Origin of the sequence: Phaeobacter sp. A36a-5a (genome assembly GCF_037911135.1) — a bacterium.
Classification (GTDB): domain Bacteria; phylum Pseudomonadota; class Alphaproteobacteria; order Rhodobacterales; family Rhodobacteraceae; genus Phaeobacter; species Phaeobacter bryozoorum.
Genome location: NZ_JBBLYU010000001.1, coordinates 57,672 through 111,500, shown reverse-complemented (window position 1 = coordinate 111,500; position 53,829 = coordinate 57,672). Strand labels below are relative to the sequence as shown.

Annotated in this window: 61 protein-coding genes (1 of these 61 cut by a window edge); 22 read left to right on the top strand and 39 right to left on the bottom strand. The window is 61.6% G+C overall.

Annotated elements, in window-relative coordinates:
* On the top strand, positions 1-63 hold the 3' portion of the coding sequence (gene yddG, locus WLQ66_RS00535) for an aromatic amino acid exporter YddG (protein WP_340544265.1). The gene continues 801 nt to the left of window position 1, outside the view; only the last 63 of its 864 coding nucleotides appear in the window; the start codon falls outside the window, past its left edge; its stop codon occupies positions 61-63.
* Positions 64-234: 171 nt separating this feature from the next.
* Here yddG and WLQ66_RS00530 read toward each other — a convergent pair whose 3' ends face one another.
* The 3 genes from WLQ66_RS00530 to WLQ66_RS00520 form a co-directional block, all read right to left on the bottom strand.
* Entirely contained in the window at positions 235-414 is a 180-nt protein-coding gene (locus WLQ66_RS00530; RefSeq protein ID WP_340544264.1) for a YdcH family protein, read from the bottom strand.
* A 157-nt stretch (positions 415-571) separates the two neighbouring features.
* Positions 572-1,339, bottom strand: a complete 768-nt coding sequence (locus tag WLQ66_RS00525; RefSeq protein WP_340544263.1) for a tRNA1(Val) (adenine(37)-N6)-methyltransferase — start codon at positions 1,337-1,339, stop codon at positions 572-574.
* On the bottom strand, positions 1,339-1,551 hold the full coding sequence (locus WLQ66_RS00520) for a putative signal transducing protein (RefSeq protein WP_340544262.1): 213 nt from the start codon (positions 1,549-1,551) through the stop codon (positions 1,339-1,341). The genes WLQ66_RS00525 and WLQ66_RS00520 overlap by 1 nt, the downstream gene beginning before the upstream one ends.
* A 57-nt stretch (positions 1,552-1,608) precedes the next feature.
* On the opposite strand from WLQ66_RS00520, the gene WLQ66_RS00515 reads away from it, so the two are divergent.
* The gene (locus WLQ66_RS00515) at positions 1,609-2,607 is read left to right on the top strand and encodes a polyprenyl synthetase family protein (RefSeq protein ID WP_340544260.1); all 999 of its coding nucleotides are present in this window, start codon (positions 1,609-1,611) and stop codon (positions 2,605-2,607) included.
* A 71-nt stretch (positions 2,608-2,678) separates the two neighbouring features.
* Here WLQ66_RS00515 and WLQ66_RS00510 read toward each other — a convergent pair whose 3' ends face one another.
* The 4 genes from WLQ66_RS00510 to soxR form a co-directional block, all read right to left on the bottom strand.
* Positions 2,679-3,515, bottom strand: a complete 837-nt coding sequence (locus tag WLQ66_RS00510; RefSeq protein ID WP_340544259.1) for a 4-(cytidine 5'-diphospho)-2-C-methyl-D-erythritol kinase — start codon at positions 3,513-3,515, stop codon at positions 2,679-2,681.
* Entirely contained in the window at positions 3,505-5,253 is a 1,749-nt protein-coding gene (locus tag WLQ66_RS00505; RefSeq protein ID WP_340544258.1) for a tetratricopeptide repeat protein, read from the bottom strand. Before WLQ66_RS00505 ends, WLQ66_RS00510 begins: the two co-directional genes overlap by 11 nt.
* A 129-nt stretch (positions 5,254-5,382) precedes the next feature.
* Positions 5,383-7,029 carry an electron transfer flavoprotein-ubiquinone oxidoreductase gene (locus WLQ66_RS00500; protein ID WP_340544257.1) on the bottom strand — a complete coding sequence of 549 codons (1,647 nt, stop codon included), beginning with the start codon at positions 7,027-7,029 and terminating at the stop codon, positions 5,383-5,385.
* Between the two features lie 158 nt (positions 7,030-7,187).
* Entirely contained in the window at positions 7,188-7,682 is a 495-nt protein-coding gene (gene soxR, locus WLQ66_RS00495) for a redox-sensitive transcriptional activator SoxR (protein ID WP_340544256.1), read from the bottom strand.
* A 145-nt stretch (positions 7,683-7,827) separates the two neighbouring features.
* Here soxR and WLQ66_RS00490 point away from each other — a divergent pair, with 145 nt between their 5' ends.
* The 4 genes from WLQ66_RS00490 (at position 7,828) to WLQ66_RS00475 (ending at position 10,361) form a co-directional block, all read left to right on the top strand.
* Positions 7,828-8,211, top strand: a complete 384-nt coding sequence (locus WLQ66_RS00490) for a VOC family protein (protein WP_340544255.1) — start codon at positions 7,828-7,830, stop codon at positions 8,209-8,211.
* Positions 8,201-8,440 carry a hypothetical protein gene (locus WLQ66_RS00485; protein ID WP_340544254.1) on the top strand — a complete coding sequence of 80 codons (240 nt, stop codon included), beginning with the start codon at positions 8,201-8,203 and terminating at the stop codon, positions 8,438-8,440. Before WLQ66_RS00490 ends, WLQ66_RS00485 begins: the two co-directional genes overlap by 11 nt.
* A 316-nt stretch (positions 8,441-8,756) precedes the next feature.
* Positions 8,757-9,227, top strand: a complete 471-nt coding sequence (gene greA / locus WLQ66_RS00480) for a transcription elongation factor GreA (protein ID WP_340544253.1) — start codon at positions 8,757-8,759, stop codon at positions 9,225-9,227.
* Positions 9,228-9,338: 111 nt separating this feature from the next.
* Positions 9,339-10,361 (top strand): hypothetical protein, encoded by a 1,023-nt coding sequence (locus tag WLQ66_RS00475; RefSeq protein ID WP_340544252.1) that lies wholly within the window; start codon positions 9,339-9,341, stop codon positions 10,359-10,361.
* A 21-nt stretch (positions 10,362-10,382) separates the two neighbouring features.
* On the opposite strand, the gene WLQ66_RS00470 is transcribed toward WLQ66_RS00475, so the two are convergent.
* Genes WLQ66_RS00470 through WLQ66_RS00450 form a run of 5 tightly spaced genes read right to left on the bottom strand, consistent with a single transcriptional unit; the run spans position 10,383 to position 14,542 of the window.
* A complete protein-coding gene (locus WLQ66_RS00470) occupies positions 10,383-11,639 on the bottom strand; it encodes a molybdopterin-binding protein (RefSeq protein WP_340544251.1) in 1,257 nt (418 codons plus the stop codon).
* A 2-nt stretch (positions 11,640-11,641) separates the two neighbouring features.
* A complete protein-coding gene (locus WLQ66_RS00465) occupies positions 11,642-12,448 on the bottom strand; it encodes a molybdopterin guanine dinucleotide synthesis (protein WP_340544249.1) in 807 nt (268 codons plus the stop codon).
* The gene (mobB, locus tag WLQ66_RS00460; protein ID WP_340544247.1) at positions 12,445-12,936 is read right to left on the bottom strand and encodes a molybdopterin-guanine dinucleotide biosynthesis protein B; all 492 of its coding nucleotides are present in this window, start codon (positions 12,934-12,936) and stop codon (positions 12,445-12,447) included. Before mobB ends, WLQ66_RS00465 begins: the two co-directional genes overlap by 4 nt.
* Positions 12,933-13,607, bottom strand: a complete 675-nt coding sequence (gene mobA, locus WLQ66_RS00455) for a molybdenum cofactor guanylyltransferase MobA (RefSeq protein ID WP_340544246.1) — start codon at positions 13,605-13,607, stop codon at positions 12,933-12,935. The genes mobB and mobA overlap by 4 nt, the downstream gene beginning before the upstream one ends.
* A gap of 32 nt (positions 13,608-13,639) precedes the next feature.
* Positions 13,640-14,542 (bottom strand): formate dehydrogenase accessory sulfurtransferase FdhD, encoded by a 903-nt coding sequence (locus WLQ66_RS00450; RefSeq protein ID WP_340544245.1) that lies wholly within the window; start codon positions 14,540-14,542, stop codon positions 13,640-13,642.
* Positions 14,543-14,601: 59 nt separating this feature from the next.
* Between WLQ66_RS00450 and WLQ66_RS00445 the strand changes: the two genes are divergently transcribed.
* Both WLQ66_RS00445 and WLQ66_RS00440 read left to right on the top strand, forming a co-directional pair.
* A complete protein-coding gene (locus WLQ66_RS00445; RefSeq protein ID WP_340544243.1) occupies positions 14,602-15,327 on the top strand; it encodes an AzlC family ABC transporter permease in 726 nt (241 codons plus the stop codon).
* Positions 15,324-15,659: an AzlD domain-containing protein gene (locus tag WLQ66_RS00440; RefSeq protein ID WP_340544242.1), complete on the top strand. Its 336-nt coding sequence runs from the start codon at positions 15,324-15,326 to the stop codon at positions 15,657-15,659. The genes WLQ66_RS00445 and WLQ66_RS00440 overlap by 4 nt, the downstream gene beginning before the upstream one ends.
* A gap of 79 nt (positions 15,660-15,738) precedes the next feature.
* Here the strand turns inward: WLQ66_RS00440 and WLQ66_RS00435 are convergent, their stop codons facing one another.
* From WLQ66_RS00435 to WLQ66_RS00410, 6 genes are all read right to left on the bottom strand, one after another.
* Complete coding sequence (locus WLQ66_RS00435) at positions 15,739-16,407, bottom strand: hypothetical protein (protein ID WP_374015398.1); 669 nt, start codon at positions 16,405-16,407, stop codon at positions 15,739-15,741.
* An 8-nt stretch (positions 16,408-16,415) separates the two neighbouring features.
* Positions 16,416-16,550: an aa3-type cytochrome c oxidase subunit IV gene (locus WLQ66_RS00430; protein WP_340544239.1), complete on the bottom strand. Its 135-nt coding sequence runs from the start codon at positions 16,548-16,550 to the stop codon at positions 16,416-16,418.
* 100 nt (positions 16,551-16,650) lie between these two features.
* On the bottom strand, positions 16,651-17,241 hold the full coding sequence (locus tag WLQ66_RS00425) for a hypothetical protein (protein ID WP_340544238.1): 591 nt from the start codon (positions 17,239-17,241) through the stop codon (positions 16,651-16,653).
* Positions 17,222-17,686 carry a DUF6173 family protein gene (locus WLQ66_RS00420; protein WP_340544237.1) on the bottom strand — a complete coding sequence of 155 codons (465 nt, stop codon included), beginning with the start codon at positions 17,684-17,686 and terminating at the stop codon, positions 17,222-17,224. Before WLQ66_RS00420 ends, WLQ66_RS00425 begins: the two co-directional genes overlap by 20 nt.
* 24 nt (positions 17,687-17,710) lie before the next feature.
* The gene (locus WLQ66_RS00415) at positions 17,711-18,748 is read right to left on the bottom strand and encodes an MBL fold metallo-hydrolase (protein ID WP_340544236.1); all 1,038 of its coding nucleotides are present in this window, start codon (positions 18,746-18,748) and stop codon (positions 17,711-17,713) included.
* A complete protein-coding gene (locus WLQ66_RS00410; protein ID WP_340544235.1) occupies positions 18,745-20,451 on the bottom strand; it encodes an acyl-CoA dehydrogenase family protein in 1,707 nt (568 codons plus the stop codon). The genes WLQ66_RS00415 and WLQ66_RS00410 overlap by 4 nt, the downstream gene beginning before the upstream one ends.
* 130 nt (positions 20,452-20,581) lie before the next feature.
* On the opposite strand from WLQ66_RS00410, the gene WLQ66_RS00405 reads away from it, so the two are divergent.
* The gene (locus tag WLQ66_RS00405; protein ID WP_340544234.1) at positions 20,582-21,529 is read left to right on the top strand and encodes an L-threonylcarbamoyladenylate synthase; all 948 of its coding nucleotides are present in this window, start codon (positions 20,582-20,584) and stop codon (positions 21,527-21,529) included.
* Between the two features lie 30 nt (positions 21,530-21,559).
* On the opposite strand, the gene WLQ66_RS00400 is transcribed toward WLQ66_RS00405, so the two are convergent.
* Complete coding sequence (locus WLQ66_RS00400) at positions 21,560-22,117, bottom strand: YqgE/AlgH family protein (RefSeq protein ID WP_340544233.1); 558 nt, start codon at positions 22,115-22,117, stop codon at positions 21,560-21,562.
* Positions 22,118-22,302: 185 nt separating this feature from the next.
* Here WLQ66_RS00400 and WLQ66_RS00395 point away from each other — a divergent pair, with 185 nt between their 5' ends.
* Both WLQ66_RS00395 and WLQ66_RS00390 read left to right on the top strand, forming a co-directional pair.
* Positions 22,303-23,172 carry a protein-disulfide reductase DsbD domain-containing protein gene (locus tag WLQ66_RS00395; RefSeq protein WP_340544231.1) on the top strand — a complete coding sequence of 290 codons (870 nt, stop codon included), beginning with the start codon at positions 22,303-22,305 and terminating at the stop codon, positions 23,170-23,172.
* Between the two features lie 31 nt (positions 23,173-23,203).
* On the top strand, positions 23,204-23,692 hold the full coding sequence (locus tag WLQ66_RS00390; protein WP_340544230.1) for an NUDIX hydrolase: 489 nt from the start codon (positions 23,204-23,206) through the stop codon (positions 23,690-23,692).
* A gap of 64 nt (positions 23,693-23,756) precedes the next feature.
* Here the strand turns inward: WLQ66_RS00390 and WLQ66_RS00385 are convergent, their stop codons facing one another.
* From WLQ66_RS00385 to WLQ66_RS00370, 4 genes are all read right to left on the bottom strand, one after another.
* Complete coding sequence (locus tag WLQ66_RS00385) at positions 23,757-27,149, bottom strand: efflux RND transporter permease subunit (protein WP_340544229.1); 3,393 nt, start codon at positions 27,147-27,149, stop codon at positions 23,757-23,759.
* A 5-nt stretch (positions 27,150-27,154) separates the two neighbouring features.
* Positions 27,155-28,630, bottom strand: a complete 1,476-nt coding sequence (locus WLQ66_RS00380) for an efflux RND transporter periplasmic adaptor subunit (RefSeq protein ID WP_340544228.1) — start codon at positions 28,628-28,630, stop codon at positions 27,155-27,157.
* 133 nt (positions 28,631-28,763) lie between these two features.
* Positions 28,764-29,306, bottom strand: coding sequence for a molybdenum cofactor biosynthesis protein B (gene moaB, locus WLQ66_RS00375; RefSeq protein ID WP_340544226.1), 543 nt, complete (start codon positions 29,304-29,306; stop codon positions 28,764-28,766).
* Between the two features lie 76 nt (positions 29,307-29,382).
* Positions 29,383-30,144, bottom strand: a complete 762-nt coding sequence (locus WLQ66_RS00370) for a uracil-DNA glycosylase (protein ID WP_340544225.1) — start codon at positions 30,142-30,144, stop codon at positions 29,383-29,385.
* Between the two features lie 141 nt (positions 30,145-30,285).
* On the opposite strand from WLQ66_RS00370, the gene WLQ66_RS00365 reads away from it, so the two are divergent.
* The 6 genes from WLQ66_RS00365 (at position 30,286) to WLQ66_RS00340 (ending at position 34,920) form a co-directional block, all read left to right on the top strand.
* The gene (locus WLQ66_RS00365) at positions 30,286-31,281 is read left to right on the top strand and encodes an aspartate carbamoyltransferase catalytic subunit (RefSeq protein WP_340544224.1); all 996 of its coding nucleotides are present in this window, start codon (positions 30,286-30,288) and stop codon (positions 31,279-31,281) included.
* Positions 31,282-31,284: 3 nt separating this feature from the next.
* A complete protein-coding gene (locus WLQ66_RS00360; protein ID WP_340544223.1) occupies positions 31,285-31,842 on the top strand; it encodes a hypothetical protein in 558 nt (185 codons plus the stop codon).
* Between the two features lie 4 nt (positions 31,843-31,846).
* A complete protein-coding gene (locus WLQ66_RS00355) occupies positions 31,847-32,254 on the top strand; it encodes a hypothetical protein (protein ID WP_340544222.1) in 408 nt (135 codons plus the stop codon).
* The gene (gene pyrC, locus WLQ66_RS00350; RefSeq protein WP_340544221.1) at positions 32,251-33,561 is read left to right on the top strand and encodes a dihydroorotase; all 1,311 of its coding nucleotides are present in this window, start codon (positions 32,251-32,253) and stop codon (positions 33,559-33,561) included. Before WLQ66_RS00355 ends, pyrC begins: the two co-directional genes overlap by 4 nt.
* Entirely contained in the window at positions 33,561-34,166 is a 606-nt protein-coding gene (gene plsY / locus WLQ66_RS00345; RefSeq protein ID WP_340544220.1) for a glycerol-3-phosphate 1-O-acyltransferase PlsY, read from the top strand. Before pyrC ends, plsY begins: the two co-directional genes overlap by 1 nt.
* 280 nt (positions 34,167-34,446) lie before the next feature.
* On the top strand, positions 34,447-34,920 hold the full coding sequence (locus tag WLQ66_RS00340) for a YHS domain-containing (seleno)protein (RefSeq protein WP_340544219.1): 474 nt from the start codon (positions 34,447-34,449) through the stop codon (positions 34,918-34,920).
* A gap of 103 nt (positions 34,921-35,023) precedes the next feature.
* On the opposite strand, the gene WLQ66_RS00335 is transcribed toward WLQ66_RS00340, so the two are convergent.
* The 5 genes from WLQ66_RS00335 to WLQ66_RS00315 form a co-directional block, all read right to left on the bottom strand.
* Complete coding sequence (locus WLQ66_RS00335) at positions 35,024-35,278, bottom strand: hypothetical protein (RefSeq protein WP_340544218.1); 255 nt, start codon at positions 35,276-35,278, stop codon at positions 35,024-35,026.
* A 228-nt stretch (positions 35,279-35,506) separates the two neighbouring features.
* Positions 35,507-36,877: a glutamate--cysteine ligase gene (locus WLQ66_RS00330; protein WP_340544217.1), complete on the bottom strand. Its 1,371-nt coding sequence runs from the start codon at positions 36,875-36,877 to the stop codon at positions 35,507-35,509.
* Positions 36,878-36,941: 64 nt separating this feature from the next.
* Positions 36,942-37,469: a hypothetical protein gene (locus WLQ66_RS00325; protein WP_260099594.1), complete on the bottom strand. Its 528-nt coding sequence runs from the start codon at positions 37,467-37,469 to the stop codon at positions 36,942-36,944.
* Positions 37,466-38,374 carry a GNAT family N-acetyltransferase gene (locus tag WLQ66_RS00320; protein ID WP_340544214.1) on the bottom strand — a complete coding sequence of 303 codons (909 nt, stop codon included), beginning with the start codon at positions 38,372-38,374 and terminating at the stop codon, positions 37,466-37,468. Before WLQ66_RS00320 ends, WLQ66_RS00325 begins: the two co-directional genes overlap by 4 nt.
* Complete coding sequence (locus tag WLQ66_RS00315) at positions 38,374-39,099, bottom strand: 16S rRNA (uracil(1498)-N(3))-methyltransferase (protein WP_340544213.1); 726 nt, start codon at positions 39,097-39,099, stop codon at positions 38,374-38,376. Before WLQ66_RS00315 ends, WLQ66_RS00320 begins: the two co-directional genes overlap by 1 nt.
* 11 nt (positions 39,100-39,110) lie before the next feature.
* On the opposite strand from WLQ66_RS00315, the gene ubiA reads away from it, so the two are divergent.
* The 3 genes from ubiA to WLQ66_RS00300 all read left to right on the top strand — a co-directional run bounded on the left by ubiA (position 39,111) and on the right by WLQ66_RS00300 (position 42,357).
* A complete protein-coding gene (ubiA, locus tag WLQ66_RS00310) occupies positions 39,111-40,073 on the top strand; it encodes a 4-hydroxybenzoate octaprenyltransferase (RefSeq protein ID WP_260112936.1) in 963 nt (320 codons plus the stop codon).
* A gap of 77 nt (positions 40,074-40,150) precedes the next feature.
* Entirely contained in the window at positions 40,151-42,046 is a 1,896-nt protein-coding gene (locus WLQ66_RS00305) for an OmpA family protein (RefSeq protein WP_340544211.1), read from the top strand.
* A complete protein-coding gene (locus WLQ66_RS00300) occupies positions 42,043-42,357 on the top strand; it encodes a hypothetical protein (RefSeq protein WP_340544210.1) in 315 nt (104 codons plus the stop codon). Before WLQ66_RS00305 ends, WLQ66_RS00300 begins: the two co-directional genes overlap by 4 nt.
* 58 nt (positions 42,358-42,415) lie before the next feature.
* Here the strand turns inward: WLQ66_RS00300 and WLQ66_RS00295 are convergent, their stop codons facing one another.
* The 10 genes from WLQ66_RS00295 to WLQ66_RS00250 form a co-directional block, all read right to left on the bottom strand.
* Positions 42,416-42,877: a molybdenum cofactor biosynthesis protein MoaE gene (locus tag WLQ66_RS00295; protein ID WP_340544209.1), complete on the bottom strand. Its 462-nt coding sequence runs from the start codon at positions 42,875-42,877 to the stop codon at positions 42,416-42,418.
* Positions 42,878-42,880: 3 nt separating this feature from the next.
* Positions 42,881-43,126 carry a molybdopterin converting factor subunit 1 gene (moaD, locus tag WLQ66_RS00290; RefSeq protein WP_340544208.1) on the bottom strand — a complete coding sequence of 82 codons (246 nt, stop codon included), beginning with the start codon at positions 43,124-43,126 and terminating at the stop codon, positions 42,881-42,883.
* Positions 43,126-43,797: a CDP-diacylglycerol--glycerol-3-phosphate 3-phosphatidyltransferase gene (gene pgsA, locus WLQ66_RS00285; protein ID WP_340544206.1), complete on the bottom strand. Its 672-nt coding sequence runs from the start codon at positions 43,795-43,797 to the stop codon at positions 43,126-43,128. The genes moaD and pgsA overlap by 1 nt, the downstream gene beginning before the upstream one ends.
* A gap of 164 nt (positions 43,798-43,961) precedes the next feature.
* Positions 43,962-45,851 (bottom strand): excinuclease ABC subunit UvrC, encoded by a 1,890-nt coding sequence (gene uvrC / locus WLQ66_RS00280; RefSeq protein WP_340544204.1) that lies wholly within the window; start codon positions 45,849-45,851, stop codon positions 43,962-43,964.
* Positions 45,852-46,165: 314 nt separating this feature from the next.
* Positions 46,166-46,942, bottom strand: a complete 777-nt coding sequence (locus tag WLQ66_RS00275; protein WP_340544202.1) for an SDR family oxidoreductase — start codon at positions 46,940-46,942, stop codon at positions 46,166-46,168.
* Between the two features lie 35 nt (positions 46,943-46,977).
* Positions 46,978-47,922 (bottom strand): calcium/sodium antiporter, encoded by a 945-nt coding sequence (locus WLQ66_RS00270; RefSeq protein ID WP_340544200.1) that lies wholly within the window; start codon positions 47,920-47,922, stop codon positions 46,978-46,980.
* Entirely contained in the window at positions 47,919-48,116 is a 198-nt protein-coding gene (locus WLQ66_RS00265) for a hypothetical protein (protein WP_340544199.1), read from the bottom strand. Before WLQ66_RS00265 ends, WLQ66_RS00270 begins: the two co-directional genes overlap by 4 nt.
* Entirely contained in the window at positions 48,097-48,894 is a 798-nt protein-coding gene (locus WLQ66_RS00260; protein ID WP_340544198.1) for a S49 family peptidase, read from the bottom strand. Before WLQ66_RS00260 ends, WLQ66_RS00265 begins: the two co-directional genes overlap by 20 nt.
* A 223-nt stretch (positions 48,895-49,117) precedes the next feature.
* A complete protein-coding gene (locus WLQ66_RS00255; RefSeq protein ID WP_340544197.1) occupies positions 49,118-49,879 on the bottom strand; it encodes an ABC transporter permease in 762 nt (253 codons plus the stop codon).
* Positions 49,876-50,805, bottom strand: coding sequence for an ABC transporter ATP-binding protein (locus tag WLQ66_RS00250; protein WP_340544196.1), 930 nt, complete (start codon positions 50,803-50,805; stop codon positions 49,876-49,878). Before WLQ66_RS00250 ends, WLQ66_RS00255 begins: the two co-directional genes overlap by 4 nt.
* Before the next feature lie 195 nt (positions 50,806-51,000).
* On the opposite strand from WLQ66_RS00250, the gene WLQ66_RS00245 reads away from it, so the two are divergent.
* The gene (locus WLQ66_RS00245; protein ID WP_340544194.1) at positions 51,001-51,657 is read left to right on the top strand and encodes an NAD(P)-dependent oxidoreductase; all 657 of its coding nucleotides are present in this window, start codon (positions 51,001-51,003) and stop codon (positions 51,655-51,657) included.
* Here WLQ66_RS00245 and pobA read toward each other — a convergent pair.
* On the bottom strand, positions 51,654-52,835 hold the full coding sequence (gene pobA, locus WLQ66_RS00240; protein ID WP_340544193.1) for a 4-hydroxybenzoate 3-monooxygenase: 1,182 nt from the start codon (positions 52,833-52,835) through the stop codon (positions 51,654-51,656). The genes WLQ66_RS00245 and pobA overlap by 4 nt on opposite strands.
* Positions 52,836-52,925: 90 nt before the next feature.
* Here pobA and WLQ66_RS00235 point away from each other — a divergent pair, with 90 nt between their 5' ends.
* Positions 52,926-53,798 carry a helix-turn-helix domain-containing protein gene (locus WLQ66_RS00235; RefSeq protein WP_340544192.1) on the top strand — a complete coding sequence of 291 codons (873 nt, stop codon included), beginning with the start codon at positions 52,926-52,928 and terminating at the stop codon, positions 53,796-53,798.
* Positions 53,799-53,829 lie beyond the last annotated feature (31 nt).

The window sequence follows — 53,829 nt, the reverse complement described above, 5'->3', positions numbered from 1 at the left end:
ATTGCAGCCTGCCTGATAACAGGCGGGGCGCTGCTGGCCGCGCGGGCCAATGCGACGCCCTGAAGCATCCATCTACCGGCGCATCCCTTCCCAAGGGCCGCAACAGAAAATCCCGCGCCAGACCCAGAAACAAGAAGGGGTCACCAGCCGTGCTGATGACCCCTAACAACCAATCGGTTCTGCCTCAGGCACCGCAGCGACGGGACTGCGGTCACCTCAGATCAGACCACTCTCTCAGACGGCAAGTTCCTCCGTCGAGAGACGTTTAATTTCTTCTTTGAGTTTCAGTTTCTGTTTCTTCATCGACGCGATACGCAGCCCGTCGGTCGCGGGTGAGCGTTGGGCGTGTTCGACTTCCATGCTCAGATGCTCGTGCTTCTTCTTTAGTTCGGTCAGATGCGAGCTGAGGCTCATGTCATTCCTCCTTCTTTGAGCGTGTTGCGTACAAAGTGAGTGGAACACAAGATTATTGCTCTGTCACGCTGCAGAAGCATATATTTTGTCATGAAACCGTCATTTCGGCATGTCCTCGCCGAATGAGAGCCGATTCTCCGCGAGTCTCCCGCAAATATCAGCTTGGCCAGGGCAACCCATGGCCATCACGAAGAACAGCCCGGATCTCCGCCTGGTAGTTTTCGGCGTCACGCAAATGTGCTTCACCGTTGTGCAGGATCAGCGGCGCATGCAGCCTGAAGCCTGCGCGGCCACCCTTGCGCGCCCGCAGCAGAACCAATTCGGCGCCACGACCGACACGGGCGGCCAATGGCAACACCTCAAGTGAGCCCAGACGTCCAAGACAGGCCCCAAGCATTTCCGGCAGGCGATCGGCCCGCTGGATCATGTGCAGATATCCCTTATGGGTGAGGCGTCGCGCGGCGGTATCGAACCAGACGGTCAACTCCGTCGCCCCGCCGAGCGCAATCTGCCGCCCCACGTCCTGCGCCGGACTGTGCGCACCGGCGCGATAATAGGGTGGGTTGGCGATGACATGGTCAAACTGGATCTGGCGCAGATCCAGCGGCAGTGCTGCCAGATCAGCCTCGACGACCGTGATATCGACTGCGTTCAGCGCGGCATTGCGTCGCGCCAGATCGGCATAATCGACCTGAAGCTCGACCCCGGTCAGGTCCAGATCCGGGACCCGCGCAGCCAGACATAACAGAGCCGGACCGCCTCCGCAGCCCAGCTCCAGCACCCGATCACCAGGCTGTGCAGGAACGGCTGCGGCCAGCAGGACAGGGTCGACCCCGGCGCGATACCCCTGCTTTGGTTGCAACAACTGTACCCGCGCACCCAGAAACGCGTCCTGGCTAAGAGCGCTGTCCTCAAATCCCGACATCAGCGCAGCGGAATATCATTGTCACGCATCACGCGCTCGGCAGCGGCATGATCATCGCTGCGCACCATCAATCTGCGCGGGAATATCCCGATACCACCTTCAAGGATGCTCATATTTACGTCCATTTGAAAGCAGTCTATATCCTCACCCTCAAGAAGGGCGGTGGCAAAGGCCATGACAGTTGGGTCGGTGCTGCGCAAAAGTTCCTTCATAGGGATGGATCTAAGGGCAAGGGCTGCGCCTTGTCGAGCCTTGCAAGCGGGAAAACGATGAATCAAATCCTGACGCAAAAGCCGCATGACATGCTGGCCGCGACACTCAGCGACGAAATGGCAGCGGTCAATACGCTGATCCAGACACGCATGGCCTCGAAACATGCGCCGCGCATTCCCGAGGTAACGGCCCATCTTGTCGAGGCCGGCGGCAAGCGTTTGCGCCCGATGCTGACCCTCGCGGCAGCGCGCCTGTGTGGCTACAGCGGTGAAAACCACGTGAAACTGGCAGCAACCGTTGAATTCATTCACACCGCCACCCTGCTGCATGATGACGTGGTTGACGAAAGCGGACAGCGCCGCGGTCGTCCGACAGCCAATCTCTTGTGGGACAACAAAAGCTCGGTTCTAGTCGGCGACTATCTCTTTGCGCGCAGTTTCCAGTTGATGGTGGAAACCGGCTCTCTGCGGGTGCTCGATATCCTGGCCAACGCCTCGGCGACCATTGCCGAGGGTGAAGTTCTGCAAATGACTGCGGCCAGCGATCTTGCCACCGATGGGGCCGTGTACCTGCAGGTTGTGCGCGGCAAGACAGCAGCGCTGTTCTCCGCCGCGACTCAGGCCGGTGGCGTCGTCGCCGGCGCACCCGAAGCGCAGGTAGACGCGTTGTTTGCCTATGGCGATGCGCTTGGTATCGCCTTCCAGATTGCCGACGATCTATTGGATTATCAGGGTGATAGCTCCGCGACGGGAAAAAACGTCGGCGATGATTTCCGCGAACGCAAGCTGACCCTGCCGGTGATCAAGGCCGTTGCACAGGCCACCGCAGAAGAGCGCGCCTTCTGGGTTCGCACCATTGAAAAGGGACGTCAGGATGAGGGCGACCTCGACCATGCGCTGTCCCTGATGGACAAATACGACACGTTGGCCGCGACCCGCCGCGATGCGATGCAATGGGTTGCCAAGGCACAGGACGCCTTGACCTCCCTGCCAGAGGATCCGATCCGCCAGATGCTGCATGATCTGGCCGACTATGTTGTCGCCCGCCTTGCCTAGGCCTAAAGAATAACCGGATTAACGCCTGAGAGGCCCGCACCGCTGCGCAGGCTTTTTTGGCTGTGCGCCGGTCATGCCAGCAACCGGCCCGCGCGCACCCACCAGTCAGGATGTGCCGCCTGCAAGGTGGCAGCCGCCGCCTCTGCCGTCGCCTCGTCGGCAAATAACGCGTAGCAGGTCGCACCTGACCCCGACATCGCGTGAAACAGCGGGGCCAAACCCGACAGCGCGTCGAGAACCGCTCCGATCAGAGGCTCGAGCATAATTGCCGCCCCCTGCAGATCGTTGCGCTGACCCGAAAGCCAGGCCGCCAGCTCCTCTGCGCTCTGCCAAACGGGTAGCCTGTCGGGCATCGGTGGGTTGTCACGTTTCTCCATCGCACGAAAAATCGCCGACGTGGCGACTGACACCCCCGGATTGGCCAGAACAATCGTGCAGTCGGGCAAGGCTGGCAACCGCTCCAGCTGCTCACCGATACCACGCATCCGCTGGGCGCCCGGCTCCATGCAAACCGGCAGATCCGCTCCCAGGGGGAGAACCTCTGCAACTCCGGGAAGAGGTACCTGCCACAGCTCGCACAGGACCCGCAACGTCGCCGCCGCATCGGAGGACCCGCCCCCGATGCCAGAGGCCGGTGGCAGCTGCTTATCCAACCTCAGCTCCGCCCCCCGCTCGACCTGTAACAGCTCAGCCGCTTTCATCATCAGGTTGGAGCTGTCGGTCGGTACACCCTTTGCCATGGCGCCCCCCACCCGCAGGCTCAGGGCGTCGGCAGATACAGCCGTGATCCGGTCCCCGATGTCAGCAAAGACCACAAGCGAATCCAGCAGATGATAGCCATCTGTGCGCTGGCCGGTCACATGCAGGGTCAGATTGATCTTGGCCGGGGCAAATCCCTCAACCGTCATGTGCCACGTTCAACGGCGCCGCACCCTCTTCGGCAAGAACGGCATCAAGCCCGCTTTCCAGCTTGCGGCGAATGCGCTCAGGGTCGGCTTCACTGTCGGTATCTTCGGGGTCGATGAACGACAGCGCGCGCTTCCACTGGAACTCAGCTTCCCGCGCCCGCCCGACAGCCCAGTAAACATCCCCGAGGTGGTCGTTGACCACAGGGTCGACCGGCATCAATTCAACCGCGGTTTCCATATGGCCAACCGCCTCTTCATAGCGACCCAGCCGATAGAGTACCCAGCCGAGGCTGTCGACGATATAGCCCGCGTCAGGGCGCGCGGCGACAGCGCGTTCGATCATCGACAGCGCCTCGTCCAGTTTGATCTGCTTCTCCACCAGAGAATAGCCGAGATAATTCAGAACCTGCGGCTGATCCGGGCGAATTTCGAGTGCGGCGCGGAAATCCGCCTCTGCCTGCTCCCAATTTTTCAGCCGCTCGTGGCAGATGCCACGGGCATACAGCAGGAACCAACGTCCCTCCACGCTTTCATCCATCAGCCCCAGCGCGGTGTCATAGGCAGCGACGGCGCCGCTGTAATCCTCCTGCTGCCGCAACAGATCACCCAGATTGGTGTGGACCGGTGCCTCATTCGGGAAATCACGCGCCAGCTGCTGCAGGACCTCGGCGGCCGCATCAGGTTTGGCGGCGCGACGCAATGCTTCGGCGCGTCCCAGTTCTGCGGCGTGGTAATCCGGATGCTCGCGCGGCACCTGCTTGTAAAGCTCGATCGACAGGGCGTAGCGGCCCAGCTGGTCAAAGAGCTCCGCAGCCAGCAACAATGCGTCCACGTGATCTTCGCGCAAGGCAGCTGCGACACGGGCATACATCAGCACATAGTCATCGGCCATTTCACCATTAAGGGCAGCCCCCATGGTGAAGAACACTTCGGCAATGCCCTGTGTCGGCGTGGCCGCCAACGTATAGGGAAGGGTTTCGCCGTCCTTCAGCCGTGCGGATAGCGCTGCAAGCCCCGGATCCAGCTGCCCATTGAAGGCGTCGGACAGCACATCGAGCGCCTGTTCATTGCGCCCCAGCTGCGACAGAATCTCAAGCCGCGCGATCACCGCCCGACGCGAGGTATTGGTCAGCTGGCCCTCCTCGGCAGCAAACAGGGCCTCCGCCCCCTCGTAATCCCCGACAGAGGCCAGCGCCAGCGCCCGGTGATAGCGCGCGAAAAGGCCAAGCCCCTCTTTTTCACCCAAGACGTCAAACTGTGTCAGCGCATCGGACACTGAACCGGCGCCCAGATGTGCCCAGCCCAACAGCAAGCCATCCACCAGGGCATTGATCTCATACTGCCCCTCTTGCTGAGAGGTCACGCGTTCGATGATGGTCTGATAGTCCTCGGTCAGGACCAGGTTGGCAGTGGTAACGATATTGGCGACCTGACTGCGCGCGCCCATCTCCGACAGGCGGGTCGCGACCGGCGCGGCCCCTTTGATATCACCCAGCGCAAGCCGGGAAAACACGACATGCTCCATGAGCAGCGGGTTCTTCGGGTCGCGCACCAGCGCGCGGTTGTAATAATCCGCGGAGGCGCGGAAATCACTATCCAGGGTAGCAGCCCGTGCCGCCAGATACGCACCCGCCAGCCCATCTGCACGCACCGCATCGGCCTGCACCAGTATCGGCAGGGTGGTCGCCACGGCAAGAGCCGCTGCGCTTGTCAGGCTGCGAAAGAATGGGACGGGCACGGGGGGCCTCCTCGTTGGTGACTGGTCAAATACTGCCTCGCCACAAAGCGTAGAACGCCGCCCCTTAACACGCAATGGGGCAGCCCGCAGGCTGCCCCAATTATTCCGGCAAATACCTGCCGAAACCGATCACATATTCGGGTAGTTCGGCCCGTCACCGCCCTGCGGTGTGGTCCAAGTGATATTCTGGCTCGGATCCTTGATGTCGCAGGTCTTGCAGTGGACGCAGTTCTGGAAGTTGATCACGAACTCCGGCTTACCGTCCTTCTCCACAACCTCATAGACACCCGCTGGGCAATAGCGCTGCGCAGGCTCCGCGAACTTTGGCAGGTTGACGCTGATCGGCGTGTCCAGATTGCTCAGACGCAGGTGGCAGGGCTGGCTCTCTTCGTGGTTGGTCGCCGCAAAGGCAACGTTGGTCAGGCGGTCAAACGACAGCACACCATCGGGTTTGGGATAGTCGATGGGTTTGTGCTTGGAGGCTTCCTCGGTTGCCTCTGCGTCATTTTTACCGTGACCCAAAGTGCCAAACAGCGAAAAGCCCAACGTATTGGTCCACATATCCAGACCACCCAGCATCAGCGAGGCGGTGAGGCCCCACTTCGACCACATCGGTTTGACGTTGCGCACTTTCTTCAGGTCGGCACCGATCGCGCCGTCGCGGACACTGACCTCATAGTCGGCAAGTTCGTCGCCCGAACGCTCAGCCTTGATCGCGTCATAGGCGGCTTCGGCGGCTGCCTTGCCCGACAGCATGGCGTTGTGGTTGCCCTTGATGCGCGGCACGTTGACCATGCCAGCCGAGCAACCCAAGAGCGCCACGCCGGGGGCGACCAGCTTCGGCATCGACTGATAGCCACCTTCGGTGATCGCACGGGCGCCATAAGCCACGCGCTTACCGCCTTTCAGCAGCTCAGCCACCATCGGATGGTGCTTGAAGCGCTGGAATTCCATGTAGGGGTACAAATGCGGGTTCTTGTAGTTCAGGTGAACCACGAAACCGACGTAAACCTGATTGTTGTCGAGGTGATAGATAAAGGAACCGCCACCCGCGTTGGACCCCAGCGGCCAGCCCATGGTGTGGGTGACAGAGCCCTCTTTGTGCTTGGCAGGATCAATTTCCCAGATCTCTTTCATGCCAACACCGTATTTCTGCGGCTCCTTGCCGTCAGACAGGCTGTATTTGGCAATCACTTCTTTGGAAAGCGAGCCGCGCACACCTTCGGAGAGGAAGACATATTTGCCGTGCAGTTCCATCCCCGGCTCGGTGTTCGGACCATAGGTACCGTCGGATTCCAGACCAAAGACACCGGCAACCACGCCTTTGACTTCGCCATTGTCACCATAGACCAATTCGGAACAGGCCATACCCGGGAAGATCTCGACGCCCAGCTCTTCTGCCTGCTCAGCCATCCAGCGGCAGACATTGCCCATCGAGACGATGTAGTTGCCATGGTTGTTCATCAGCGGCGGCATCGGGAAGTTCGGGATGCGGATCTGCCCCGCCTCACCCAGCATGTAGAAATTGTCGTCCTTGACCGGAACGTTCAGTGGCGCGCCTTTTTCTTTCCAGTCGGGAATCAGTGCATCCAGCCCGCAGGGGTCCAGCACCGCGCCGGACAGGATATGCGCACCCACTTCAGAGCCTTTTTCCAGCACCACGACCTGCAGGTCGCTGTCCAGCTGTTTCAAACGGATCGCCGCAGACAGACCAGCCGGGCCTGCCCCAACGATCACAACGTCGTATTCCATTGCTTCGCGTTCAATCTCGGCCATCGAAGGCTCCTTAGGCTATGGCTCAGGACCAGCCGGTGCAGGCTGTGCGTCCTTGGCGCAATTTTCTTTCGCGGTTGCTTAGCGGGTGCCAGAGGCTCTGGTCAATCCAAACTCTACGTTACGATGATCTAGAACCCTCAATTGCGACAAATGGTGCGTCAAATATCGTCATTTGGCGCGCCGTTCCCGTCTTTGGCCAGATCCGCTGGCCGGTCCCCCATCAGATAGCGCGGCCCCTGCCCCTTGGAAGCGGCAGCATCATCCGGATTGTACAACTTGCAATTGGGCAGCGACAGGCAGCCACAGCCGATGCAGCCATCCAGATTGTCACGAAGCCGCTCCAACGTTTCGATTCGGGCGTTCAGGTGCTCGCGGAACTGCGCTGAAAGCCGCGTCCAGTCAGCCTTGGTCGGGGTGCGCCCACCCGGCAGGCTCTTCAGAAACCCCTGGATCTCAGGCAGGGAAAACCCAAACTTCTGCGCGATCATCACAAAACTCAGCCGCCGCAGGTCCGCCCGGTGGAACCGCCGTTGTCCTCCCGCATTCCGCCAGGGCTCAACCAGACCCTGCGACTCATAATAGCGGATAGCAGACACGGCGAGCCCGGTTCGCTCCGCAAGATATCCGATCGACACGCCAGCTGACTTTGCCATAACCCCTCCATCACCCTGATAATCAACTGAAAAATAATAGGCTTACAGCTTCACCTTCAAGGTAAAGAAAAACCTTGATCTAAAGTTAGGTTGAGAAATTAGCCTACAGGTAATCGATCCAAACTGACAAGCATCGGAGCCTGATATGACTGTACGTCTTGAACATGCAAACATCACCGTTTCTTCCCCTGAAGCCACCGCCGCCTGGATGCAGGATGTGTTCGGCTGGCGCATTCGCTGGCAGGGCGAGGCTATCAACGGCGGCTACAGCCTGCATATCGGTGGTTCTGACAGTTATCTTGCGCTCTACTGCCCCCCGGAACCGCTGGCCAAAGCCCCGATCAGCTACGGCATCACCGGAGGGCTCAATCACATTGCCGTCGTCGTTGATGATCTGAGCACGGTCGAGACCCGTGTACGGGATGCAGGCTTCACCCCAGGTGAGCATCACGACTACGAGCCGGGTCGCAGGTTCTACTTCCGCGACCGCGACAATATCGAATTCGAGGTGGTGGAATATGATGCTTGATCTGCTCTGGCACGCCAGCCGCCCGCGCGCGGTCCTGCCTCCGCGCCTCATCACGCCTGACGCCGAACGCTCGAAGCGGCAACCTGTGATACAGCCATGCTTCGGGCGGGAAGAAACCCTGCTCGGGTACAGCCGTCTGCTAAAGCTGCTGCGGCAACTGGATCCGCGCCCGCGGGTGCCCCGTCACAGCATCACCGGCAAGACGTCCACCACGGCGCAGGTTCGCTGACCTTACTCCGTAACGGCAGGACTGCGAGGCGCCCGCCCGTCGTCCCGCCTGTCCATGACGCGTTTGCCGCCACACCGCGCCCCGGACAGGCGCAAAGCGGACAGGCGTAAAAAAGCGGAGTTTTCCGCCTGTTGGCATGAAATCGCTGTGGACAGCCCCTGCCGCCCTCTTGCATTCGGCGGCAGGATTGGGTCAGGTAAATAAGACATAACCGGTTTGTCCCGCTGTCAGTCTGGCAGTGGGACAAACCGGTTTTCCTATAGACGCGAACCGCCACGGCCGGTGGCCAAACCTGACACGATATCTGGACACAGACATGGAAAAGATCCCGATGACCCCCGCGGGTCACGCCGCCCTAGAAGCTGAATTGAAGACCCTGAAGTCGGTCGAACGCCCGGCCATCATCAAGGCCATTGCCGAAGCCCGCGAACTCGGCGATCTTTCGGAAAACGCCGAATATCATTCCGCGCGCGAAAAACAGTCCTTCATCGAAGGCCGCATCAAAGAGCTGGAAGGCATCCTGTCGCTCGCCGATGTGATCAACCCGGCAAAACTGTCCGGCGCGATCAAATTCGGCGCCAAGGTCACCGTCGTCGACGAAGACACCGATGAGGAAAAGACCTGGCAGATCGTCGGCGAGCATGAGGCCAATATCGAAGCTGGCCTTCTGAACATCAAATCCCCGATCGCCCGCGCTCTGATTGGCAAGGAAGAAGGCGACAGCGTCGAGGTCCGCACCCCAGGCGGCGACCGCGCCTATGAAATCCTCAAGATCGTCTTTTCCTGATACGCATTACCGGCTCGGCGCCAGTCACCGGCGCCCCGCCATGTCCATCTCGCCGCCGCGCCATGCGGCATATGCCAACCTCTCTCGCCACCCTCTGTTTCGAGCAACAGTATGACCCGCACCAGTTCCACCGCTGCAAAGCCGCCCACCAGCGCCCTCGACGCGCCGCCGGAACGACCGGTCTTTGGCCTGATCGAGGCTGCGGCGCTTGCGTTGAGCGCGTTGTGGCTGCTCGTGGTTGTCGCAGTTTTCGTGCTGGGTGGTACGCCTGACGCGACGCCTGCGGCGGGATGGTCGGATATCCTGCTGCGGATCGTCGCTGTGGTCCTGCCTGTCCTCCTGATCTGGGTCGGTGCTATCGCCCTGCGATCCGCCCAGGTGATGCGGGATGAATCGCAGCGCCTGCACGCTGCCATCGACGGAATGCGCAACGCCTATATCGCCCATGCGCAGCAGGCGGCTTCGGTCTCAGAACCCTCCGTCACACGCAAGTTGGACGAGATTGCCGCCGCGACCCGCAAGACGGAAACCGCCCTCGCGACATTTCACACCAGCCGCCGTGATCGACCCATGCCGGGCATATCCACCACCGCGGCGACGGGCGGCGACGCGACCGATCAGGGATTGCTGGCGCTTGGCACACCCGCCGAGGATTTTGCAGCCCCGCTGCCTGCTCCGCAATTGATCCGGGCCCTGAATTTTCCTGAAACCGCCGAAGACGAGGAAGGCTTTGCCGCCCTGCGCCTTGCCTTGCGGGACCGCAAAGCCGCCCAGATCATTCAGGCCGCGCAGGATGTGCTCACCCTGCTCAGCCAGGATGGCATCTACATGGACGACCTGCGCCCCGATATGGCCCGACCAGAGATCTGGCGACAGTTCGCCCAGGGCACACGCGGTCGCGCCGTTGCCGCATTGGGCGGCGTGAGGGATCGCAGCTCACTTGCCCTGACAAATGCGCGGATGAAACAGGATCCGATCTTTCGCGATGCCGCACATCATTTCCTGCGCCGCTTTGACCAGATGCTGGCGGAATTTGAACAAGAGGCCAGCGACGCCGAGATATCATCGCTTGGCGAAACCCGCACCGCCCGCGCCTTCATGCTGCTGGGGCGGGTCGCTGGCACCTTTGACTGACGGTTTCCGCCCGCGCTCCGGTTACATGCCAAAACTGGCGTAGGGAATAAAACGGACGGGATCCCCCGGCTGAATCACCGCAGCGGCATCCGCCAGTTCCACCAGACCTTCGGCCCAACTCAGCGAACTGACACGGCCCGACCCTTCTGATTTGAAGACCTCAACCTGACCGTTGCGTACACGGGCGCGCAAATATTCTCGCCGTCCCGGCTTTTTGCGTTTCTCAAAGGCGGCTGGCAAATCAAACCCCTGCGGCTCAGCCCAGCTTGCCCCCGCCATCAGCCCCATCGCAGGGCGGGCAAAGATCAACGTGCAGACCATCGCGGCCACCGGATTGCCCGGCAGACCGAACACCGGCGTTCCCTGCCAAATCCCCAGCGCCAGCGGTCGGCCCGGTTTCAGGGCAATCCGCCATTGCTGCATGGCCCCGCTTTCGCGCAGCAGCGCCGACATATGATCCTCATCCCCGGCAGAGGCACCACCACTTGTCAGGATCACATCCACCGCCTCAGCCGCAGCGTCCAGGCGACGTCGCAGAGCGGCGCGATCGTCGGCAGCTTTGCCCAGATCCACAGCGTCGAACCCCATCTTTGCCAGCAGCGCGAGCAGCATCGGGCGATTGGCATCGTAAATCTGCCCTGCCGCAGCCGTCTCACCCGGCTCGACCAGTTCATCTCCCGTCGATAGCACACCCACCCGCAGCATTTGCCGCACCGGTAGCTCAGACAATCCCGTGGCAGAGGCCAGCGCCAGATCCGCAGGGGTCACCACCCGACCCTTAGTCAGGATCCGATCGCCGACGGCGGCATCTTCGCCAGCCCGGCGAGTATTGGCGCCCAGTTTAAGTGGTCCGTGAAAAGCAATCTGCGCACCATCGCAGGTTACGTCCTCTTCAAGAATGACGGTATCAACCCCCCTAGGCAACGCCGCCCCTGTCAGAATGCGGATGGCCTGCCCGGGAGCAACCTCGCCTTCATGGGCCAGCCCCGCCGCCGCACGCCCCTCGCTCAGCGGCATCACCTGCGGCCCCTCTCCGGCGGGACCCGCAAACCCGTAGCCATCCACGGCCGTGTTCGCCTGCGGCGGGTTGCTGCGCGCGGCAAAAACATCCTCAGCCAGAACCCGCCCCAAAGCCTGCCCCAATGGCAGAACCTCTGCCGCCGTCACTGCCGTGAGATTTCGCCGCAAGTGATCCAGCGCGTCATCCACCGGTGTCCAATCGACGCCTGCCGGCAGAGCAAAGCAATCATTACGCAGGGGTGGCGGGGCAAGGCTCATATCTAGTCCACTCCCAGGATCCAGCCCTCTTCGGGCGCTGTGACGGTCAATAACTGGTCCAACTCTGCCATGTGCAGGCCCGACAATTCTAGGGACACCTTATGCACCTGCCAGGCATCCTTGATCCAGTGATCCGGCGCGGGGCCTGCCAGAAGGGTCGGCCAGATCTCCACCAGAGCCACCGGCGTGTCCAGGGATTCAAACGGCCAGACAGCGACCTGCCCGGCAAAACGCTTTCGCAGGCGTGACAGAACCGGCAGGCCCATCATCACCTGGCTGCCCACGGCACCTGCCCCGGCCATCTGCCAGCAGGTAAAGCTGCCCTTGGCCCGATGCTCAACCGCGCGGCGGTCCGGGAACGGGTTGCGATAGCGGTCCTTGCGACGCGGCAAACCGTCGATGTCGCGGGCCAGCCCATTGGCCCAGAATGGCCCTTGCCCACCAAAGCGGCGATTGATCGCCCCCGCCAGATCAAAGCGGTTGTTAGACTTTGGCGCATCCTCAATATGTGTCTCAAACCAGTCCCACAGGCCAAGAGGATCATCCGAACCCGTGATTGCATCGCAAAACCCCGCCGGATAGCCAAAGGGGAAATCAAACCCAAGCATCAGGCGACGCCCGGCGGTCAGTTCTGCCTCGACCAGCTCGGTGAGCCACAGCTCCGCCAGCTGCCGATTGCGCAGATATACCGGTTCATCCGCTGATCCATCGTGGCTGACGCTGGCCCAGATGGAATCCTTGCAAGGGCTTGGCCCGCGGTCGTTGCCACCAGACCAATCCACCATGGCAAAGCTCTGCCATCCGCTCAAAGGGAAATCTCCCCGGCGATGAAATCGGCAATCGCCACCGTGTCGTCCAGATCGAAAACCGGCCTGTCCAGATGCAGCGGAATGTCACTGGCAACGGCACGAATGGACCGGTCCTCAGGCGCGATGAGCGGCTGGCCCGCCGCTGTGCGATAGGCCTCAATCTTCGGATGCACCTCGCGTTTGAACCCCTCGACCAGCACCAGATCCACAGGCCGCAGACGGGCCAGCAGCTCGGTAAAGCTGGGTTCGGCCATGCCACGCAGCTCCTGCATGATCGCCACCCGATTGGGCGAGGCAAGGATCACCTCGGCGGCACCCGCCATCCGGTGGCGATGGCTGTCAGTACCGGGTTGATCCACATCAGTGCTGTGGTGGGCATGTTTCAAGGTCGACACGGTAAGACCACGTCTGCAGAACTCAGCCACCAACCGCTCCATCAGCCCGGTCTTGCCACAGTTCTTCCAGCCGGTGACGCCATATATTTTCATCGCAGCAAGGCCTCCGCCCGGGCCAGGTCCTCAGGCGTATTGACGTTGAAAAACGGATCAAACGGATCCGCCTCAAACAGGGCCTCCTGGCCGCCGTGACGGTCTGTCCACAAAACCACCTTGCGCAGGCCGCCCTCCAGCGCCGCGCGCAGGTCATCGCGCAGGGCAACAGGCCAAAGACCAAAGGTCGGATGCCGGTTCACCCGGCCGCCGCCACCGGATTTCAGATGTTCCTCGCCGGACTTTGGCGTTGTCGCCAGCACCAGCGGATATTGCTGCCCGGCGGCGCTCTCCTTTAGCCGCTGAACCAGATCCTTTGGGAAGAACGGCGTGTCGGCAGCCACCGTGACAATGCTCTCGGCTCCCTGCGCTGCCGCCCAGTCCAACCCGGCAAGCACGCCCGCCAGAGGACCTGCGAAGCCGTCGATACTGTCGGCGATCACCGGCAACGCAAGATCGGCAAAGCGCGCAGGATCACCATTGGCATTCAGCGCGATACGCTCGACCTGCGGCGACAGACGGTCGATCACATGGGAAATCAGACTGCGTCCCCCAATCCGCAAGCGTCCCTTGTCACCGCCACCCATCCTTGTGGCCAACCCGCCAGCAAGGATGATGCCCAATGGTTTGCTTTGTTTCACGACATCTCCTCTCTGCGCCTGATGCCACATCGTCTGCTGACCATATCGCGGGCGGTCTGCGCCTAGTGGTCCGCACTCTTGCGCCGATGCGCTTTTGCCTCAACCGGCACCTTTGCCGGATCCACATCCCGGATCAGCCGATCCTCTCCCGACAGGCAGATAAACCGCTGCCCCCGCATCCGCCCGATCAAAGTGAGACCCAGCTCCTGTGCGATCTCCACCCCCCATGCGGTAAAGCCGGATCTAGACACCAGCACCGGAATCCCCATCATCGCGGTTTTGATCACCATCTCCGAGGTGAGTCGCCCGGTGGTATAGAGGATTTTGTCGGAGACCTCCGCGCCGGTGCTCTGGATCCAGCCGGCGATCTTGTCCACCGCATTGTGCCGCCCCACGTCCTCCATATAGACCAATGGGCGATCTTCTTGGCACAGAACCGTGCCATGAATGGCGCCAGCCTCAAGATAGAGCGAGGGGGTGCGGTTGATCTTATGCGCCAACGCATAAAGCCAGGAGCTGCGCACCGCTGTCTGCGGCAAGCTCACCCCTTCCAGCCCCTCCATCATGTCACCAAACACAGTGCCCACCGCACAGCCTGACGTGCGGGTCTTCTTTTGCAGCTTGTCTTCGTATGAGGTCTCAACTGCTGTCCTTACGACCACGGTATCCAGCTCTTCATCGTAATCGATGGCGGTGACCTCATCACCGGGATTCAACATCCCCTGATTGCGCAGAAACCCCAGCGCCAGATATTCGGGGTAATCGCCAATGGTCATGGCGGTGACGATTTCCTGACGGTTGAGGTAAATCGTCAGCGGCCGTTCCTCCACGACAGAGATCTCCGTCGCGGTCCCCGTGTGATCAAACCCCTGAACCACCCGTGTCAGCCGTGCATCGTTCGGCGCAGGTGCAATCACATATTCAGCCAGTATCGACGCCAGGTCGGAGCTGTTCTCAACCATCATCAATTGCAAACCTCCGCCAGCAGGCCTATGCCGTTTCAGCAATAACCTAGGACCTGATCATGGCAATCACCACCACGAAATCGGCCTTTTGGAAGGGGTTTCGCGACGGCGCGCCTTTCCTCCTGGTCTCGGGACCATTTGGGCTGCTGTTTGGCGTTCTTGCTGCCGAAGCGGGACTGATTGTCCCTGAGGCCATGATCTTCTCCCTGTCGGTCTTTGCCGGTTCGGCCCAGTTTACAGCCCTGCAACTGATGCAAGAAAACACGCCGGTTCTGATCATCCTGATTTCAGCGCTTGCGGTGAACCTGCGGGTGGCGATGTATTCGGCATCACTGACGCCGTACCTCGGCGGCGCTCCGTTGTGGCAACGCGCCTGTGCGGCCTATCTCACTGTCGACCAATCCTATGCGCTCTCGATCGTGCAGTTCGAAACCCATCCGCAGATGACCCTATCACAGCGCATGGCCTATTTCTTCGGCACAAATGGCTGCGTTGCCCCCGGTTGGATGCTCGCAACCTATATCGGGGCGTTGGTCGGCACCCAGATCCCGGCCAGCTGGGGCCTCGACTTTGTCCTGCCGCTGGCGTTCCTGGCCATGATCGGCCCAATGCTGCGCACACCGGCCCATGTCATTGCCTGTTTCGCCGCTGTCGCCACCGCGCTGCCGGCCACCGCGCTGCCCTACAATCTTGGCCTGATTGTTGCCGGTCTTATCGGCATGATGGCTGGCGCCCAGGCCGAGCTCTGGCTGGAGCGCCGCAGCATTGCAAAGGATCCGTCATGACCCAGCCCCCCGATCCGACGTTGCTATGGACGATCATCATCGGCCTTGCCATTGGCAGCTTCGCCCTGCGCTTTGCCTTTATCGGGCTGATGGGCGGCAGGACCATGCCCGTTTGGCTGATGCGCCATCTGCGCTATACTGCGGTGGCGATCATTCCTGCGCTGGTGGCGCCGCTGGTGGTCTGGCCGACGCCGACCGGTGGCACCCCCAGCCTGCCCCATCTCGCCGTCGCCGCGGCGGTCTTCGCGCTCGGGTACTGGACACGCAATGTCCTGATCGCCATGGGCAGCGGTGCTGTTGGCTTCCTGCTGCTCTTTCTGTTGGCAGGCTGATCCATCCCGACAAACAGACAAAAGCCGCAGACGATGCTGCGGCTTTTCCCATCTATAGCTGTGCCTGAACGTGGCAGCATCACCCGCCTGCGTTCAACGCCGCATTGTTTTTTGCCAGCCCCTCTTGCAAGTCTGCGCTGTCGTTTTCACGGTAGCGTTCAGTCGTCACCCCCGGCAGGGCGCCAAATTGTTCCGAGAGATTGCCAGGGTAGAAAGTCACATCCAGCGCCTCAAACCCAGGTACCTGCTTCAGGATCGAGGCTGTGGCATTGGCACAGAACGCGCCCGGAACCCGACCGTTTGCCCGTACCAGCTGATAGGCGCGCTGCGCCTGCTCGGGCGTCACTTCGATCCGCTGCACCACCACATGATGGGTGCTGCGCGCATGTGATCCGCGATAGGCTTTCTCCACCCCCGGCGTGATGCCAAAGAGCACATCATCCCGCTCCGGCACCACATCGGCATAGAATGACCCGGCAGGATCAAAGATCACTCGTTCCGAGGCATTGATCATCAGCGAGGTATGCGCGCCCTGCCCGGTACGATTGTTGATCATCGTATAAAGCGTCAGCGCAGGCGGACCATTATGCCGATAGGCAACCCGTTCCAGCGTGGCGTCATCCGCGTTGGGCTGCTGCTGGGCGGCACAGGCCGACAGCAGCGCCACACCGGCGCACACAAGCGCAAGCCTTAGCCCGCTCGCAAGGTGCCGGGCGCCACAACGCCCGCTCAGATCAGAACCATTCACGAGGGTGATCAGGTTGCAAAAATCGCGAGGAACACTGCAAAGAGCAGCGCTGCGATGCAGAACCGTGTCGTAAACTTGATGAAGCCGTTGTAGGTCTTTTCCTGAACGGTGATATCCATCGAACCGTGCTTATGGTCAGCCATGTGTCCATTCCTATTCGCGTCTGTTTTCCGCTGAATACTGGATTTCACAGACCCTGTCACCACGTCAATCGGGCGCAGCCAGGGCAAATCACCGGGCAATTCACTGGCCAAACACCGCTTGGCAGTGACCATAGCCGTAGCCCCAGCGCCAGCTCAGCCCGCTGCAAGGCGCGCCACCGAATCGCACCGCAGCATACATGGCGGTTGCGACCGGTGCGGCGATGGCCGCTGTTGGGGACTCCCGGCTGCTGAGTTGCGTCTCTACACAGCGGCGCAGAGCCTGATCCGCGGCCAGTCTTGCCTGCTGGCTGGCGGTGGCCAGATCTTTGTCGCGACCATCAAGGATTCGGCCAGATGATCCGATCCCGTCGGCATCGTGATAGAGCAGGTCATGAGCCACGCAACAGGCCTCAAACGGCGGACCGTCGGCTGTCTCTTCCCTGCCACTGAACTGGCGCCAGATCGCAGACAACCCACCGCTACAGCCATCGGTGGCAAAGGGGGCTGGCCTGCCATCTGCTGCCGCGACCTCCTGCATGAGGCCGCGATGAGCTGCACGCTCCAACATTGCCCAATAGCCCGCCGCAACCGCGTCTTCGGCGGCCGCAACGCTGCTGAGCGCGCCGAACAGAAGTGTGGCAACACCCCCAGCGCAACAGGCTGCCCGAACGTCAGGTCTCAGCCGGATCACTCTCAAGGTCGGACACCAAACGAAAACCGATCCGATTGGCAGGTGCCGCCTCATTCCGCTTCGGCAGGGCCCGCAACATCACGTTGAGCTGGCTGACGTGTTGGACCAGCTGCGTGCGCGCGCCGCTGGAATCGCTGCCGTAATAGGTGATGATATCGGGGTCGAAGTAGCCCATACCCTCGATCCGCATCACACCGGCATCGCCGCCGGCAAACCCCATCGCGACCTCATGCTCGCTATCCAGCTGCTCCTCGAAGTTCTTGATATAAAGGATCAACCGTTCATAGGCCCAGCGTGCGGCGCTTTTCTCGGCAACGGATTTTTGCAACGGCATCTGCACTTTTTCGATACCGGTGCAGGCGTCGGGATCCGCGTGGACCTCGTGAACGCAGGGCAGAACGGCCGCCTCTGCCGCCTCGGCGCTGGTTGCGATCTCATCGGTCATGATCTCTCCCTTTCCAGGGGTCGATCACCCCTTGCGCTGATAAAGCCAAGCCCCGTCCGCACGACGGCTGCGGTCAACCTGACCCAGATGGTACAGATGATTTAAATGGGCCACCGCCTCGACCAAAGCAAGGCCATATTCCCCGGAGCCGATCTTGCGTTTGAACAGCGGCGCAAAACATTCGGCCGCGCTGCGCGGTTCGTCGAGATGCTCAAGAAGCCGCGCCAGCGCCCCGTGATGGTTGTCGATCAACTGGGCCATCCGATGCGGCAGACCGCGAAATGGCAACTTATGCCCGCCCAAAGCCAGCTGATCACCCCGTGTCAACGGTGCCAGACGCTCGCAGGCCTCCAGCCATTCGGCCACGGGATCCGCCATCGGCTCGGTCGCATAGACGCCAATATTGGGACTGATCGAGGACAGGATCTGGTCGCCGCTGATCACCAGATTGTCATCGCGGCTCCAGAAGGTTGCGTGCTCTGGCGCGTGACCATTACCCATGTGGACGTCCCAGTTGCGCCCGCCCATGCGAAACACGTCGCCCTGTTTGATCCGGGTAAAGCCCAGCGGCATCGGATAGACCGTATCGGCGAAATTGAACGGCCGCTCCGCCAGCCGTGCGTCATAGATCGCGGGATCCATGCCCGAGCTGCGGTAAAACGCCAGCGTTTCCTCGGGCCAGCTTTCCTGCACGTCCAGCGTCAGCATTCGAGCAAACAGCCAGGCCGTTCGCGTGGTCACCAGCTCAGCCCCATGCTCAGACTGGAACCAGCCGGCGTTGCCGATGTGATCGGGGTGATGATGCGTGACCACCACGCGCCGGATCGGCTTGCCCTCCAGCGGCCCCGCCATCAGCCGCTCCCAGATGCGGCGGGTCTTGTTTGAGGACATGCCGGTATCGACGATGGTCCAGCCATCGCCATCATCCAGCGCATAGACGTTCACATGATCCAACTTCATCGGCAGCGGCAGCCGCATCCAGAGGACGCCTTCCGCCACCTCGATCGCCTCACCCTCGGCAGGCGGCGTGTTCCATGGACCGTCGGGTCGCGGGCTGGTCATCCGTCAGCCAATTCATCCAGCGTCAGAGCGCGCGCGCCGTCCGCACCCGCCTGCGCATGAGCCAAGAGCGCGGCGTGTTCCGGCAACATCCGGTTGATATAGAACCGCGCCAGCTTTTCGCGCGGGCCACCGATGTCAGCCATCGCAGCCGCCAGGTGGTAATGCCCGCCAAGAACCCGCGCAAAGGCATGCAGATAGGGAACCGCTCCTGCGAAACGCTCATCCATGTCGCTCTGTGCGGTCAACCACTCGGTCGCTTCGCGCAGGGATTCACAGGCCTGCCAGACGGCCTCGGCCATATTGGGATGAGTGGTTCGGGCGCGCTCGGCCTGCTCCTCGATCTCGTCGATCAGACGGTTGGCCATATCGCCGCCGTCCATCATCTTGCGCCCAACCAGATCCATCGCCTGAATGCCGTTGGTGCCTTCGTAGATCGCCGTCACCCGCACATCGCGATAAAACTGCGCTGCACCGGTTTCCTCAATGAACCCCATACCGCCATGCACCTGCACACCGGTTTCCGAAACACGCATCCCGGTTTCCGTGCCAAAGGTCTTGGCGATTGGCGTCAGAAACGCTGCCCGCGCGGCCCACTCCTGTGCGCCGGTTGCGGTCTGCATGTCGATGGCCTGCGAACAGGCCAGCAGGATCGCGCGCGCTGCAAAGAGATCGGCCTTCATTTCCATCAGCATCCGGCGCACATCCGCATGGTCCACGATGGTGCCGGAGGCGGATTTGCCCTGCTTGCGCTCCAGCGCGTAGGCCAGCGCCTTTTGATAGGCCGCACCAGCAACACCGACGCCCTGACCACCAACGCCCAGCCGGGCATTGTTCATCATGGTGAACATTGCCGCCAGACCGCCCCCCGGTTTGCCGACCATCCAGCCGATTGCGCCGTCATATTGCATGACGCAGGTCGGCGAACCGTGCAGGCCCATCTTATGCTCAAGGCTCACCACCTTCAGCGTGTTGGCCTTGCCGGGGTTACCCTCGGCGTCCGGCAGGTACTTGGGAACGAGGAACAGCGAAATCCCCTTGGTTCCGGGTGCCGCATCAGGCAGGCGGGCCAGAACCAGATGGCAGATATTGCCCGCAAAATCATTGTCGCCCCAGGAGATATAGATCTTCTGACCGCTGATCGCATAGGTGCCGTCGTCCAGAGGCTCTGCCTTGGAGCTAAGCGCCCCCACATCCGATCCGGCCTGCGGCTCGGTCAGGTTCATGGTGCCCGACCATTCCCCCGAAATCAGCTTGGGCAGGTAGAGCGACTTCAGCTCATCGCTGGCGTGATGTTCCAACGCCTCGATCTGACCCTGGCTCATCAGCGGGGCCAGTTGCAGCGACAGGCAGGCGCCCGACATCATCTCATTGACCGCGGTGGTCAGGGTCATCGGCAGCCCCATGCCGCCAAATTCCTCTGCCGCGCTCATCCCGATCCAGCCGCCTTCGGAAATCGCCTGCCAGCCTTCGGCATAACCGGGAGAGCTGCGCAGCACCCCGTTCTCCAGACGCGCCGGTTGCAGATCGCCGCCACGGTTCAAGGGGGCCATAACTTCATCGCAGAACTTCCCCGCCTCGGTCAGGATCGCCGCAACCACATCATCGCTGGCCTCGCCAAAGCGCTCGGTAGCGGCGATTTCATGAAAACCGATGATATGTTCGAGAAGAAACTGATACTCGGGAACCGGGGCACGGAAGGTCATGTCTGGCCTCTTTCAGAGAGCTGGTTGGGGCAGCCTTGGCATCATTGCCCCAAACCTTTATGTTGAATGTCTTGTCCGATTACCTAACCGGGCCCTTTAATCAAGCAACCAAAACGCCGCGTCACCAGCCATGTCCAGTCCCACAACCCGCCTCCTGACCGCGCAACCACAGGAGATCAGCACAGCTGCGGACCTGTTGAAAGAGGGCCGGCTGGTCGCATTTCCAACCGAAACCGTCTACGGGCTCGGGGCTGATGCGCGCCAGACCGGCGCGGTTGAGGCCCTCTATGCCGCCAAGGGCCGCCCCAGTTTCAACCCGCTGATTGCCCACGTCCACGCGGTGGAGACCGCCCAGCGCTATGTGGTCTGGTCCGACACCGCCAGCAAACTCGCCGAGGCCTTCTGGCCGGGCCCGCTGACGCTGGTCCTGCCGCTGCGCGAGGACCACGGTATCTCGCCTCTGGTCACTGCCGGGCTGACCACCCTCGGCATCCGTATCCCGGCCCATCCTGCGGCCCGGGCGCTTTTGTCGGTTCTGGATGGCCCAGTGGCGGCCCCCTCCGCAAACCCATCGGGCCGGATCAGCCCGACAACCGCCGCCCATGTCATCGCCGGACTGGACGGCCGCATCGCGGCCGTGGTCGATGACGGTCCCTGCGGCGTCGGCGTGGAATCCACCATTGTCGGCCTTGCAACCGGCACGCCATTGCTGCTGCGTCCCGGCGGGCTGGCCGCCGAGGAAATCGAGGCCGTTCTGGGACACCCGCTGCAGCAGCGCGATGTCGGCGATCCACTGACCGCTCCGGGGCAGCTGCTGTCGCACTACGCCCCACGCGCCAGCGTCAGGCTGAACGTCACAAACCCAGCAGAGGGCGAGCTCTATCTCGGATTTGGCAAAATGGACTGTGATCTCAACCTCTCGGCCAGCGGCGATCTGCGCGAGGCTGCGGCGCAGCTGTTTGGACATCTCCACCAGCTTGACGCCAAGGCCCGCCCTATCGCTGTCGCCCCAATCCCGGAAATCGGGCTGGGTGTCGCCATCAACGACCGGCTGCGCCGCGCCGCCGCGCCACGCTAGCGGCCTGCTCAGGGCATCGTAAGCCTCCGGTCACGCGTGACCGGCACTGGTGGACAGAGTCAGCGGATCGACGCCGAGGGAGCGCAGCGCCGCCTCCCATTTGGCGAAATCGTCCAGCTCGAACACCACCTCCGGCGTTGCTGTTGCGGTCAGCCAGCCATTATTGGCAATCTCGGCCTCAAGCTGCCCCGGCCCCCAGCCGGCGTAGCCAAGCATGACCATCACCTGCTCAGGTCCCCGCCCCATCGCGATATCTTCGAGCACGTCAACGGTCGCGGTCATCGAAAACGCCTCGGAAACCCGCAGCGAACTGACGTTGGATTTGTACTCCGGTGAATGCAGGACAAAGCCGCGCTGCGTCTCGACCGGCCCGCCAAACCGCACCGGTAGCGCGGCCTCTTCTGCACTGCGCGGAGTAATATCCAGCTGTTCCAACAGGTTGGACAAATCAACGCCGGTGGCCGGTTTATTCACGATCAAGCCCATCGCACCATCGTCCTCATGCGAGCATAGCAAAATCAGCGAATGCTCGAACCTCGGGTCACCGATGCCGGGCATCGCAATCAGCAGTTCGCCGGTAAGATCCATATGAATCTGTCGTCCTTTTTTCAAATCGCCGCCACCCGTGACCGGGCAACCTGCCTGCCCTGTCACAATGGCCACCCGCAGGCAGAGGTTCAAGACCAACCCGTGCCTTAGCCAATGCTCAACGCCGTTGACCGGAACGTGACTTGGCTTTTCTTGCTGGAATGCGCATGTAAATGGGCATGGTTATGTTCTCCCTTCTCTCGGCGCTTGCGACGCCCCTGACGGCCCGCACCACGACGGCCAAGACCTTGGCGAAATGCCTCTGCGCACCGCTGGCGCTGTCGTTTCTGGCCCTGCCTGCCACGGCCCCCGCCGAGCAGATGTCCGATATTGTCCGTATCGAGGTGCTGGACGGCGGCACCACGCGACGCGGCACCCATATGGGGGCGTTGCGGCTGACGCTTTCCGAAGGCTGGAAAACCTACTGGCGCGCGCCCGGCGATGCCGGCATTCCGCCCCGCTTCAGCTGGCAAGGCTCGCGCAATGTCGGGGCCGTCGCAATCCGCTGGCCCACGCCCGAAGTGTTCCTCACCTCAGGATTTCGCACCATCGGCTATCATGATCAGCTGGTGCTTCCGGTCGAGATCACCCCGGCCAAACCGGGGCAGCCGCTGCGGCTGAAGGGCCGCATGGAGCTCGGCATCTGCAAGGATGTCTGCATACCCTCGGAACTGCGTTTCGATCAGGCGCTGAAACCGGACAGCCCGCGCAACCCGGCAATTGTCGCAGCACTGGCTGACCGTCCCTGGTCCGCAAAGGAGGCAGGGGTGCAGGCCGCGACCTGTGCGCTGTCCCCCAGCCGCTATGGGATGGAGCTGGTTGCCCGGATCACCATGCCCAGCGCAGGCGGTGAGGAGGTCGTGGTTGTCGAACCCGGCGTCCCCTCGCTGGTCACAACCGAAACGACGACCAGCCGACAGGGCCACAAGCTGACGGCGAAAACCGAAATCATCTCCGCCGATGGCGGTCCCTTCGCTGTGGATCGCTCGCAGATGCGTATCACCGTACTTGGGCAGAACCGCGCGGTAGACATTCAGGGCTGCACCCGGCACTAACAAGGGATCATCTGCCCGACCGGATCCAGCCATGCCCGCCAATCCCGCCTCCGACGAAGCCCCTCGCCGCCCTGTCCTGGGGGCGTTGGCCGTGGTCTGCCATCCCCGGCAGGATGGTGATCAGGTGATCCTCATCCAGCGCAGATCGCCGCCAAATGCAGGTTGGTGGGGCTTTCCCGGCGGCCATGTCGAACTCGGCGAGACCGCGATGCAGGCTGCCGCCCGCGAACTGCTGGAAGAAACCGGCGTCATCGCCAGCCCCCGCGAAGTGCTGACCCATATCGACGTTATGCTGCGGGATGACGCAGGTGAGGTGCAGCGGCAATATCTTCTCGTCGCCGTGCTCTGCGACTACGTCTCAGGCCAGCCCGCCCCCAATGATGACGCCCTGCAGGCACAATGGGTGCAGGTCTCCGATCTGACCACTGGCTTCGACCAGTCTCCTGACCGGATGCTGATTGACCAGGTGGCGGAGGTCGCCGCCCTCGCCCAGCAACAGCGCCGCCGGATGACGGGTTAGCCTTGGGACTCCCGCTCACACTGCATCCATAAAGCCCGGGTCGACGCTCAGAACTGTTGCGCGCTCAGACCCTGGCGCGGCGTGCGCCCACCGCGCGGGCGCAGAGGTAGCCAAACAGGCTCAGAAGCGCAGCACCAACGATGAACAGCAGCGTGGCTGCCCGCACCGGATCCATCGCCGCCAGCACCGGCACAAACGTCCGCAGCAGCGGATGCAGTAGCCCAACCGCCATCGCATAGCCAAGTGTAACCGCGAGCCACAGCAGCTGCGCCGCTCCCAGCCCCAGCGTCAGCCAGCGCAGTTCGCCCGCCCGCGATGTCAGCCCGCGCCGCAGCGCCGCAAAGGGGCGCGCCACATCGGCCTGAACCGCGATCAGCGCCGGTACCACCAGCAGCACCAGGAACATCCCGAAACCAAGACCATAGACCAGCGTAATCACGGTCGGCTTCAGAAACTGCGCCTGCTGCGAACCCTCGTACATCAAGGGCGCCAGCCCCAGCACCGTTGTCAGCGTCGTCAGCATCACCGGCCGCAGCCGGTCAGCGGCCCCGTCAATGATCGACGGTATCAAGCCACGTTCCTGCGCATATTCATCGATCGTGGTCACCAACACGATCGAATCGTTGATAATGATGCCGGTCATTCCCAACAGCCCCACCACCGTGAACATCGACAGCGGCACGTCCCACAGGTAGTGGCCCCAGATCGTGCCAACCAGACCAAAGGGAATAATCGCCATTACCACCAAGGGCCGCGTCCAGCTGGCGAATATCCACGACAGCACCAGATAGATACCGGTTAGGCAGAGTATCAGTCCGGTTCGCGCGTCATTCAGGAACTCGTTCTCCTGTTCGCTCAACCCGGCGAGCTGCCAATCGACCTGCCGTTCGCTGGCGATGCTCGGCAGGATTTCCTCTTCCAGCGCGGTTGCTATGGCCTGAGCTCTGGCCGGATCGTCCTCGGAGATATCGCCCGTGACACTGATCACGCGTACCCCGTTTTCCCGCCGCACTGTCGAAAAACCGGTGCGCTGGCTGACAGAGACGATATCCGCAAGCGGCAGATAGACACCCGCCGGGCTACGCATCAGCGTGCGCTCCAGGAAATCGGCCGTCAGCTCGTCCTTCGGCAGTTCCACCCGGATCGTGGCACTACGCGGGCCCTCCGGGTAGGTTGCCGCCTCGATCCCATTGAGCCGCGCACGCAGCGCCCGGCCAAGCGTCTCAACCGTGAACGCCAGCGCGCGCCCCTGCGGCGTCAGCTCCAGCACCAGCTCTTCCTTGTCATAGGCAAGATTGTCCTCAACAGCGGAGACCTCAGGATAGCGCAGCAGTGCCGTCTTCAGATCCTCCGATGCGGCTTTCAGAACCTCGACCGCCGCACCGCTGAACTGCACATTCAGCGCATCCCCACCCGGGCCGGACCGCCAGCCACGGAAAGACAGCGTCTCCGTCATCGGATGACGGCGCACCCTCTCCTGGATCTCCGCAACAAAGGCAAAGCTGGAATAGGGCCGCAGATCCGCATCAATCAGCTCAATCGAAATCCCGCCCAGAAGATCACTATCCTTGGCATCGACACCGGCCAGACCGCGCCCGGCGTTGCCGCCGATCTCAGCCATAACAAATTCGATGGGATTGCGGCCATAGCGGTCCTCATACTCCGCACCCAGCTCATCCACCGCACGCTGCATCTCGCGCATCATCGCCAGCGTATCGGCCCGCGTCGCACCTTCGGCCATCGCGAAATTACCGGTGACCGAGCCACGCTCCGGCGCATTGAAGAACCGCCATTTGACATCGCCGCCGATGAACAGCGCCAGTTGACTGGCCAGGATCACCAAAGCACCCGCGAGCACTACGTAGCGTCCGCGTACGACCAGCGCCATCAGCGGTCGGAACAGGCCATCGCGCAGCCTGCGAAACCCGCGATTGACCACCCGGCTCGGCAGATCATACCAATGTTCCTTGGCGCTATGGGCCAGGGCATGGGCCAGGTGATTGGGCAGGATCAGGAAACACTCGATCAGTGACCCCGCAAGCACGGCAATCACCGTCAGGGGGATATCGCGGATCAGCTCGCCGAAACGCCCGCCAATCGACACCAATCCGAAAAATGCGATCACCGTGGTCAATGTGGCCGCGAAAACCGGCATGGCCATGCGGCGCGCGGCGTTCTCTGCCGCCGCAACCGGATGCTCGCCCAGACGCCGCGCACGGAAATCGGCATGTTCACCCACCACGATCGCATCATCCACTACGATGCCCAGCGTGATGATCAGGCCAAACAGGCTGATCATATTGATCGTCAGACCAGCCATATACATGAAGGCCACTGCGGCAAACATCGCCGCCGGGATCCCTGCCGCGACCCAGAAGGCAATGCGTGCGTTCAGAAACAGGAACAGCAATGCCAACACCAGACCAAGACCCATCAGCCCGTTGTCCAGCAGGATATCCAGACGACCGGTGATCGCCTCGGCCCGGGTTCGGATCAGACTGGCGCTGACACCATCCGGCAGGCTGGCCTGCAAGGCCTCAACCACCCCTTCGACCTGATGCTGAATCTTAATCGCATCGCCCTGATCCGACCGGTCCACCCGGATCGACATCGCCGGATCGTCGCCGACGAAATAAGAACGATTGCGATCCACACCCTCCACACGGATTGTGGCGACATCTCCCACGGTCAGCGCGGACCCATCGGGGTTGGTACGCAGCACGATGCCTGCCAATTCCTCCGGGCTGCGCTTTTCGCTGCCGGTGCGGATCCGGGCATTTGCGCCACTCACATCGCCCGCGGGATTGGCATCAACCTCTGCGGCGATTGCGGCGGCGATATCCGTCATCGCGATATCATGGGCAATCAGACTGGCCGAGGGCACTTCGACCATGGTCTGCGGTGCGGCGATGCCACGGATCGTGGTTCGCGTCACCCCGACCTCGAACAGGCGCGCGATCAGCTCATCCGCAAACAGCCCCAGCTGGCGCGGCGCGATCGGGCCTGTGATCACCACATCCGTGACTCTGTCACGCCAAGCCCCGCGAAGCACGCTGGGCTCCTCTGCCTCCTCCGGCAGGGTGGTGACGCCGTCGACGGCGGTTTGCACGTCATCGGCAGCCCGCGCCATGTCCCAGCCGGGTTCGAATTCCAAGGAGATGCTGGCCCAGCCTTCGCGCGACGTCGCGCTTGAACTTTCGACCCCATCAACCGCCAGCAGCGCCGGCTCCAGCGCCTGCACGATCGCACTGTCGATATCTTCCGGGCCAGCCCCCTCCCATTCGATTCCCACCGACACCTGGTCCACGATCACATCGGGAAAGAACTGCGCCCGCATATTGGGGATCGCCGCCGCACCCAGCACCAGGAGCAGGACCAGCAGCAGGTTCGACAAGGTCCGGTGGCGAGTGAAATAACTCAGAACACCGCCAGCCGATCGGGGGGGATTGCGCAGCATCGCCGCTACCCTCCCATCCGCGTTTCGATCCGGTTGATCAGCCCAGCGGGCACCTTGGCCGCAGCCAGCTGTTCCAGCATCCGCGCCTTCACCGCCTGCGGCATCCTGCTGTTGCCTTCGACCATGGCGACGAGCTTGGCTCGACGATCCTCGGTCAGCTCAACCAGATCCGCCTCCGCGGCGGCGCTATCCCCTGCGCCGCTGGCCTCCGCCCCCTGACGGAGCGGGCGCACCTTGATCCCCGCCCCCAGCAGCGGCGTGCGCCCGTTGACGACGTCGCGGCCTTCCAAACCTGCGCCGCGCAGCAGCACGTCATCACCCTGGCGACGCACCAGCGTTACAGGAAGCGCCTCTAGGCGGTCGTCCTCCCCCAGCACCAGAACCGTTCCATCCGCCCCCAGCGCCGAGGCCGGCAGCCGCGCCACCTCTGCCAGCTCCGGTTCCTGCACGTGAACGGTGACAAAATCGCCGGGCTTGAAGCCAAGTGCCGGATCAAGCCGCGCGTAGATCAACCGCCCTGCCAGCCCTTCGCCTGCATCACCGCTGACCCGCACCGCAACACCCGTTGCCTTCAATGCGGCGCCGGTGGCATCCAGCGTGACCTCAACCGGGGCCGCAAGCAGCTGCCCATCGGCATCCAGCAGACGGGCGTATTGAACCGTCGACACCCGGAAAGCCACATCCAGCTGCGCCGGATCCACCAGATCAGCCAGCTTTTCATTGGCCGAAACCAACCGCCCTTCCACCAGGTTCACCGATTGCAGCGTCCCGTCAAACGCAGCGGTGATCGTGGTGTCGGCCAGATTGCGGCGGGCATCCTCAAGTGCGATCTCGGCCCGCGCCAGTCGCGTGACGCTCTGATCAATGCGGGCCTCGGCCAGCGACACCGCCTGCCTGCGAGAAATCACCGCCTGCCGGGCCTGTGCCGCCGCCAGTTCCACCACCTCAACCGTTGCCGCCGATCCGACGCCCCGCGTTTCCAGGTTGCGCTGCCGCTCCAGCGCGCGCGTGCGCAGCTCTGCCTGATCCTCGGCAGCGGCCAGTTCATCCTGCGCCAGCGCCAGCCCGCGCCGGGCCTCTCGGGTCTCGGCCTCTGCGTCCAGCATGTCCGCCTCTGCGCGTCGCAGGGCGGCCTGCGCATCTGCCGGGTCGATCTGCACCAGAAGCGCCCCGGCCTTCACGTCACCGCCATCCTCGAAACCCGGCGCCAGCTCTACCACCCGACCGGCAGCCGCCGTACGCAGCTCCAGCCTGCGGCGGCTCTCGATCCGGCCAAAGGCGGTCAGCCGCGGCTGCACCGTGCCCAGCTCAGCCCGCTCGACATTCACCGCAAACACCCGTTCACGATCCGGCGGCGCGCCACGTTCATCCGCCATACGGGTCTGAATGGCAGACACCACCATCTGCACCGCCAGAAGCAGCAGCGCCGCTGTCAGCGCCGCGAGAAAGACCCCAATCACCGTTTGCCGCAAAAAGCGCATTCTTTATCCTTCAATCGGCTAAACGAACCGGCCACACCACCACCGCAGCGTTCAAAATGAACACCTTAAGCCGCAAGAATACCAGTTTGTACAAACTATACGAGGTTACACGCAGTCACGGATCAATTCCGTCTCACTTGCGACGCAAATGTTCGTCAAGCCGCGGCATGATTTCCACAAAATTGCAGGGACGATGCCGGTAATCCAGCTGCTTCACCAGAATTTCATCCCAGGCATCCTTGCAGGCGCCCGGGCTTCCGGGCAGCGCAAAGAGATAGGTGCCGCCAGCGACGCCGCCAGTGGCCCTTGATTGCACCGCTGATGTGCCGATCTTCTGCATGGAAATGATGGTGAAAACCGTGCCAAAGGCATCGATTTCCTTTTCATAGACATCCCGGTGTGCCTCGACCGTGACATCGCGGCCGGTCAGCCCGGTGCCGCCGGTCGATATCACCACATCGACCTCTGGGTCGGCGATCCAGTCACGCAGCTGGCCTGCGATCTCGGCCCGCTCGTCCGGCAGGATCTTGCGATCGGCCAGCACATGCCGCGCCGCCTCCAGCCGATCCACAAGAACCTGACCGGAACGATCCTCTGCCAGCGACCGGCTGTCCGAGACCGTCAGCACTGCAATGCGAACGGGAATAAAATTCTTGCTGTCGTCGAGTTGTGCCATGTTTCCGGCCCCCATCTGAAATATCAGCTGCCTTGGGTAGCGCCCGTTTCCGGCCCGCCCCGTTAGTGGTTGCGTATCACCCGGCGGTCAGCCGCGTCTTCACCTCAAGCAGGTCCGCCCAGGCGGCGCGTTTCTGCACCGGTTGACGCAGCAGATAGGCCGGGTGAAACATCGGCATCACCGGTTTGCCCTGCGCCTCATGCCAAGTGCCACGCATCCGGGTGATACCGCGTTTTCCGAGCAGGGCATCACAGCTGATATTGCCCATGGCAATCAGGATATCCGGCTGCACAAGGGCAATGTGGCGCTCCAGAAACGGAGTCATCATGGCGATTTCCGCAGGCAGCGGATCCCGGTTCTGCGGCGGTCGCCACGGTAACACATTGGCAATATAAACGCTGTCCTCACGCGACAGGCCAATGGCTGCCAGCATCCGGTCCAGCAGCTGCCCGGCGCGGCCCACAAAAGGCTTTCCGGCCATATCCTCATCCCGACCGGGGGCTTCGCCAACCACCATCACGCGGGCACCGGGGTGGCCATCAGCAAACACCAGGTTACGCGCGCCCTTTTTCAGCTCGCAATGTTCAAACTGATCCAGCGCATCGCGCAGCGCCGCCAGCGAACCAGCGGCCCCTGCCATCTGTCGTGCCACCGCAACCGGGTCGATTTCGAGAGGTTTGATCGGCGCGGCATCCGCAGTCGTCGCAGCCGCCTTGGGCAGCCGCGCCTGCAGCTCATAGCGATTGACCGGCGCATCGCCGATTGCATCGGTCGCCCCCAGTTCAATCTGCCACGCCAAGAGCGCCCGCGCGCTGTGATAATCCAATGCCGATTCCATGGCCCCAAGCTACTCTGCTCGGGAGCCAAGCAAAACACCTGACTTCACCGCAGCCTTCACCCCGGCCCAGAACACGCCCCGGCTGTCTTGCCGGACGCCACAGCCCTGCTATAAGAGCGCCAAACAGCACGGAGCCAGCCCATGCCCAATGCCCCCACGTCGATTGATCCGATGTCCTTCAACCAACGGCATCTTCTGGGTATTGAGCCGCTGAAGCCGCATGAAATTACCGCCATCCTGGATCTGGCCGACAGCTATGCCGAGCTGAACCGACGCCCTGACAAACACGCCGATGCGCTGTCCGGGCTGACCCAGGTCAACATGTTCTTTGAGAACTCCACCCGCACTCAGGCCAGTTTTGAAATCGCAGGCAAACGGCTGGGGGCAGATGTCATGAACATGGCGATGCAGGCCAGCTCGATCAAAAAGGGGGAGACCCTGATCGACACCGCGATGACACTGAACGCGATGCACCCCGATCTGCTGGTTGTGCGCCACCCGCACTCAGGTGCCGTGGATCTTCTGGCGCAAAAGGTGAACTGCGCCGTGCTCAACGCAGGCGACGGGCGGCATGAGCACCCTACACAGGCGCTGCTGGATGCGCTGACCATCCGCCGTGCAAAAGGGCGCCTGCACCGTCTGAACATTGCGATCTGTGGCGATGTCGCGCATTCCCGGGTAGCCCGCTCCAATCTGATCCTTCTGGGCAAGATGGAAAACCGCATCCGGCTGATCGGCCCGCCGACCCTGGTGCCCGACCATTTCGCAGAGTTCGGTGCCGAAATCTACGACGACATGCGCGAAGGGCTGAAAGACGTGGATGTGGTCATGATGCTGCGCCTGCAAAGGGAGCGGATGGACGGTGGATTTATTCCCTCAGAACGCGAGTATTACCACCGCTACGGGCTGGATGCCGAGAAGCTGGCGCTGGCCAAACCCGACGCCATCGTTATGCACCCCGGCCCGATGAACCGGGGCGTTGAAATCGACGGTACGCTGGCGGACGATATCAATCGTTCGGTCATTCAGGAGCAGGTCGAAATGGGTGTCGCCGTTCGCATGGCGGTGATGGATCTTCTGGCCCGCAATCTGCGCGCCAGCCGTCAGACTGCCATGGCGCAACCGGGCGTGGTCTGATCAATGACCGAGCCGGTAACGCAGCCCCTGACCATCCCCGCAGGCGAGCAGCGGATGATCCATGTCTTTGATCTCGACATGCGGTCGGAACAGGCCCGTTTCCTGCGAGAGCCCGGCGCATTGGCACAGGTTCTGGGGATTGAGTATGTCGACCTCGATCATGTCGAAATCTTTCCGGTAAGCGATCTGGAAGATCTGGGGCTGATCGGTTACCTGCGCGACGGCTGCGGCATTCCCGCCGAGCAGCTGGAAGCCGATGCCCAGAGGCTGATGGCAATCGACGGCTATGTGCTGCTGCTGCGGTCGCGCGCATTTCGGGGCGAGGAAACCCGCCTGATCCCGGCGCATCAGATCCGCCATATCGGCGATTACAGCGAACTTGGTGCGGATTGGGCCAGCCTGCCGAGCAATCCCGACCAAACCCCTGACAGCGCCAAACCCTATTCGGCTCCACGCCCCTCCCCGCGCGCGGCACGCTCACGCGCCCGACGTATCGGCGCGACCATCTTTGCCATCGTGATGGCACTGATCCTCCTCGTCGTGCTGTTGCTGGCGAGCTGACATCATGGCCGAGACCCGCTTTTCCCCGGACCGCATGGCCTACTGGCGCAGCCACGCCTGGCTCGCGGTCATCGCCATGGTTGGCGCGATGGGCATTCTCTGGGTGATGGGGAACCCATATGTCTGGACTGGCGCCATTGGCGGGCTCGCCGCGATCGGCCTGCGTGGTGGCTATCTGATGTCGGATGAGCTGACCCGGGTCTGGGCAATTGGCGACACATCGGTGATCGGCCCGGATCACCAACAGATTCCGCTGGCCACTATTGCCCAGGTGAACCAGCTCGGCAGCACTGTGCAGATCGTCACCCGCGACGGCCACAAATACCTGATCAAATACCAGCCCGACCCGGCTGCGACCCGCACCGCCATCGAAACCGCCCTCTCTGACCACCCGGAAAGTCCACGCGCATGACCCTCTTGTTCACCAACGCCCGACTGATCGACCCCGAAGCCGGCACCGACAGCCTAGGTGCGGTTCTGGTACACTCGGGGCGCATTGCAGCGGTTGAAAAGAATGGCACCGACCCTGACCAATTGTTTCGCACGCGAAACATTGGGGCAGAGGATGTGACCCTTATTGACTGCCACGGAAAATGTCTTGCGCCGGGTATCGTCGACATCGGGGTCAAGGTCTGCGAACCCGGGGAACGTCACAAGGAAAGCTATAAATCCGCAGGCCTTGCAGCAGCGGCAGGGGGGGTTACCACCATGGTAACGCGGCCGGATACGACGCCCGCCATCGACAGCCCCGAGACACTGGAATTCGTGACCCGTCGCGCGCAGGCCGATGCACCGGTGAACGTGCTGCCAATGGCCGCCCTGACCAAGGGGCGCGAGGGCCGAGAAATGACCGAGATCGGCTTTCTCATGGATGCAGGTGCGGTTGCCTTTTCCGATTGCGATCATGTCGTCGCCGACACCAAGGTGTTCTCCCGCGCCCTGTCTTATGCGCGCAGCTGCGGCGCGCTGGTCATCGCCCACCCCCAGGAGCCGGGATTGAGCAAAGGGGCCGCCGCAACCTCGGGTAAATTCGCCACGCTGCGTGGGCTGCCCGCCGTCACCCCGATGGCCGAGCGGATGGGACTGGATCGCGATATCGCCCTGCTGGAAATGACTGGAGCGCGGTATCACGCAGATCAGATCACCACCGCGCGCGCCCTGCCCGCCCTTCAGCGGGCCAAAGCCAACGGGCTGGACATCACTGCCGGAACCTCGATCCATCACCTGACCCTGAACGAGCTGGACGTTGCCGACTACCGCACCTTCTTCAAGGTCAAACCGCCGCTGCGATCCGAGGAGGACAGGCTGGCATTGATCGACGCGCTGCGCGAGGGGCTGATCGACACGATCTCCTCGATGCACACACCGCAGGATGAAGAAAGCAAGCGCCTGCCGTTTGAGGAAGCCGCCGCCGGGGCTGTCGCACTGGAAACACTGCTGCCCGCGGCCTTGCGGCTTTATCATGCCGAACAGCTGGACCTGCCAACGCTGTTTCGGGCCATGGCCCTGAACCCGGCCAAACGACTGGGGCTCGACTGCGGTCGCCTGGCCGAAGGCGCACCGGCTGATCTGGTGCTGTTTGACGCCGACCAGCCCTTTGTAATGGACCGTTTTTCGCTGCACTCGAAATCGCAGAACACCCCCTTTGACGGGCAGCGCATGCAAGGTAGGGTGCTGGCAACTTATGTGGCCGGCGAACCGGTCTATCGGAGAGACTGATGCCGCCAATTGAGACTGCCGCCCCATTTCTGCTGCTTTGGGCCGTGATCGGTTATGGTCTGGGGGCCATCCCCTTTGGCCTGCTGCTGACCCGGATCATGGGCTTGGGCAATCTTCGCGCCATTGGATCTGGCAATATCGGCACCACCAATGTGCTGCGCACCGGATCGAAAAAGGCCGCAGCGTTGACGCTGCTGCTGGACGGCGGCAAGGGCGCGGCGGCGGTCCTGCTGGCCCGTGTTCTGGCCGGTGAGGATGCAGCGCAGCTGGCCGGTCTCACCGCGTTTCTGGGTCACTGCTTCCCGATCTGGCTGAAGTTCAAAGGCGGCAAAGGCGTCGCGACCTTCCTCGGCCTGATGCTGGCACTGGCCTGGCCGGTGGGCATCGCCTGCTGTCTCACCTGGCTGGCGGCAGCCTATCTGAGCAAGATTTCCTCGATGGGCGCTCTGGTCTCAGCCGTGGCCGCACCGCTGTGGTGCCTGCTGCTGGGTGTCCCGATGATCACGGCACTGGCCGCGCTTCTGGCGCTGATCATCCTCTGGCGGCACAAGGAAAACATCGCCCGGCTGCGCATGGGCACCGAACCGAGGATCGGCCAGAAATAGCGGCCATCGTCAGATAAGCACTTGTTTTCAAATAAAAGCCCTCATCCACATCGGATGAGGGCTTTTTTCATCACGCGAATGTGCCAGCGCTCCGGTGCAGAGTGATTGTGCATCAACACACATACAAAAGGAGTTGTTTTGAACGTGATCGGTAGAGCCCTCATATCAGTGTCGTGACCAGGACGGTCCAATTTCGAACACCGACATTTTGATGACGCACGCCTTTTATCATTCCAACTCCGGGTGCCACGGCATCCGACAAATCGAAAGGTTCACACCGATGAACACCGTAAAATCCCTTCTGGGCGGGATCGCCCTTTCCGTGACACTGGCAACCTCGACACTGGCAGCCGGCGTGGATGTCAACGCCTCCTCCACCGGTCTGGCAATGCAGGGCTACGACCCGGTCGCATATTTCAACGCCGGAGAGCCGACCAAAGGATCCTACAAGGTAACCGCGACATTCGATGACGCCACCTACTGGTTTGCCACCGAGGAAAACAAAGCACTGTTTGAAGCCAGCCCCGAGGCCTATGTCCCGGCCTATGGTGGCTACTGCGCCTTTGGGGCCGCGATGGGCTTCAAATTCGACGGCGACCCGAACGAATGGAAAATCGTCGACAATGTGCTTTACCTGAACCTGTCGAAGGACATTCAGGAACGCTGGAGCAAGGACATTCCCGGCTTCATTGAAAAAGCTGATGTGAACTGGAAAGAAATCGCCGACGCTGAACCGGCCGAGCTCCTGCAGTAACCTTCCCAGCGCGCGACGCTAGATCATGAATAATGGGCGGCAGGTATCCTGCCGCCCATTTGTATTACCGCAATGCTGGGAGCATCGCCCCAGCCGATAATAGCTACTTTGAAGCCAGCCGTTCGATCGCATCAGCCGTCCGCTTGGTGTTGTTGTAGATCCCCACCGCCAGATACAGCGAGCCACCAATCAGAACGACGTAGAGACCGCCGACCACCAGCACGCCAAGGGCTGCGAGGATACCGCCGCCACCGGGCTGCAGGGCCGCAAGCACAGCACCCCCTGCGACGGCGATCAGCAGCAAAACCATGAATACGCCAACAAGTTTTTCAAATGCAGAGATAAAGAAATTGCCCATTTCAACACCTTTCAGAGCTATAGAATGCGCGCTCTTCTAGGGACCAGTAAATGAGTGAGCAAGGTGTCATTTAGGGGGAAAACCAGCTGGATAGCGCCAGTGAACCCACCGGTGAACGCCCCTGCGACACCCAGTCATAGCGAGCAGATATCAACCGGCCGCCATATGAAAAAGGGGCGCCCCGATAGGCACCCCCTGAGATTGGTCTGAGGCGATCTTGAGAGTTCCTCAGTAGCTGTATTCCGCGTAGATCCGGCTCAGATCGCCGTTCCAGTCGCCATTGTAGCGGTCGAGCAGCTCATCCGCCGGGACCTTGCCGGTTTCAATACTGTCCTTCAGCGCGTTGAGGAAATGCGTTTCATCCGGCACCAGCCCACCGGCGCCCGCGCGACCGCGGGATTTGAGACCCGCCTCGGAAATCGCCACCACTTCGCGCGCCAGATCGTGCATCTTGATATTGCCCACCTGTGCCTGCAGCCCCTGCTCCGAAGCGGCGACACGCAGGGCTTCACGGGTTTCCGCGTCCCAGCCCTTGGCCAGATCCCAGGCGGCATCAAGGCTGGATTGATCGTACATCATCCCCACCCAGAAGGCCGGCAGGGCACAGAGGCGACGCCACGGGCCACCGTCGGCGCCCCGCATCTCCATGTATTTCTTGATACGTGCCTCAGGGAAAGCCGTCGTCAGGTGATCGGCCCAGTCGCTGAGAGTCGGGGTTTCACCCGGCAGTGCGGGCAGTTCCCCGTTGAGAAAATCGCGGAACGACATGCCAAGTGCATCAATGTACTGGCCGTCGCGGTAGACAAAGTACATCGGCACATCGAGGGCATATTGCACCCAGCGTTCAAAGCCGAAGCCCTCTTCGAACACGAAAGGCACCATGCCGGTCCGATCTGCATCCAGATCGCGCCAGACCCGCGAGCGCCAGGATTTGTGGTTGTTCGGTTTTCCCTCATGGAAGGGAGAATTGGCGAACAGCGCAGTGGCAACGGGTTGCAGCGCGATGGCCACCCGCATTTTCTGCACCATGTCGGCCTCCGATCCGAAGTCGAGATTGACCTGCACGGTACAGGTCCTCCGCATCATGGTCCGCCCCATGGTGCCGACCTTGCCCATATAGGCGTCCATCAGCTTGTAGCGACCCTTGGGCATCAGCGGCATTTCTTCATGGGTCCAGATCGGAGCCGCGCCCAGACCGATGAACCCGACGCCGATCTCGTCGGCGATATCCTTCACCTCGCGCAGGTGGGTGTTCACCTCGTCGCAGGTCTCGTGGATGGTCTCCAATGGCGCACCAGAGAGTTCCAAGGCACCACCGGGTTCCAGCGAAACATTGGCGCCATCCTTTTCCAGACCGATCAGATGCCCCCCTTCGCGCACCTCCGACCAGCCATGGCGGTCGCGCAAGCCCTCAAGCACGGCAACGATGGAGCGGGTGCCCTCAAATGGTAGCGGTTTCAGGGAGTCCTTGCAGTAGCCGAATTTCTCGTGCTCCGTACCGATCCGCCACTGGTCACGGGGCTTGCAGCCGGAGGCAAGATATTCCGCAAGCTGCTCGTGACGTTCGATCGGCCCACCGCCGGATTGAGGAATAGACATCTGGGGCTCTCCGTAAGGTTGATCCGTCCTGCGTTGCAAGTCGTGGTCGGTATTTCCGGTGGTGTCAATGCAGCCTGTGCACGGTCTGACGTGTTGGTGCACGCTCCCAGATCACGACCTGGTGAGCGCCGGATTTATGCAATTCTGCCAGCATCCGCTCCATACGCAACCCCGGCAGGGTCGCAAAGGCATCAAAGAGCGCATCCGTGTTGGTCGCATTGACCGGAATCGCCAGCGCCGCCTGCCCCGGCTGATCCAGCAGCCAATGGGGTGGTTTCGCGGCGTGGTCCAGTGTCAGCCGCTCCAGTTCGGATAGCGCAACGGCCCCACCGGTCAGCGGACCGAAATAGGCGATCTGGCCTTCGTCGACCTGAACCACGCCGGGGCCACCTCCACCCAGACGGAACCGCATCCGCTGCATACCGATGACGGCAATGATCACCCCAAGGCCCAGCAGAGCCCAACCGATCAGCGCCTGAACCCCGTAGCCACCAAAAGCCCAGAACAAGCCGAGAGCCCCCAGCACGGCCGCCGCGATCATCTCGCGCCAGCGCCAGAGGGACCGGCGGGCTTCGGGTCGGATGAAGCTCATGTTGTCAGCGCTCCCGCGGTCACGACGGTCTCGGGTTCCTGATCGAACAGGACAAGCGAATAGCCCCCGATGGGTTGGAACCCGATGGCACGATAGGCCCGGACTGCCGCGTCTCCGGCTGCAAAGAGAACCGCCTTCTCGACCCCTGCGGTCTGGACCTCTTGCAGGTGGAATGCCAGAGCGCAGCGGGCATAGCCGCGACCGCGTTGCTCTTGTGGCGTATAGACCCCGCCAATCTGCACGACCTTCGGCAGCTGGGCGTTGAAGCCGGTCATCGCAACCCAATGGCCCGCCACCTCAAGCACCCTATGGCTGTCGCGCAGCAGATAGCTGTCGATATCGCCGGCCGCGACGGCGACGGCCTCTGATGCCGGAGTGCCCAGAGTTTCCTGATGGTAGGCGGCCCGCCACTGTACCAACATCGGGCGGGGTGCCGCAGATAGCGGATGCAACACCGCGCCCCGCAGCTGCGGACGATCAAGGCTGCTCCGATCCAGATCGGACAGGGTCAGCGCCAGCCCCGGCTCATCGCGGTCAAGGCGCTTGGGCCGCTGATCAAGGCCGGTGGCGGCGAGGTAGCGGCGCAGCTGGGCGGTCTCCCCCAACACGCCGACCTGCTGTTGCGACGCTGTCTGCGCCAGTCGGTGATCCACCAGCTGTTGCAGCTGCCGCCAGTCCTCTGCGGTGGCGGCGCCCGCCTGGATCAAGAGACTCCCATTATTGGTGAGCCCGGCAACACCATCCTCTGCGCGACCGCGCACCCAGAGCTGCACCGCCTTTGGCGCGGTGCCAGCCAGCCCGTGATCACGCAGGTTGATCAGCAGAAACATGGAGCTTTCGATATGGCGATGCAGCAGATCCTGAACCGCCGGGAGATCATTGTCCTGTGCCGGGCGCCAAGTCATTACCAATCCCCATAGCGTTGCTGCCAAACGGTCAGCGCCGCCACCGCTGCGGTATCCGCGCGCAGGATGCGGGGACCAAGGCTCACGACATGGGATTGCGGCAACGCGTGGAGACGCTTGCGCTCTGCCTCGGAAAACCCGCCCTCGGGACCGATCAGGATGGCCCAAGGTACCTGTGCCTGTGCCTCGCTGGCCAGTGCCAATGCGCTGCCGACCTCTGCTTCGTCACAAAACATCAGCTGGCGCTCTTCGGGCCAATGGTCGAGCAGCCGCGAGAGTTTCTGAAGATCCGCGACCTCCGGCACGTAGGTGCCGCCACATTGCTCGGCGGCCTCCACCGCATGGGCCTGAAGTCGATCCTGCCGGATGCGGTCGGAATTGGTGAAATCGGTCTGCACCGGCAGGATCCGCACCGCGCCCATTTCAGCGGCCTTCTCCACGATGAAATCAGTTCGCGCCTTCTTGATCGGGGCGAACAGCAGCCACAAATCCGGCGGCAGCACCAATGGCCGGGTCTGCTCCTGGCAGATAAGGACACCGCTGCGCTTGCTGGCCTCGGCCACCTCGACGCGCCATTCGCCGTCCCGTCCGTTGAACAGCAACAGCTGCGCCCCCACCGTCTGCCGCATGACCCCAAACAGGTAATGCGCCTGATCGCGGTCCAGAGGAACCGATTGCCCTGCCCCCAGCGGGTGCTCTACATACAGTCTGATCTTTGCACTCATGAGGCATACATATGCAAGGCGGGACGCCAACACCAGATGGACAGGTCGCAGATGCGGTCAAAGGCAATTGGGTCGATCACTACGCCCCGGCATGGAGCCGTCCCTATCTGCGGCTGAGCCGCGCCGATCGCCCCATCGGAACCTGGTTGCTGCTGATCCCCTGCTGGTGGGGCCTGATGCTGGCGATCCTCTGGGATCAAAGCCCGCGCTGGGGTGATCTGTGGATCTTTGTGGCCTGCGGTGCCGGTGCCTGGCTGATGCGCGGCGCAGGTTGTACCTGGAACGATATCACCGACCGCAATTTTGACGGTCAGGTCGAACGCACCCGCTCGCGCCCCATTCCATCCGGTCAGGTGACCGTTCGCGGTGCGGTGATCTGGATGGGGCTTCAGGCGCTTGTCTCCCTTGGCATCCTGCTGACGTTCAATCAGGCGGCCATTGCCATGGGAATCCTCGCGCTGTTTCCGGTGGCCATCTATCCCTTTGCCAAGCGGTTTACCTGGTGGCCGCAGGTGTTTCTTGGCCTTGCCTTCAACTGGGGTGCGATGCTGGCCTGGGTTGCCCATACCGGCACGCTGAACTGGCCTGCGGTCATCCTGTATCTGGCGGGCATTGCCTGGACGCTGTTCTATGACACGATCTACGCCCATCAGGATACCGAGGATGACGCGCTGATCGGCGTGAAATCAACCGCCCGGCTGTTTGGCACGCAAACGCCAATGTGGCTGCGCCGCTTCATCGTGGCAACGGTCAGCCTGATGGGGATCGCGATCATTCTTGCGGTGCAGCCGCAGGGATCGGTGCTGGCGCTGGTGCTGGCGCTGGTGGCTCCTTGGGCGATGGGCTGGCACATGACCTGGCAACTCAGGGTGTTTGATGCCGAAAACGGCGAGCGCCTGTTGCAGCTGTTTCGGCTCAATCGGGATACGGGCTTGATTCCGCTGATCTTCTTTGCTGCAGCTCTGTTCGCATGATTGAACCCGCCGCCGCGCCCCTGTAAGACAGACAAAAGCCGTCTCGGACGGATGCCCCAACGGAGACCAGTCTGCCCATGCGCCTGTCCTCGCTTTTGATCTCTGGCCTGACCTTTGTCGCGGCTGCCGCGCTCAGTCTGGTTGTGGCCGGGTTTGCAGTGACGGGGATCGAAGCAGGCAGCGAAACCGCCGTGCGGCGCGCGTTGGACAAGGCAGGCTACACCTGGGCCGAGGTGACCGCCGACGGGCTGCGGGTGATCCTGAACGGCACCGCCCCCGATGAGGCCACACGCTTTGGCGCGATTTCGCTGGTGGGTGGCGTGGTCGATGCGGCGCGCGTGATCGACGACATGCAGATCACCCCGTCCGAAGGGATCGCCCCTCCGCGATTTTCGGCTGAGATCCTGCGCAATGACAGCGGCATTTCGATCATCGGACTGATCCCCCGCGTCACGGATCGTGACACGGTGATCACGCGGCTGAATACGATTGCGGGCGCCGATCAGGTCGCCGATCTGCTGGAGACCGCCAATTACGCCGCTCCGAAGGGCTGGATGTCTGCGATGGATTACGCGCTGGACGCGCTGAGCCTGCTGCCCCGGTCCAAGATTTCGGTTGAGGCCGAGGAAGTTTCGATCACCGCGATCTCGGACAGTATCGAAGCCAAGGAACAGATCGAGAAACGCCTGACACGGATGGCGCCGGCCGGTCTGCGCCTGTCGCTGGATATCGCGGCCCCGCGTCCGGTCATTACTCCATTTACACTGCGCTACAGCATTGATGGCTCTGGCGGGCGCTTTGATGCCTGTTCCGCCGAAAGCGAGCTGAGCCGCGACCGCATCCTGCGGGCCGCCGAGAAGGCCGGGTTTGACGGCAAGGTTGACTGCGTGATCGGCATGGGCGTTCCCTCGCCCAATTGGGCGCGCGCCGCAGAGCTGGGGATCGCGGCACTGGCCGAGCTGGGCGCTGGATCCATGACACTGGCCAATGCCGATATGACGCTGGTCGCCGCCGAAGGCACCGCACCGGCGCTGTTTGACCATGTCGTGGGAGAGTTGGAAAGCGCCCTGCCGCAGGTCTTTGCGGTTCACGCGGTCCTGCCGCAACCCGAAGCCAACGCGGGCAATGGGCCGCCTGAGTTCACCGCAACCCTGAGTCCGGAGGGCCAGGTCCAGCTGCGCGGGCGCATTTCGGATGAGGCGCTGCGTCAGATCAGCAGCAGCTATGCCAAGGCCCGGTTTGGTTCCGACAATGTTCACAGCGCCACCCGCGTTGTCGAAGACCTGCCTGCCGACTGGCCTGTGCGGGTGCTGGCCGGGCTGGAGGCGCTGTCCTTTCTGCAACGCGGTGCGGTCTCCGTGACGCCGGATAGTCTCACACTGAGCGGGATGAGCCACCGCGAAGACGCCCCGGCTGAAATTGCCAAGCTGCTGTCGGCCAAGCTGGGCGAGGCGGAGAGCTATGAGCTGAACGTCTCCTATGAGGAGCCGCCGGAGCCTGCGGACAAACCGATGTCGCCGGAACTCTGCGAAGCCGAACTGGCAGCGGTGCAGACCGTTTCGAAAATCACCTTTGAGCCGGGGTCGGCAACCGTCGCCGCGGGCAGCCGCGATACGCTGGATCAGATCGCCGATATCCTGTCGCGCTGTAACGGTGTGCGGCTGGAGATCCAGGGCCATACTGACAGTCAGGGGCGCGAGGAAATGAACCAGTCGCTCAGCCAGTCGCGAGCCCAATCGGTTCTGAACGAGCTGCGCGGACGGCGGCTGGTGACCAGCAGCTTTACCGCCAAGGGCTATGGCGAAAGCACACCAATTGCGACCAATGATACCGAGGAAGGGCGCGAGGCCAATCGCCGTATCGAATTCCGGCTGATCCGCCCGGCCAATGACCCGACAAGCGAAACGACCCTTGATGAGGCCGCCGCCGAAGAAGCCGCCCCAGACAGCGAACAGGAGACCTCCGGACAATGAACAGGACAGAGTTCATCATCACCACTGCCATTATCCTGTTTGTCGCCTTTGCGATGGGGTGGTTTGCCAATTGGCTGGTGCATCGTTTCACCCGCGTGCGGCAAAGCGATGTCGCCGATCTGGATCGGATGAGCCAGGAGCTGCACGAAGCGGAGGAAACCCGCGATCAGGCGATCACCTACCTGCAACAACGTGAGGCAGAGCTGTCCAATCAGCTGGTTCAGACCGAGGCCGAGTTGCGGGCTGCCATGGATGGGCTGCGCGATGCCCGTCGCGAGGCAGAAGAGCTGCGCGGCCAGCTGCACGGTTAATACCGGAATCAGAAACGTTCCAGTCTGGCTGCCCGCTGACCGGGCGCAGAACGCCGGGTCAGTCCCAGCGGGTCAGGGCATCTTCATCGCTGTCTTTGGCCTCGACCCAGTTGCCCGAACCGTCCTGTGTCAGCTCTTTCTTCCAGAAGGGCGCGCGGGACTTGAGGTAATCCATCAGATATTCCGCCGCCTCAAAAGCATCGGACCGGTGGCGTGCGGCAGTGGCGACCATCATGATCTGCTCGCCGGGGACCAGACGTCCATGGCGGTGGATCACCAGCGCATCGGCCAGAGACCAGCGCCGCAGCGCCTCCTCCGTGATCTGCCCGATCGCACGCTCGGTCATGCCGGGGTAATGTTCGATCTCCATCGCCACCATATCGCCGCTGTCCGACCCGCGCACAACGCCGGTGAACGTCACGATGGCGCCGGCATTGGCGCCGGACGTCGCAACATCTGCCGCAAAGCGCTGGCTCTCCTCGCCCAGATCAAAGGTGGCCTCCTGCACTGCGATCCGCATGGTTCAGCCTCCGGTCATCGGCGGGAAGAACGCCACTTCGCGCACGCCCTCCAACGAGGCATCGAAATCCGAGAGGTCCTGATCCAGCGCCACACGAAGCGCCGACAGGTCGGCAAATGCGGCCGCATAGCGCGGATCCCGGGCGCTCAGCTCGCCCACCAGCTCGCGCACGGTGCCGGCAGTTGTCTCGATCTTTTCCTTCGGCAGGCCGATACGTTCGCGCACCCAGGCGAAATAGAGGATATCCATCAGCGGGTCTCCTTCAGATGTGGCAGTGCCTTGCGCATGTAGTCAGCGCCGGTGATCAGGGTCAGCGCGGCCGCGATCCAAAGCAGCCACAACCCGAGTCGGCCGGTCCAGATCATGCCCTCGAACTTCCAGCGCAGGCCGAACTCGTCGCTGATCTCCCCCATCATGATCTGATCCACAATCGACTGATCCATGCCAAAGGAGGACATGACCAGATAGTGTTCAAAGATCCCTTGCGAAAACAAGGTGGCGATGGCGATCATCTGCGCCGTGGTTTTCCATTTCGCCAGTGACGTCACCTTGAGCGTGCCGGCCGTATCTCCAAGAAATTCGCGCAGGCCCGAGACGAAGACTTCGCGAAACAGGATCACCGTTGCAGGCAGGACCAGCCAGGGTGTCCAATGCTCGGCAGCATATCCAACCAGGATCATCAGCGCGATCACCACCATTGCCTTGTCGGCAATCGGGTCCAGCATCGCGCCCATCTTGGTCTCCTGCCCCCAGGAGCGTGCCAGATAGCCATCAAACCAGTCGGTTATGGCCGCGCTGACAAATAGGATCAGCGCAAACCAATCGGCATAGGGGCGCGAAAAATAGAGGAACATGATCGCGAGCCCCGGGGCTGCCACCAGTCGCAGGAGGGTGAGGATATTGGGAACAGTCCATTTCATGGCTGCACACTAGCCCGCAGTTTCACGGGTGGAAAGCGGAACAGATGAATTTTCCGTCGCGAACGGTCACATCTACGAGGCTGTTTTTTGACCAATAAGTCAGGACCTTGCCCGGCCCAACCAATGGTTAGGCGCCAATAGCACCGGACGGCCGGTTTGCGTGGCTACCCCTGCCCGTGAAAGTAATCATAGATCCGCTGCGCCAGCGCTGCCGAGACCCCCTCGACCGCTTTCAGGTCCGACAGGTTGGCCCGGCTCACCGCCTTTGCGCTGCCAAAATGGGTGAGCAAGGCGCGTTTGCGCGCGGCACCAACCCCCGGCACCTCATCCAGCGGGGTCGCGCCGATGGCTTTCGCCCGTTTGGCACGATGGGTCCCGATGGCAAAGCGGTGCGCCTCATCCCGCATCCGCTGCACGAAATAAAGCACGGGGTCATTGCGCTGCAAAGCAAAGGGCGCTTCGCCGAGACGGTGAAACTCTTCCTTGCCATGATCGCGATCAACCCCCTTGGCGACGCCGATCATCGGGATGTCTTCGACGCCGTGGCGGGCCATGATCTCGGCAACGGCGCTGACCTGACCGGCGCCACCGTCGATCAGTAATAGATCCGGCCAAAGACCTTTGTCACGGTCGGGATCTTCTTTCAGCAGGCGTGAGAAACGTCGGTTCAGCACCTCTTTCATCATGCCGAAGTCATCGCCGGGGGTCAGTTCTTCACCTCTGATGTTGAACTTGCGATAGGCGTTTTTCATGAAACCCTCGGGACCTGCGACGATCATGCCGCCGACGGCATGGCTGCCCTGAATATGCGAGTTGTCGTAGACTTCGATCCGCTGGGGTGGCCCATCAAGGCCGAAGGCTTCGGCCACGCCGCGCAACAGTTTCGCCTGCGTCGCGCTTTCGGCCATGCGGCGGGCCAGAGATTCGCGAGCATTGCGCACAGCACCGGCGACCAGTTCCGTCTTTTCCCCGCGCTGCGGCACCAGAATTTCGACGCGACGCCCGGCCTTGTCGCTGAGCGCCTGTTCCATCAGGTCGCAGTTCTCGATCTCATCCGACAGGATCAGCTGCCGGGGCGGTTCCTTATTGTCATAGAACTGGCCGATAAAGGCTTCCATCACCTCCGCCGGGGAGACATCGCCGCTGGTGCGGGGATAGAAATCCTGATTGCCCCAGTTCTGATTGGCGCGGATGAAGAACACCTGCACGCAGGCCTGTCCGCTGTCGAGATGCAGGCCGATCACATCGGCCTCTGCCACACCACGGGGGTTGATGCCCTGGGACGTCTGCACCTGAGTGAGCGCCTTGATCCGGTCGCGCAGGGCAGCGGCGCGCTCAAACTCCATGGCCTCGGATGCTGCGGTCATCTGCTCGGCGAGTTCCTCCTGGATCTTGGTCGAGCGACCGGACAGAAAACGTTCGGCGTCCCGTACGGATGCGGCATAATCCTCGGCCGATATCTCACCGGTGCAGGGCGCAGTACAGCGCTTGATCTGATATTGCAGACACGGGCGGGTGCGGCTTTCGAACATGGCATTGCTGCAATTGCGCAGCAGAAATGCCTTTTGCAGCTGATTGAGCGTCCGGTTTACGGCGCCCGCACTGGCGAAAGGTCCAAAGTAGCTACCTTTCTCACGCCGGGCACCACGGTGTTTCTTGATCTGGGGAAAGGCATGATCCTTTGCCACCAAAATATTCGGAAAGCTTTTGTCGTCACGCAGCAGCACATTGTATTTTGGCTTCAGCTGCTTGATCAGGTTCTGCTCCAGCAGCAGCGCCTCGGTTTCGGTCCGGGTTGTCAGGAACATCATCGAAGCGGTCGCCGCAATCATTCGTTCAATCCGCGGCGAATGGCCGGGACGAGAGTAATTCGACACCCGCGCCCGTAGATTGCGCGCCTTGCCGACATAGAGCACGCGGCTTTCGCTATCCAGCATCCGATAAACACCGGGCGAGTGGTCCAGTGTCTTCAGGTACTCCTGAATCACGGCATACCCCGTCAATGCCGGGGAAGATGCCGTTTCGGATGGGGTGTCGGGCTGATGGTCTGTCATGTTTCGAGATCTATGATTCCCGGGGCTGGTCTGCAATGTTAGCGCATCGGGATCAACAGCGAACAAATCCACCGATGCTGTGGATAAGCCTGGTAGTATCTTATGGCTATCCGCGATTTTTCCTTATATTCGGCTGATTTCCAGCGTTTGCCTAATAATTAGGCACTATCATAAGTTATTGATTTTAATCGTAAAACTTTCCAATTGCTGACAAGTTTATGATTCCAAAAGGAATTTTGTAACGGATTTACGACGCGTTGACGCTACGTGCACAACTTCGCCGCTACCACTTTTGAACCAGGCCGCAGAGCCCCTTATTCCAACCCCACAACGTCGGGTGTTTCCCAACTGAGATGCTGACCGCTGTCGATGCAGATCAGCTGCCCGGTGACCGAGGGTGCGCGCAGGAGATAGGCCAGAGCCGCGCGGATATCGGCCGGGTCAGCGCCGCGCTGCAACGGTGTATTTGCACATTGACGGGCAAATTGGCTCTCGCTCTGACGCGGGCCTTTCAGCGTAGGGCCGGGACCGATCCCGTTTACCCGGATGCGCGGGGCGAGCGCCTGTGCGCTGGTCCGCGTCAACGTCCAAAGGGCGGATTTCGCCAGCGTATATGTCATGAACTCCGGCGTAAGCTTGCGCACACGCTGATCGATCAGATTGATGACAGCGGCAGAAGCCAGCGGTCGCCCCTCATCGTCCATCTGCTGGGGCAGGTCCTGCGCGGCCAGCTGCTGTGCCAGAATGAACGGCGCGCGCAGATTGCTGTCCATGTGACGATCCCAGCTGCTGCGGGTCGCCGTTTCCAGACTGTCATGCTCAAAGATTGACGCGTTGTTCACAAGGCAGGTGATCGGACCGCCCAGGGCCTCTGCGGCGGCGGGCAGCAGGGCGGCTGTCGCCGTCTCCTGCAGAAGATCGGCCTGTAGGGTGACAGCCATGCGCCCCATGGCGCGGATCTCTTCCGCCGTGCGTTCCGCCGCATCTGCGGAACTGGCGTAGTGAACGGCGACGTCATAGCCGCTCGCAGCCAATTCCAGTGCCATCGCGCGGCCAAGTCGCTTGCCCGCGCCGGTTACCAATGCCCGCATCTTGCTCTCTCCTCATCTGCCTGTTTGGCAATGAGTTAGAACAGCTGCACCAGGTAGACCACATAAACCGCCGATAAAATCACACCCCAGGTGCGGGTGATGTCCATTTTGAGAAAAACAAACGGCACCAGCAGCAGCGATGAGGCCAGCATCACCCAGAGATCCACCCGCAGGAAGGAGGGATCAACGCTGATCGGGCCGACAAAGGTGGCAACGCCGACAATTGCCAGCAGGTTGAACATGTTGGAGCCGATCACATTGCCCAGTGCCACATCCGCCTGCCGACGCAGTGCAGCCATGACGGTGGTTGCCAGCTCCGGCAACGAGGTGCCTATGGCCACCAGCGTGAGACCGATCACCGTTTCGGTAACGCCATAGGTCCGCGCGATGATCGACGCGTTGTCGACCAGCAGATCGGCCCCCAGCGGCAATCCGACCAATCCGAGGAACAGGTAGATGCCGATCCGCCAATAGGGCATATCGGGATCCGCCTCATCAATCTCGTCGAGGTCACTATCCTTGCCGTTGCGGCGATGGGCGCGCGCCTCGCGGAAGGCCACGCCCAGAACAACCGACAGCGCGCCCAGCAGGATAAGGCCAGACCAGACCGTGAAGGTTCCGTAAAACGCCAGCGCAATGAACAGTACCGATGCGATCAACATGAACACATAGTTCTTGCGGGTATCGCATTCGCTGGTGTGAAGCGATCGCATCAGCGCCGGGATGCCGAGAACCATGAGGATATTTGCCGTGTTCGAGCCAACAACGTTGCCAAGAGCGATGCCGTCCGCATTGTCTCCGACAGCTCGGATGGAGATCAGCATCTCAGGCGCCGAGGTGCCAAAGGCAACGATGGTCAGGCTGACGATCAATGCAGGCACGCCGATCCGCAGGCTGAGGTTCACCGCACCCCGTACCAGCGCGTCCCCTGCCAACAGCAGGATGACCAGCCCAAGTCCAGATAACAGCCATGGCATCATTGCCGAGGCCCTCCATTCTTTTTGCAGGCACAGGGGCCTTTTCCGATCTTGAAGCGTCCGCAGCTGGCGCAGCGCCGCGAGGCCAGGCGCTTTTGCCCGGGCATCCGCAGCTTGCCGAACATCGCCAGCACAGCCATCACCACAAGAAACAGGGAAACGATTTTGAAGATCACGTCAGAGGCCAAACCGCGCATATTCAGCGCGTTCCTCGATACCGTTCAGCGCATCCTGCGCCATCTGCATACCGATCCGGCCCAACAGGGGCTTTTTGATACCATAGCGGCGGAACCGCACCTTGTCGCCGAAACGGGCCTGCATCTTGGGGCGCAGATGGCCGATGCCATCAATCAGCCCCAGCGAGACCGCACGTCGTCCCAGCCAGATTTCACCGGTGTAGAGATCTTCGCTGGTGTCCAGTTTATCGCCGCGGCGATCTTTGACATGAGCGATGAAATTGTCGTGGATGTCCCCCAGAAGCTGCTTCAGACGCTTCACGTCCTCAGCGTTTTCCGGGCGGAAGGGATCGAGCATCGATTTGCTGCGGCCAGCGGTATAGACCCGCCGTTCGACACCCTGGCGGGCCAGAAAGACATGGGCGCCGAAGCCAGCCGATATCACCCCAATCGATCCGAGGATCGAGCTTTCGTCGGCCCAGATCTCATCCGCCGAGGCGGCCAGCCAATAGCCCCCGGACGCGGCGACATCTTCGACGAAAGCGATAGTGGGAACCTTCAGTTCTTCGGAGAGGCGACGAATGCGGGCACCAATCAGGGCGCTTTGCACCGGCGAACCGCCGGGCGAATTGATTTCAAAGGCGACCGCTGCCGGCTTTCCCTTTCGAAAGGCGCGCTCCAACACCGGTCCAAGAGTGGCATCATTCAGCGCACCGCGACCGGCCATGCCAATGGCGCCATTGAGGCGCACAACAGCAACCAGCGGAGGCTTGTTCAAGAAAGGCAATCTCAGGTTCATGGCGCCGATGTAGAATGCCGACTGCCCTGAAACAAGGGATGGCACCGGAACGAGGCGAAAGCAGCAGCAAAAAAGCCGCGCACCTTGGGTAAAATTGCAACGTTCGCCACATACGTGCGGAATTAACCGGGTTTACCTTCCCTTGGGGCAGCGATGTTGCGGCTGCCCCAAAGCCGCGCGGCGGGCGGGTTATGGCCCTATTCTGCCGCGCGGTTACTCAGGGTCAGGCGCGGATCCGCCAGCCGGTTTTGAAGATCCACCAGATCACCGCCAGGCAAAGCGCGGTAAAGCCGCCGATGGCCAGAAGGCTGAGCCCGACCGGCACGTCAGAGGTTCCGAAGAAGGACCAGCGAAAGCCGGAAATCAGATAAACCACCGGGTTGAACAGGGTGATTTTCTGCCAGATCGGCGGCAGCATCGAAATCGAATAAAAAGACCCGCCCAAGAAGACCAGAGGCGTGACAATCAGCAGCGGCACCAATTGCAGCTGTTCAAAGTTTTTCGCCCAGACCCCGATAATGAATCCCAGCAGCGCAAAGCTGACGCAGGTCAGCACCATGAACAGCACCATGGCGAGCGGATGCGCAATGGTCAGATCGACAAAGAGCGAGGCCGTCAGCAGGATCACCACACCGATAAACAGGGCCTTGGTGGCGGCGGCGCCGACATAGCCGATCACGATCTCAAGGAAGTTCACTGGCGCCGATAGCAGCTCGTATATAGTGCCGATAAACTTTGGGAAATAGATCCCGAAAGAGGCATTGGAGGTGGCTTGCGTCATCACGCTGAGCATGATCAGACCCGGAACGATGAAGGCACCGTAAGGCACGCCTTCGACCTGGTCGATCCGGCTACCGATGGCGGCACCAAACACCACGAAATAAAGCGAGGTTGACAGCACCGGCGACAGGAAGCTCTGCATCAGGGTGCGAAAAAATCGCGCCATTTCAAAGCGGTAAATGGAGGCGATTGCAGTCCAATTCATGTCGGTTCTCCTGAGACCAGCCCGACGAATATGTCCTCGAGGCTGGATTGCCGGGTCTGCACATCCGCCAGCGTCAGACCCGCGGTGGCCACGTCGTTCAGCAGGGCAGTGATGCCGGTCCGCTCGGCGTTGGTGTCATAGGAATAGATCAGGCCTCGGCCATCTTCTGTCAGAGTCACACCATAGCCGCTGAGACCTTCCGGCACGGCTGTTAGCGGTTCTGTCAGCTGCACCTCCAGCTGCTTCTTGCCAAGCTGCGCCATCAGCTTGTCCTTGTCCTCGACCAGCAGGATCTCTCCGTTGGTGATGACTCCGACCCGATCCGCGATGGCTTCGGCTTCTTCAATGTAGTGGGTGGTCAGGATGATGGTGACACCGCCGCGTTTTAGCTCTGCCACGACGTCCCACATATCCTTGCGCAACTCCACGTCCACCCCGGCAGTCGGTTCATCCAGAAACAGGATGCGCGGCTCGTGGCTGAGCGCCTTGGCGATCAGCACACGGCGCTTCATGCCGCCGGACAATTCCTTGATCTGGCTCTTGCGTTTGTCCCAGAGCGACAGCTTGCGGAGAATATCCTCAAGCAGCGCATCATTGCGCGGCTTGCCAAAAAGCCCCCGCGAAAACTTGATCGAATTCCACACCGTCTCAAACGGCTCAAGGTTGATCTCCTGCGGCACCAGCCCGATCAGGCTGCGCGCGGCCCGAAAGTCTTCGATGATGTCGTGACCGCCCACCGACACCTTCCCAGAGCTGGGGGTGGTGATGCCGCAAACGGTCGAAATCAGCGTCGTCTTACCTGCGCCATTCGGCCCCAGAAGGGCGAGGATCTCCCCCTTCTCGATCTCGAGCGAGACCCCTTTGAGCGCCTGAAACCCGCCTTCGTATGTCTTTTCCAAATCACGGATAGATAGGATGGCTGACATTGCTGCCTCCCTTAAAAGTAAACTGATCAGTTCAGTGCACGTTAGCGTCCAGGTCATCGGATCGCCAGCGTGGAATGCAGGCCAAATGTTTGCCTGCGCGCAATATTTTGTGCGTTTTTGCACTGCACCAAATATCTTGACGTGAAGATAAATAATCAATACCCACTATCTTGATATCAAGACAAAAGGTTTGAAATGGATATTCTTCTCTTTGGGGCGACCGGCGATGTCGGGGGTGCGACCCTGCAACAGGCCATCGAACGCGGCCATACCGTGACCGCCGTCGCCCGTCATCCGGAACGGTCAGGCCATAGCGGCGACGCCCGGGTCACCGCCGTTTCGCTGGATGTTCTGTCCAGTGCAGACCAGCTGGCGGGGCTGGCCCGGCAACACCAGATCATTATCAGCGCCCTTCGCCCGCTGCCCGGGCAGGATGCATTGCTGGTGGATCTGACCAGGGCGGTCCTGAATGCCGCCCGCTCCGCCGGCATCCCTGCCCTCATCACCGGTGGCGCCGCTCTGTTGAAGCTTGCAGATGGCAGCGGCGAGACCGTGCTGAGCGCACCTGGTTTTCTGCCCGAAGCGGTGCGCCCGATCGCGGAAGCCTGCGCTGCGCAGGATCAGTTACTGGATTCCACACCGGATGTGGATTGGACCTGCCTGCGCCCGCCAGCGATGCTACACGAGGGACCGCGCAAGGGGCGGTACGCTTGGGGAACCGACACGCTGGTCACAGACCACGAAGGCCAGTCACAGATTTCCTTTGCCGATTTCGGCGGTGCGCTTATGGATCTGGCGGAACAGGACCACCGGCCGGATAAACGGCTGACAGTGGCCTGGGGTAGAGCCTAATAAGGCAGGCCGACATAGTTTTCCGCCAGAGAGGCCTGGGCCGCATCGGAGGAAAACAGATAGTCGAGATCGGCCTGTTGCAATCGTACATCCGCCGGCGACATGTCGGGGAACCGATGCAGCAGGTTGGTCATCCACCAGCTGAAGCGTTCCGCCTTCCAGATCCGCGCCAGTGCGCGCTCTGAATAGCTGTCCAGCGCGCCGTCATCGCCGCGCTGGAAATGATCCGACAGCCCCTCGAACAGATAGTAGATATCAGATGCTGCGAGGTTCAGCCCCTTGGCCCCGGTGGGTGGCACGATATGCGCCGCATCGCCTGCCAGAAACAGCGCGCCGTAGCGCATCGGCTCTGCGACGAAGCTGCGCAGCGGGGCGATGGATTTCTCAATCGAGGGGCCGGTTTTCAGACTGTCCGCAACCTCCGCAGGCAAGCGCCTCTTCAACTCCTCCCAGAATTGCACATCGCTCCAATCCTCGACACGGTCGGTCAGCGGCACCTGAATGTAGTAACGGCTCAACTGTGCATTGCGCATCGAGCACAGGGCAAATCCGCGTTCATGGCGGGCATAGATCAGCTCAGCCGTCGCGGGCGGCGTCTGTGAGAGCACGCCAAGCCAGCCAAAAGGGTAGACCTTCTCATATTCACGCAGCACATCCGCTGGAATTGAGCGACGGCTGACGCCATGAAACCCATCCGCACCGACGATGAACTTGGTATCGATCCGGCCGGTTTCGCCCTGCAACTCATAGGTGACATAGGGTTGATCCGACTCGATATCATGAAGGGCGACATTCATCGCTTCGTGAATGATCTGCCCGCCCATGGCATCGCGGGCGTCATAGAGGTCGCGCGTGACCTCGGTCTGGCCATAGACCATGACGGTTTGACCGGCGGTTCTGCCCGAAAGGTCGATCCGGTCCAGACGACCCTGATGAGCAATGTGAAATCCGTGATGAACCACGCCTTCGAGGTCCATACGTGCATTGGCTCCTGCCCGGCGCATCAGGTCCACAAACCCATGTTCCAACACACCGGCACGAATGCGACCAAGCACATAGTCGCGGGTCTGACGCTCAAGCACAATCGTATCGATACCGGCCCGGTGCAGCAGTTGCGAGAGCAACAAGCCAGACGGGCCGCCCCCTACAATGACCACCTGTGTTGTCTGGTTCGGCATTCCGGTTCTCTCCTGTTCGCATCCATATCTTGCCCGGAGAACGCAGGGTTGCGAATAGACCCTACCGCCGATTTCTTGTATATTTCGCACATGAGCGAAGAATACGCTATCAATACCTACTCCCTGTTTGGAGAGCATGGGGAGCTGGCAGACCTTCTGCATATCGAGAGCATTGAGGCGCGTTCCTCGCTGCATGATTGGGCTTTGAAACCACACCGCCACGCGCGGCTTCACCAACTGATCGTGCTGATGCGGGGCAGCGGTGAGGCTACCCTGGATGGCATCGCTCAACAGTTGACACCGCCTTGCGTGATCAATGTGCCACGCGGTGCGGTGCATGGCTTCCGCTTTAACAGTGACACCTGCGGCTGGGTGTTGACCCTGACATCAGACCTTATTGATCAGGTACTTGATGACATTCCGGATGTCCTGACCACGCTAGACCGCGCAACCATCACCCCGCTGGATGCGCCTCTGGAGCGCCTTGTCGAGAGTATCCGGGACGCCTATGAAACCGATGGATTTGCACGCCGCCAGATCCTGCGCGGTCTTGTCGGCGCGCTTACCGGCACTGTCGCGCAGTCTATCGGCGCCTTGCGATATCGCAACGCGAGCCCCAAGGCCCACCAGCTGTTTGCGCGGTTCGAAACACTGGTGAACCGGGATTTCCGCAAACGGCGTCAAGTGAGCGACTATGCGCGCGAACTTGCCGTTTCGACAACACACCTCAATCGGATCTGCCATCAGGCTACCGGTCAGCCAGCCTCGCAACTTATCAGTGAGCGGATGCTGCGCGAGGCGCGGCGACTTTTGATCTATACCGCGCTGAGTGCGGCAGAAATCGCCTACGAGCTGGGCTATTCGGACCCGGCTCATTTCAGCCGCGTCTTTACCCGGGGCACCGGGCTGCCACCACGCCGGTTTCGTCGCGATATCATTGCGGGAAAACCGCCCCGCGCGTGAGCCGCCCCGCCCTGGCCAAACCCCATTTGCG

Excerpts from the sequence above, each read along its gene's own strand:
- WLQ66_RS00530 (WP_340544264.1), bottom strand. The coding sequence starts at position 414 with ATGAGCCTCAGCTCGCATCTGACCGAACTAAAGAAGAAGCACGAGCAT.
- WLQ66_RS00525 (WP_340544263.1), bottom strand. The coding sequence starts at position 1,339 with ATGTCGGGATTTGAGGACAGCGCTCTTAGCCAGGACGCGTTTCTGGGT.
- WLQ66_RS00520 (WP_340544262.1), bottom strand. The coding sequence starts at position 1,551 with ATGAAGGAACTTTTGCGCAGCACCGACCCAACTGTCATGGCCTTTGCC.
- WLQ66_RS00515 (WP_340544260.1), top strand. The coding sequence starts at position 1,609 with ATGAATCAAATCCTGACGCAAAAGCCGCATGACATGCTGGCCGCGACA.
- WLQ66_RS00510 (WP_340544259.1), bottom strand. The coding sequence starts at position 3,515 with ATGACGGTTGAGGGATTTGCCCCGGCCAAGATCAATCTGACCCTGCAT.
- WLQ66_RS00500 (WP_340544257.1), bottom strand. The coding sequence starts at position 7,029 with ATGGCCGAGATTGAACGCGAAGCAATGGAATACGACGTTGTGATCGTT.
- soxR (WP_340544256.1), bottom strand. The coding sequence starts at position 7,682 with ATGGCAAAGTCAGCTGGCGTGTCGATCGGATATCTTGCGGAGCGAACC.
- WLQ66_RS00490 (WP_340544255.1), top strand. The coding sequence starts at position 7,828 with ATGACTGTACGTCTTGAACATGCAAACATCACCGTTTCTTCCCCTGAA.
- WLQ66_RS00485 (WP_340544254.1), top strand. The coding sequence starts at position 8,201 with ATGATGCTTGATCTGCTCTGGCACGCCAGCCGCCCGCGCGCGGTCCTG.
- greA (WP_340544253.1), top strand. The coding sequence starts at position 8,757 with ATGGAAAAGATCCCGATGACCCCCGCGGGTCACGCCGCCCTAGAAGCT.
- WLQ66_RS00475 (WP_340544252.1), top strand. The coding sequence starts at position 9,339 with ATGACCCGCACCAGTTCCACCGCTGCAAAGCCGCCCACCAGCGCCCTC.
- WLQ66_RS00470 (WP_340544251.1), bottom strand. The coding sequence starts at position 11,639 with ATGAGCCTTGCCCCGCCACCCCTGCGTAATGATTGCTTTGCTCTGCCG.
- mobB (WP_340544247.1), bottom strand. The coding sequence starts at position 12,936 with ATGAAAATATATGGCGTCACCGGCTGGAAGAACTGTGGCAAGACCGGG.
- mobA (WP_340544246.1), bottom strand. The coding sequence starts at position 13,607 with ATGTGGCATCAGGCGCAGAGAGGAGATGTCGTGAAACAAAGCAAACCA.
- WLQ66_RS00450 (WP_340544245.1), bottom strand. The coding sequence starts at position 14,542 with ATGATGGTTGAGAACAGCTCCGACCTGGCGTCGATACTGGCTGAATAT.
- WLQ66_RS00445 (WP_340544243.1), top strand. The coding sequence starts at position 14,602 with ATGGCAATCACCACCACGAAATCGGCCTTTTGGAAGGGGTTTCGCGAC.
- WLQ66_RS00440 (WP_340544242.1), top strand. The coding sequence starts at position 15,324 with ATGACCCAGCCCCCCGATCCGACGTTGCTATGGACGATCATCATCGGC.
- WLQ66_RS00430 (WP_340544239.1), bottom strand. The coding sequence starts at position 16,550 with ATGGCTGACCATAAGCACGGTTCGATGGATATCACCGTTCAGGAAAAG.
- WLQ66_RS00420 (WP_340544237.1), bottom strand. The coding sequence starts at position 17,686 with ATGACCGATGAGATCGCAACCAGCGCCGAGGCGGCAGAGGCGGCCGTT.
- WLQ66_RS00415 (WP_340544236.1), bottom strand. The coding sequence starts at position 18,748 with ATGACCAGCCCGCGACCCGACGGTCCATGGAACACGCCGCCTGCCGAG.
- WLQ66_RS00410 (WP_340544235.1), bottom strand. The coding sequence starts at position 20,451 with ATGACCTTCCGTGCCCCGGTTCCCGAGTATCAGTTTCTTCTCGAACAT.
- WLQ66_RS00405 (WP_340544234.1), top strand. The coding sequence starts at position 20,582 with ATGTCCAGTCCCACAACCCGCCTCCTGACCGCGCAACCACAGGAGATC.
- WLQ66_RS00400 (WP_340544233.1), bottom strand. The coding sequence starts at position 22,117 with ATGGATCTTACCGGCGAACTGCTGATTGCGATGCCCGGCATCGGTGAC.
- WLQ66_RS00395 (WP_340544231.1), top strand. The coding sequence starts at position 22,303 with ATGTTCTCCCTTCTCTCGGCGCTTGCGACGCCCCTGACGGCCCGCACC.
- WLQ66_RS00390 (WP_340544230.1), top strand. The coding sequence starts at position 23,204 with ATGCCCGCCAATCCCGCCTCCGACGAAGCCCCTCGCCGCCCTGTCCTG.
- WLQ66_RS00385 (WP_340544229.1), bottom strand. The coding sequence starts at position 27,149 with ATGCTGCGCAATCCCCCCCGATCGGCTGGCGGTGTTCTGAGTTATTTC.
- WLQ66_RS00380 (WP_340544228.1), bottom strand. The coding sequence starts at position 28,630 with ATGCGCTTTTTGCGGCAAACGGTGATTGGGGTCTTTCTCGCGGCGCTG.
- moaB (WP_340544226.1), bottom strand. The coding sequence starts at position 29,306 with ATGGCACAACTCGACGACAGCAAGAATTTTATTCCCGTTCGCATTGCA.
- WLQ66_RS00370 (WP_340544225.1), bottom strand. The coding sequence starts at position 30,144 with ATGGAATCGGCATTGGATTATCACAGCGCGCGGGCGCTCTTGGCGTGG.
- WLQ66_RS00365 (WP_340544224.1), top strand. The coding sequence starts at position 30,286 with ATGCCCAATGCCCCCACGTCGATTGATCCGATGTCCTTCAACCAACGG.
- WLQ66_RS00360 (WP_340544223.1), top strand. The coding sequence starts at position 31,285 with ATGACCGAGCCGGTAACGCAGCCCCTGACCATCCCCGCAGGCGAGCAG.
- WLQ66_RS00355 (WP_340544222.1), top strand. The coding sequence starts at position 31,847 with ATGGCCGAGACCCGCTTTTCCCCGGACCGCATGGCCTACTGGCGCAGC.
- pyrC (WP_340544221.1), top strand. The coding sequence starts at position 32,251 with ATGACCCTCTTGTTCACCAACGCCCGACTGATCGACCCCGAAGCCGGC.
- plsY (WP_340544220.1), top strand. The coding sequence starts at position 33,561 with ATGCCGCCAATTGAGACTGCCGCCCCATTTCTGCTGCTTTGGGCCGTG.
- WLQ66_RS00340 (WP_340544219.1), top strand. The coding sequence starts at position 34,447 with ATGAACACCGTAAAATCCCTTCTGGGCGGGATCGCCCTTTCCGTGACA.
- WLQ66_RS00335 (WP_340544218.1), bottom strand. The coding sequence starts at position 35,278 with ATGGGCAATTTCTTTATCTCTGCATTTGAAAAACTTGTTGGCGTATTC.
- WLQ66_RS00330 (WP_340544217.1), bottom strand. The coding sequence starts at position 36,877 with ATGTCTATTCCTCAATCCGGCGGTGGGCCGATCGAACGTCACGAGCAG.
- WLQ66_RS00325 (WP_260099594.1), bottom strand. The coding sequence starts at position 37,469 with ATGAGCTTCATCCGACCCGAAGCCCGCCGGTCCCTCTGGCGCTGGCGC.
- WLQ66_RS00320 (WP_340544214.1), bottom strand. The coding sequence starts at position 38,374 with ATGACTTGGCGCCCGGCACAGGACAATGATCTCCCGGCGGTTCAGGAT.
- WLQ66_RS00315 (WP_340544213.1), bottom strand. The coding sequence starts at position 39,099 with ATGAGTGCAAAGATCAGACTGTATGTAGAGCACCCGCTGGGGGCAGGG.
- ubiA (WP_260112936.1), top strand. The coding sequence starts at position 39,111 with ATGCAAGGCGGGACGCCAACACCAGATGGACAGGTCGCAGATGCGGTC.
- WLQ66_RS00305 (WP_340544211.1), top strand. The coding sequence starts at position 40,151 with ATGCGCCTGTCCTCGCTTTTGATCTCTGGCCTGACCTTTGTCGCGGCT.
- WLQ66_RS00300 (WP_340544210.1), top strand. The coding sequence starts at position 42,043 with ATGAACAGGACAGAGTTCATCATCACCACTGCCATTATCCTGTTTGTC.
- WLQ66_RS00295 (WP_340544209.1), bottom strand. The coding sequence starts at position 42,877 with ATGCGGATCGCAGTGCAGGAGGCCACCTTTGATCTGGGCGAGGAGAGC.
- moaD (WP_340544208.1), bottom strand. The coding sequence starts at position 43,126 with ATGGATATCCTCTATTTCGCCTGGGTGCGCGAACGTATCGGCCTGCCG.
- pgsA (WP_340544206.1), bottom strand. The coding sequence starts at position 43,797 with ATGAAATGGACTGTTCCCAATATCCTCACCCTCCTGCGACTGGTGGCA.
- uvrC (WP_340544204.1), bottom strand. The coding sequence starts at position 45,851 with ATGACAGACCATCAGCCCGACACCCCATCCGAAACGGCATCTTCCCCG.
- WLQ66_RS00275 (WP_340544202.1), bottom strand. The coding sequence starts at position 46,942 with ATGCGGGCATTGGTAACCGGCGCGGGCAAGCGACTTGGCCGCGCGATG.
- WLQ66_RS00270 (WP_340544200.1), bottom strand. The coding sequence starts at position 47,922 with ATGATGCCATGGCTGTTATCTGGACTTGGGCTGGTCATCCTGCTGTTG.
- WLQ66_RS00265 (WP_340544199.1), bottom strand. The coding sequence starts at position 48,116 with ATGCGCGGTTTGGCCTCTGACGTGATCTTCAAAATCGTTTCCCTGTTT.
- WLQ66_RS00260 (WP_340544198.1), bottom strand. The coding sequence starts at position 48,894 with ATGAACCTGAGATTGCCTTTCTTGAACAAGCCTCCGCTGGTTGCTGTT.
- WLQ66_RS00255 (WP_340544197.1), bottom strand. The coding sequence starts at position 49,879 with ATGAATTGGACTGCAATCGCCTCCATTTACCGCTTTGAAATGGCGCGA.
- WLQ66_RS00250 (WP_340544196.1), bottom strand. The coding sequence starts at position 50,805 with ATGTCAGCCATCCTATCTATCCGTGATTTGGAAAAGACATACGAAGGC.
- WLQ66_RS00245 (WP_340544194.1), top strand. The coding sequence starts at position 51,001 with ATGGATATTCTTCTCTTTGGGGCGACCGGCGATGTCGGGGGTGCGACC.
- pobA (WP_340544193.1), bottom strand. The coding sequence starts at position 52,835 with ATGCCGAACCAGACAACACAGGTGGTCATTGTAGGGGGCGGCCCGTCT.
- WLQ66_RS00235 (WP_340544192.1), top strand. The coding sequence starts at position 52,926 with ATGAGCGAAGAATACGCTATCAATACCTACTCCCTGTTTGGAGAGCAT.